The organism is Ureibacillus sp. GCM10028918, from assembly GCF_042666115.1.
Lineage (GTDB): Bacteria > Bacillota > Bacilli > Bacillales_A > Planococcaceae > Ureibacillus.
On record NZ_JBHTFK010000012.1, the window covers coordinates 1 to 57,671 of the forward strand.

A 57,671-nucleotide genomic window follows, 5' to 3' on the forward strand; every position below is an offset into this window, starting at 1 on the left:
CCCAGTAGCGCCCGTAGCTCCAGCCGGTCCGATGTCACCAGTAGCGCCCGTAGCCCCAGTAGCTCCAGCAGATCCAGCCGGTCCGATGTCACCGGTAGCGCCTGTAGCCCCCCTAGGTCCCATTGGTCCCCTAGGTCCCATTAGTCCTCTAGGTCCCATTGGTCCTCTAGGTCCTGGCGGTCCCTTAGGTCCCTTTGGTCCTACTACACAATCATTTTTGTATTTCTCATTTTCCTTGGTATTTTTTTTGCAACTACACTGTTCTTTCTTGCATTTTTTACAGTGTTTATTACTATCCATTTTATCACCAACCTTTTGCCATATACTATTCGACTAAGTAATGATAGAGGGGGATAAATTAACTAATTCTTTAAAGAGATTTGGTAATAGTCTAAGAGATTTACCTCATGGAATGCATTGGATTTCGTCGCTAAAACTATCAAATGAGGAGGTGCTCTTTTTTATTGTTTTAGAACCCTTGATACGGAAGGGTTTAGAATTATCAAATTAACTTATTTAGAATTTTTTCTAAATATTTTTTATTATTTATTATATTAATGTCTGTAGCTTTATATTTTCTAGCTTGTTCATTATGGTAATATGCTTTCTCATATAGTTTTATTCGATCATAAAGGACACATAATTGTAGATGAGGTAACCAAGTGGAGAATTTAGTGTTCTGAAAACTTAAAAGTTGCGGATTTTCATAAAGTAGAGCTTGACTATACCAGTAAATAGCCTCGTGGTTTTTATATTGTTCCATAAAATAATACCCGAGACGACAACTTGCTTCTGGCCGAGGTACGTCATAGGCAAAGCTTTTTAAAGTAGAGCTTAGTTCTTTGTCCTTATTATTTAATCGATGGTAACAATCTGCAAGTTTAAAGCATGCACTTATGTTGTCTTCTATCCATCCCAATTTAGATTCTAAGAATTCTTCATAATAATGGATAGCTTCTTCAAAATTATGGTGATCTACAAGTTCGTTAGCGTAATAGAATGTATCTCTTGGTGAAAGTGTTTTTCCTGATTCTAACAATTTTTTATATATACTGATATTACGATCACTATCATGGCCCAGGGGGAGATGAGTAACAGCTACCTCGCTATCATATAAATTTCCTGAAACAGAAAGATACTCGTGAACTGCACCTATCCACTTAAAACCGTTTTCTTTTCTTACTAATCGATATCTCTTTAAAAGGGAAGTAACATTTCCATGGCTATCGAAGCTCAAATGGTAATTCATTGAAACGGCATCAATGGAATGGTGTAATGATTGTTTAAGCATTTTAAATTTTTCCTGGTCTTCTACTGTAAATATGTCATCAGCATCCATCCATAGGATAAATTCTTTTGTTGCTTGTTGAAATGAATAATTCCTAGCAGCTGCAAAATCATCAATCCATTGAAAGTCAAATACGCGATCTGTATACTTTTTAACGATTTCTTTTGTCTGATCAATAGAACCTGTATCTACAATATTAATCTCATCAACTAACTCATGAATTGACTCTAGGCATCTTTCAATTACTTCCTCTTCGTTTTTGACAATCATACATAAACTTATTGTTATCACTCTTAATACCTCCAATTATTTAATATATATATGTAGCATTACAATTTCTTGACTATGATGAAGAAGTGATGAAATATCTTAGATTAAAACGTTTATAAACCAACAATCGATTGCTAAACCATATAAGTGGCAAGAACCTCAACAATCGTGCGCAATTCTTGTAAAAGGAATTGTGTCTTTTTAGTTAGTATCTTTAAAAGTGGTATTAAATACTTGAACCAAATTATTCAGTAAGTAAGGATGAACGCAATAAAAGAGACTGTCTGAACCAGGACAGCCTCCCTTTGGACACATATATTTGTGGATGCGGTCACCATCATAACCATCAAAATATATGTCTTGAAAGAAAATGAAAGTAGGAAAGTAGAAATCAGCAAGTTAACTTCTGCTTTTATATTAGGATATTCAAACACGCTAAATCGATTTGGGCAAATCACTACTGAATAATTCGAAGGATAGACGCAATAAGAGAGGCTGTCAAAACCAGGACAGCCTCCCTTTGGAACCATATATTTGTGGATGTGGTGGCCACCATAACTATTAAAATATATGTCTTGAAAGAAAATTAAAGGAGGAAAATAGAAAACAGCAAGTTAACTTCTGCTTTCATATTTAGGATATTCAAACACGAATTATAGGACTAGGGATAGTACCTACTGAACAATTCAAAAATATTTTGTAGTACCTTATTCCACAATCGGGCGCGATTCTTCAATAAGAAGATCGCTTTTTTCCGTTATAGGGCCAGATTGTTGAATAACAGGTTAAATTATATAACACAATATTTTTGAATAAATGTACTTATACTCTGGTTCGTTGTATGTAAGAGCCTTTAGAAGAAAGGGTCAAATTTTTATAAAACACTTTTTTGCATAGAGAGTAATTTACAAAGATGTAAGAGTATACTGAATAATTTCATTGGTTACTCGTTTGTACTGAAATAATTAATGGCATGCTCATAGAATTTCTTTGTAATAGGAGAGATTAATGCGTTTTCATTCCAAATCACTCCTATTGTTCTTTTGCATGATGGGGTTGAAATTTTAATTTGTTCTACAATCTGGTTTCCTTGAAGTTTTGGCAAAAAGGAAACTCCTAAATTGGCTGAAACTAACCCGGCAATTGTATCAATTTCTTCTCCTTCAAAACTAACTTTTGGTGTAAACGACGCTTGTTTAAACATTTTATCCGTAATTGTTCTAAGTCCATATCCTTCTTTCAAAACAACAAATTCTTCATCAATAAGCTCGGTTATTTCAATTAATTGTCTTGATGCATACAATATGCATACGTAGTGCCATTTTTTCTCCACACGAACGTATGTTAAATCACTAACAACTACTGCTAATTGTTCTTCTTGTTTAAACTGGCGCTGTAACTCATTTTTAATTGGCGCTTCATTACAACTTTGTTTGTGTGGCTTGTATTGTGCCACCGTGTATTTTGATACGAGACCTAATTGTTTCATAATTCGGCCGATTCGACGACGGGAAACAATTTTTTTCTGTTTCTCCAATTCTACTTTGAGTTTACGAGTACCATAGTTACTTCGGCTTTCCTTAAAGAGTCGTTGAATGTTGTTGGAAAGCTCAACTTCTTCTTTGGCATGTGCTTCTTTTTCACGCAGATTGGCGTGATAGTAATAGGTACTTTTGGCGATGTTGAGGACGTTACACATTGCTGATACTGAATATTTGTGAGCGTTATTTCGAATCACATCTATTTTCGTCCCATAATCAGCGCTGCTTGCTTTAAAATGTCGTTCTCCATCATTAAACGTTGGTTTTCTTTGCGTAATCGTATTAATTCATTTTCTTCTTCAGTACGGTTCTCATGAGCAGTAAATGACCCAGTTTCTTGATGGTTTTTAATCCAGCGATCTAACGCAGAAGGCGTTATTTCATATTCTCGACAGATATCCGCACGGGACTTTCCATTTTCATATAGCTTTACTAATTGTAGTTTGAATTCTGGTGTGAAAGTTCGACGTTGACGTGACATAGTAGCACGCTCCCTTAGGTTAGTATGTTAAGTCTACTAGCCCTTATAGTATCTGTCCAACTTAGTGTAGCCGATTCATATATTGGATTTTATAAAATAAGAGAAGGATGAATGACACCTATATATAATTAAACCCAACAGTACCAATTTATTGCCATACTCCGCACATTGTGAAGCGGTTGATTGGTTGGAATTAGTATAATAGTAAAATAAAAAGCAGACGAATTAGAAGTGTCGTTACCGCAATTCTAATTTGTTTGCCATCTGCTTTTATTAAAGGATAAAGTAAGGGCACTCCGTTATATGGTAATCACCACTTTACCTTGGGCGTGACCTTCCTGAAAATATTTGAACGCCTCAGCTATTTCACTTAACTTAAACCGTTTATCAATTATAGGTTTTACTTTACTGGTCTCAAGTAATCCTTTTACATCATTTAAGTCTTTTTGATTTGCTCTTTGCAACAGGCTACTTATTTTCTTGCTTCCAGTCATAGAAATAAAAGGTCCAATAAATAATGTTTGATAAAGTTGAGACTCGGCCCCCCCTACGTGAACAAAATTCCCGTTTGGTTTTAATACTTGTTTGTAAGCTGAAAGGGAATTAGAGCCATTCACGCCAAGAACTAAATCATAATACTCCTTATGTCGAGTGAAACGCTCTTTTGAATAATCAATAATATGGTCGGCCCCTATCGAACGCAAAATTTCTACATTTCTTGTACTACATACACCCGTTACTTCAGCCCCCAATGCTTTAGCAATTTGTACCGCAAAAGTACCAACGCCACCAGATGCACCATGGATTAGTACTTTATGTCCCGATTTAATTTTACCTTTATCTCGTAATCCCTGTAAGGCTGTCACACCAGCCATAGGAACAGCAGCCGCTTCCTCAAAGGAGATATTGTTTGGCTTTAAGGCTAAAACATATTCGGGGACTGTTACATATTCAGCAAATCCACCCCACCCACAACCAGAGAGGTCTCCGAATACTTCATCTCCTACTTTGAATAGCTTAACGTCTTTCCCCACGGCTTCAACTGTACCAGCTATGTCACCTCCTGGGATCGAATATTTTGGTTTCATTAGTCCGAAGGCAAATCGGGCTAATAAGGGTTTACCTTTCAGAAGAACTAAGTTCCCAAAGTTTAAAGAGGCAGAATGAACCTTTATCAGTACTTGATTCTCTGTAGGGAAAGGTTTTTCCACCTCTTTCAACTCAAGTACATCGGGTGAACCATATTTATTACAAACGATTGCTTCCATAAAAAACCCCCTCCAAACTAGTCTCTTTGGTGATTAAATAATACCAAGGGGGTAAATACCGTTCATTGACTTAAGTTAATTTACTAAGCATTTTATAAGTTTTTTACAAAGAGTAGGGGGATTTGGTTCATAATGTTTGGCGTGTTAGTATTCAGTGCATTGTTGCTGCTAAAGTGGTGAGATATTACGAAAAGTGGATGGTATCTATTTTAAAAATTACTTTTTTTAATTCGCTTTTTTATTCTACTTAATGACTCTGGAGTAATACCAAGATAACTAGCCAATTGATGTTGTGGTACACGGTTAATTAACTGGGGGCGTTGACTTAAAACGGTTTTGTATCGTTCTTCAGGAGAAGAGCTGATAAATTCACCTAATTGTTCTTGCATTTCACCAAGGTTTATTTCCATCATCTTTCGTATCATCATTTCAAGTTGTGGGTATTTGTTAAACATTGTATTTTCAGAATCAACATCACCAACAACTAATATACAATCCTCGACACACAGTAATGAATGTTTTGACAAATCACCTTGAGTCTTTTCATTGATAATTGGTATAGCTTGTTCTTCAGTAAAAAAGTTTGTTGTTACCTCTTTACCCGATTCATCTATAAAAAACTGCCTAACACAGCCCTCTAATACGAAATAACATTTGATGGAAGAAAGTTCTCCTTGTCTAAGAAGGTATTTACCTTTTTTATATTTATCAATAGTTAAACTTTCAAAGATTGCTCGCTGTTCTTCTTCGCTAATTAAAGTAAAGTCAGACATATATTTTAAAAGTATATTAATCATATATTCTCTCCCTTTCATTAAGGCAATTTAAATGTAACTTAATCATTTAAACAATTTTATCATTTCTCCTTTATTAGATAAAAACAATTGAAATAGCACCTAAATTATCAGGCACGATTAGACTAAGCGATTATTTTCCAATTCAATAACGAGGTACTTAAGTAAAGAAAGGATTTATAAAGCATATAAATACTAATCTAATAACATTCCAAAATAAAAATTAAGGAAGAGTGCTAGGTTATACGATTGTAGGACTTAGCCAATTACTTAAATCCACCTGCACCAATGTGTTGCCACATACAGTCGATACAGAGTATTTTATTTTGATCTTCAACAATCGGGCAGCTTTCCTTGAAAAAGGAAAGTGCTTTATTCAATTAAAGGGCCATAATGTGGAATAACTACTTTAAGGAATACCAATTTCGGAACTTTTTTAAAAAATCGATTCCTCCTGTATATTAAGGAATCGACTTTAATTTGAGAAACATACAAGTCTTATTGACTTTAATGATAGGATTTAAACGAGAGTGGATTGTATTTCTTTTTTTCACACATACCGATTATAAAAGTAGCTAATTGTTGAATACCGAGATGGATTTTATTTTCATTTACTTGTGAAATGCTTAGTCGAATTGCTTTCTGTTTGTTTTCGGCTAAGAACATTCTCGAAGCATTGTCTACATATATATGTTTTTCATGTAGCAGGTAAATTAATTTATCGACATCTATATGGGACGGCAAGGAGATCGTGAGATAAAAACCACTTTTTGGTTTTGTAAATTGTACATAGTTTGGTAAATACAATGAACAAGCTTCTAATAATGTATTCATTTTTTTAATGTATAACTTTTTTACGTTTTCTAAATGATATTGAAACATACCATTTTTTAAATAGATTTCTAATGCTCCTTGTGAAAGTGGCGATGTATTGAAATCAACGCTAAATTTATTTTGTATAAATGAGGGAATCATTTTTTCAGGGAGTACAACTGTTGCAATACGTAGTCCGGGCAAAAATACTTTCGAAAAACTCTTAACATAAATGACTCTTCCGTTGGGTTTGTACGCAAACAAAGGGTCTGCTTTTGAATCCGTATCTAATTCTGCTAAGTAATCATCCTCTACAATGTATACATCGTATTTTTCTGCAAGAGCTACGATTTTTTCCTTTTCCTCACTTGTGTAATGATGTCCTAGTGGGTTGTGGCATCTTGTAATGATGTAAAAGAATTTAATATCATTGGATCGAAACAAATTCTCAAGTCTTTCAAAATCAATCCCTTCCATTGTTAATTCAATTCCCAACGTTGTAATCTGATTTAAATGTAAGGAATCTATCATACCAAAGTATGTAGGTTGCTCAATTAATACATTCTTTTTCCCATTTGGAAACGGCATGGCGGACAGAATATGAAGTGCTTGTTGTGATCCAGAAGTAATAACAAGTCGATCAGGTTTCGTAAATACCTGTAGAAGTTGTAAATACTTCGCAAGCTCCTTACGTAAAGAAAAAAGACCCTGTTGATCACTATAAGTAAATAATTGTTCTTTATAATGGTCAATCGCTTGATTGATGCAATGCTGAAAGTCTTCATACGGCATGATTCGTTTATCTGGGCCAGCAGATAAAAAATCTATATCTATTTCATGATGAATAGATGTTTGATAATAATCAACTACGTAATAGCCGCTTTTGGGTTTTACATAGACAATATGCTGTTTTTCCAATTCAACTAATGCCTTAACAACCGTATTTTTACTACATTGAAATTGTTCAGCGAGCAGACGAATTGATGGTAATTTATCTCCTGTCTTCAACTTCCCATCTTCAATTTGTTGTTTCACCCATTCTAAAATGCGACTATATTTTGTTGTCATATATATTCTCCTTAACTATCTGTCCCAGGACAGATGGGGAATTTTCTTGGTGTAAAAAGAGTTGATATTCCTTACAATCATGTTTAATTAGCTTAATCCTTTCAACTATGATTATGGGATATTTTTTTATGTCTGTGAAGGGGGATTTAAATGGAGAACAATATTAAAAGAGGAATGCTATTAGGCTTTATCGGCATAGTTTGTTTCGGTCTTACATTACCAGCTACAAGTATTGCTGTCCCTTATTTTGGTGAGATAATTGTTGGATTAGGTAGGACAGTTATTGCAGCAATAATCGTAAGTATCATTTTTATCATAAAAAAGGAATCATTACCTAATAAAAGACACTTTATTAGCTTAGTTATTGTCGCTGTTGGTGCTGTACTAGCCTTTCCGTTATTAACAACATTTGCAATGAAGTCCTTGCCTGTATCTCATGGTGCAATTGAATTGGCTTTACTACCACTTGCTACAGCTGGTTTTGCTATGTGGCGTGGCGGTGAGCGACCTTCAAAACGCTATTGGATCGTGAGTATAATTGGTGCTATAACAGTGCTTATGTATGCAATATATCTAGGTTTAGGGCAATTACAAAAAGGAGATATTGCACTAATTGCCGCTGTCATATTACTTGGATTAAGTTATGCAGAAGGTGGAAAACTCTCAAAAGAGCTTGGTAGTTGGCAAGTGATTGCTTGGGCTATATTAATTGGCGCCCCATTTTTTATTATTCCTGTTGGCTTCAGCATATCAGTTAATATGTTACAAGCGCCTATTGAAGCTTGGATCAGTTTGTTCTATTTAGGTCTTGTAAGTCAGTTTTTAGCATATGTTGCATGGTATGGGGGGATGTCTTTAGGAGGCATTGCAAGAGTAGGGCAGATTCAATATTTACAACCTTTTTTAATGATTGGATTTTCTGTATTATTCTTAGGAGAATCGATTACATGGCTAACGATTGTTTTAGCTATTATCATTGTGATATGCGTAATAATTGGAAAAAATGCACCTGTGATAAAGAAAGAGTCACATTATAAAAATAACGTTTCTTCAGAAAGAAGTAAATGACTGACTTTTATTATACCAGCTAATACAAAGTGTTAATTATTTAATGTTAAGATCTTCAACAATCGGGCGCTTTCCTTGAATAAGGAGAGGGTCTTTCTTCATGAATAGGGCCATATTCTTGAATATCATCTTGAAAAAGCATAAAAAAACGAATGGAAAAAACCATTCGTTTTTATTTTAACAAGATAAATTGTAAAGCAACAATAAATAATAAACTGCCTATAAAGCTAAAAAGGAAATCTTTCTTCCATAGCATGAGTAAAATACAAACAACCGTTGTTAATAAGTAATCGACCTTCCATGCTAGTTGACCTTCTTCAAGGAAGAGGGTTGGAAAAATAAGTCCGGCAAAGACACCAATAGGTACATAAAGTAATCCTCGTTTCACACGTACAGTTAAATACTTTTCAGGCACAATCAGCATTAATCTTCGTGTTAAAAAGGTAGCGAGTGCCATTAATAAAATAATAATTAGAATCGACATATTCATTTTAAACGTCCTCACTTGAAAAATAGCCAATTACAAATGTAACTAAGCCAGATAAGAGTAATAGGACACCAGTTGGAAAGAATATATAGCACACAAGTACAAAAACAGCACAGAGTATTAATGTGAATACTTGTCGCCATGAGGTAAGGTCACTAATTACAAGTAAGATGAAACAAGCTGTACTCGCAAACTCTAAACCGTTTGTATTGTCACTATTCATAAATTGCGTAAAATATGCACCGATTGCTGTACCAAACTCCCACGCTAAATATACAACAAGTCCTGCTCCAATTAAATAGCTACTTTGGATAGGTTCTTTTTTCAGTTTTGCATTTGATAGCACAAATAAGGAATCCGATAATAGAAAACATGGGGTGATAAACTCAAACCATATAAAAGATGCCTTGCGTTCAATAAAAATGATGTCATAAACAATGTGAAAAAACTTGTTTGTCCTAATAATTGTAAAATCGAAAGCTGTGCTGATCCAGCAAAAGAAACAAAGGACATGAGTGAACTCTCTAAAACAGTGAGTCCTGATTGTATGGATACCACACCAAATATTGCCCCAAATACAAACGTGCTAACACTAATAGGAATGGCATCTAAAGCCCCTTTTTGAAAAGGATGCTGTAATTTTTGTATTGCTTGAATCATTGTAATTAAAAACTCCCTTAACGATAAATCTAGTGTAAGATAAATAATATTAGAAAATTTGGGGTGATAGGATGCTTATTCGACCAGCGAAAGAACTCTTTCTAAATGGGAATGATACAGCCATATTGTTATTACACTCTTACACAAGTCATACACGTGATATGAAAAAATTAGCAGAATATCTAAACGAGCATATTGGTTGTACTTGTTATGTCCCATTATACAAGGGACACGGAGTAAAACCTGAAGCTCTGCTAGAGACTACTATAAATGATTGGTGGAAAGATACACAAGAGGCATATTATTTTCTACAACATAATGGGTTTAAATAAATTTCTCTTATTGGATTAGCAGTAGGTGGTATCTTTTCATTAAAATTAGCACAGGAAGTGCAAATTGAACGTCTTATTGTAATGTCCGCTCCAAAAGACCGTACACCAGAAACATCTGAAGAGATAGCAAAGGAATTGTTGTCTTTTCAGGAAATGTCATTACATTCATTTGAGATGTTCCAGCAATTTATTCATCAGACAATGGAACACGTTTCTCATATTACAGCACCAGTGGCAATCTATTATGGTAAGAGAGACGACTCTTTGTATGAAAAAAGTGCAAGTTTTATATATGAAAAAGTATCTTCATATGATAAGAAAATAAAGGCTTTTCCAAACTCCACACATTTAATGACTTTGGGAAAAGATCAGGAATCACTTTTTGAAGAAGTAATTTCTTTTATTAAATAGCTTGAATACCTTTGAAATAATACATTCCGTGTGTCCAATTGCTGCAATAGAAAATCAATATTCTATGATGTGCCGTGAGCCTGAAAAAGAATTATTTGATATTTGTGAAGAGTTAAGGATTGTTTTTGTAGCTTATAGCCCATTGGGAAATGGTTTCTTAAGCGGTAAATATACAAAGGATACAACCTATGAAGAAGGTGACTTTAGAGGTTTCATGGGAAGATTCAAACCTGAAGCAATGGACAAAAATCAAGCGTTATTGTACTAGCCTGGGAATTGGCTCAAAAACCATTTATTATACCAATTCCAGGTACAACAAAATTACACAGGATGGAAGAAAATATAGGTGGAGCAAACCTGAATAATGAAGTAAATCTCATTTACCTTTATTCATTATACGGATAAAAAAATTGTTTCTCAATTGGAAGTAAGGAGGACATACAGTGAAAGAAGTTGTACTCTGGACCGGTGCTGGACAGATTGGCATGGCGATAGCTAGAAGAATTGGTTTTGGAAAGAAAATTATTGTTGGCGATAAGAACGTAGACAATGCTAAGGCTATTACAAAAGTCTTGGAAGAAGCCGGATTTGATGTATTACCTGTAGAAACGGACATTTCCTCCAGAGAATCTATTTTAAATTTGATTGCAGAAGGTAAGAAGTATGGTGAAATTACTGCTCTTATCAATGCAGCTGGAGTGTCACCAAGCCAGGCACCTATTGAAACAATTTTGAAGGTGGATTTATACGGAACTGCAGTATTACTGGAGGAAGTAGGCAAGGTCATAACTCCTGGAGGCGTTGGTGTGACAATTTCTAGCCAATCAGGACACAGAATGCCTCAATTGGGAACTGAAATTGTTGAGCAGCTAGCAACGACACCAACTGAAGAACTCCTTAGTTTGGAAGTCCTTCAGCCAGAAAATATTAGGGATACATTGCACGCTTATCAAATGGCGAAACGGTGCAATGTGAAACGCGTTATGTTTGAATCGATACTGTGGGGAGAAAAACACGCTCGTATCAATTCCATTTCTCCAGGGATTATTGTAACGCCATTGGCTATAGACGAGTTCAATGGTCCAAAAGGGGATTTCTATAAGAATATGTTTGCCAAGTGCCCTGCCGGACGCCCAGGAACAGCTGATGAAGTTGCAAATGTGGCTGAGCTGCTGATGATGCCGCAGGGAGCCTTCATCACCGGATCGGATTTCCTAATTGACGGTGGAGCGACAGCTTCTTATTTTTATGGACCACTAAAACCAGTAGAATAATGAATTACCTCGCTAAAGTTCAGACAGCATAGGTGTTAGCAAACCGGGTTAATTAGGTGAATCATAACGAACCGTGAACTTTTTTAATCATGAATTGGAATAGCTAAAGAAGGGGAAATGAATTTGGAAAGGCCATATATTATTTGTCACATGCTAACTTCATTGGATGGGAAAATCATTGGAGATTATTTGAAAACCGAAAGAACTGCAAATTTTACAGATGTATACGAGAAAATCCATGGACGCTACGAATCTAATGCTTGGATGTGTGGTAGGATTACGATGGAAGAACATTTTACCTTAGGACATAAACTTGTTTTTGAACAAAAAAACATTCGACCTATCCCTAGGACTGATTATGTTGCAAACGTAAACGCTGAAAGTTATGCAATAGCAGTAGACCCTTCCGGAAAATTAGGATGGACTGAAAATTCAATCGAGGCATGGAATGCGCATAGGGCAGATGACCACATAGTAGAGGTGCTTACAGAGCGAGTATCTGATGCATATTTAGCTCACCTTAGGAAGATAGGCATATCTTATATTTTCGGTGGAAAGGAAACATTAAATTTCAGTTTGGTTGTAGAAAAATTAAAAGATCTATTTTCAATTGATAAGTTAATGATAGAAGGAGGAGGCTATTTAAACGGCTCCTTTTTGAATGAAGGACTAATAGATGAGCTGAGTCTAATTTTAGTTCCAATTGCAGATGGTGCTTCTAAATCTGTGTCATTATTTGAAACGAGTTCATATTTGAATAAAACAAATCCCGTTAACTTCTAGATATTGAAAAACTGGATGATGGGGGACTATGGATGAAGTATGTAACAAAATTGGATTGATATTTTTAATTAAGGATTGTTGATAGAGATAAATAAGTATTTAAAGATATTTCCTTAGAGGTTATAAATGGGTGAAAATCAACAAAAAATTTTAGAGGTTTATCAACAAATAGATGATGCAATGGTAAATAAAGACACTAAAATATTACATCAGATTCTCGATGATAATTATGTTTTAGTACACATGACTGGTTATCATCAACCAAAGCAAGAATGGCTTGAACAAATAGATAGTGAAGAAATGAAATATTTCAAAACTATGCCTCAGAAAACTACTATTACAATAAATGGCAATTCTGCTATTCTCATTTGTGATACTAAAATCGATGCGAGAATTTATGGTTTCAGAAACACTTGGGGAATGAAAATGGAGATGCATTTTGAGAAATGGAGATTATTGGTATCCAATGAATGCAATTGCAACATCTAAATAAAGGTAAATTAATTATTAACTACAAACCTAATTGAACTCAACAAAAAAGTTGGTATAAGTATGAAAAATGAAGAATTAAGTAATAGCACAATCTTTCCATTGGGACAAAAAGTTGATGCAAATTTTATCGGCGATGCATACTTAAAAATGGTTTTTACTGAAGAGACTCCACTCAATACATCAATCGGAAATGTAACTTTTGCGCCTGGTGCAAGAAATAACTGGCACTCTCACAAAGTTGGACAGGTATTATTAGTTACTGGTGGTGAGGGTTGGTATCAAGAAGAAGGAAAAACTGCTCAAACAGGGATGGTCATGATATATCGCGAAAAAGTCTAGCAGACTTTATTGTTAAATTAGCAGTAATACGCGGATTGGAAGTTCGACACAGTTTAGGGGTAAGCAAACCAAATTCATAAATTAAATAAATAAATAAATAAATAAATAACACTGCCGATAGTCGTTTCCTTTTAGGAAAACGGCTATTTTAAATGAAAATGTAACTAAACTAAAATGCTTTCCTCTAACAACGATATTCAACAATCGGGTGCCTTTCTTGAATAAGGAAAGTGCTTTATTCAATTAAAGGGCCATTTAATGGAATAACCACTAAAAACAACTTCATAATTATTTTTATTAAAAGTCAAGAAAACCATTAATAAATCTTTTAATTAAACGATTTGATATAATGTCACATAATTTAATAAGGAAAAATGAAAAGATGGATGAACATGTAGATTACCATGTTAACATTTATCCTTTTTCTACAACAAATGACCTCATTTACAACTACAAAATTAATAATTACCCCGACAGTATTAGAATATCTTTTTGCAACTCGTAAATCCTAAGTACAAACCTAATTTGAAATATGAACTTTACATCAGATTTTTTATTCGTTGTAACTACCAAAATGGTTTATTGACCGAGGCCTAGCAACATTGTTGTTAATGATGGTGAATGTAACAATGATCTTCTTTTTAGTGCAATATATATTGTATCTGTATTTGTATAAACTTATCTTTTAGACAAATACTTCAATCAAATTTGTTCATAATAATGAAAAGGACGTGATGACCATTCTAAACGAGAAGAAGATATTAAAGTTAAAAAATATGTTAATTGAGGAAAAACACTCGCTCCAACGACGAATGGATACAGATGATGAATATTTAGAACGGGGTAGTTTACGTGATTCTGTTGATGAGTTGTCAACAATCGATAATCATCCAGCAGATCTAGGTACCGAATTATACGAACGTGAAAAAGATATGGCGTTAAAAGTGCATGACGATGATGAGTTAGCAAAAATAAATACCGCCTTACAAAAGATTGAGGATGGAAGCTATGGCGTATGTGAAGTTTGTCATCAAGATATCCCATATGATCGATTGGTGGCACTGCCCTATACCTCTTTTTGTATTGAACATACGGATGCAAAAGCCGTTCCAACAGATCGACCGGTTGAAGAGCAAGTGATTCTTCCTCCAGTTGACAATTCTTTTTCTGGCCGAGATGACAAGGATGATATTCATGATTATGAAGATACGTTTCAAGTTGTAGCACAATATGGAACATCCGAAACACCGTCCGATTTTGAAGGGGATTTTGAAAATTATGATGAATTATATGAAGACCCTGAAGAAATTGCCGTTAATGACGAATGGGATTCCTTCCATATCTCCGAAACGGATGAATTAACACGCCAAGTTTCCATTCAAGAAGTAGAACATGCGAGAAAATTTGATTATTTAGAGGATTAAATGTGGGATTCAAAATGAGTCTAACAAAAAGTGGGATTGAAGTAACAGTTGCTTTAGCTGAATAAACGATATTCCACAATCAGGCGCTTTCCTTGAGTAAGGAAGGTGCTTTTTCATTATTACCGGGTCATTTAACGGAGCAATTCCTTAAAAGAAAATTAGTTCTCTATGTTAAATTTTAAATAGAGATTATGAAATTTTGTACTTTAAGTAACGGGGCAGTTTGTTATATATTCTGATTTTTAAGGAGTGATAAATATGGTTCAAAAAGTTACTATTGAGGTAGTTTTGGAAACGTTAGAAAACACTAATAACATTGTGGGCAATATATATTTCGCTATTGATTATCATCGCTTCTTTCCTGTTGATGAATGATCTGATTTCGTGATTATTATTTTATCTTGGTGGATTGACTCACTTAAAGGGCTGGTTAATTCTAAACCGAGTATAAGATTCCTCTTCTGCTTCATGCTATGTAATTTCCTATTGAGCTTGAGTAAATTGACTGCCAGCTTCCGTTGTTTCTGGTTCTTTGTCTGTTACTTCCTCAGCTTTAGTCACCGGTGCATCCACTTTAAGGGGAATTCACCTTCCAATAGGTGGCCATCTTCCTAACGATACTCCAATTTACCTGATAGTCAGCATTTGAAAGCGCTCAGCAACAGTACCTGTTAAATGTACTGTCACCAATAAAAAGATCTTGAATTTCGGCAGCTTGCCCAGAAGATGATGTTAAATTGATGAAACTTCCTTGTTCGATTTGTGCATCAAACTAGAGAGGTAATTTCATTTAATGGCTCAGTTATCACCTCACCATCCTGCGGGTTTGACCTTGCCAAATGTGAATGAGCATAAACGCTATGCGAAATAGTCGTTGCCAGTAAAACTGCTGTTGCAGTTGCAATAAATTCTTTCAAAATAATTCCTCCTAAATTTAATTTTGATTATCTAATCAAGTCATTATTTTTATTGCAGGATTAATTAAAATAAATAACACTGGGGGAATTAAGCTTTTGTTACCACATTTACAGGGGCAATATTTGTGACCCTTTTGATATTATTATTAACGCCTAATAGATATGAAATCGTTTCAGATCTATTAAAACTACAGTAAAAAATGATGTTGTTTAAAACAACCGGGTGATTTAGTTGAAGGACGATTAAGGGGTATCCATCTCAAACGAGATGGTCTTTTTTTATTTAATTATTTTGAATTAGATACAATGTAACTGTGTTCCAATAGCTACTGTGAGAAGGAAACGGTATAGCATTTTATTATATTTTCAAGTGTTGGAAATTGTCATCCAAATTTAATGTAAAGGTCGTATTTTATCGTTTATAATAGAATAAAATGATATCAGAGGGGGATTAATATGGATATTGAAAAGAATAAGCCATCAGTACCTCACTTGGATGAAAAGCTAAAAAATAATCATGAAACTAACGGTAATGAACTGCCTCTAACAATAAAGGAAACAATAGCTAAAAATAAAAAAATAATAGAGAAAAACCGAGAAATTCTACAGAAATAATTCCTATAATTTAGTGATGGATTTAAAAAGCATAGAATAAGCATTTCTTCTCCAACAATCAGGCGCTTTCCTTGAATTAGGAAAGTGCTTTATTGAATTAAGGGCCAGATTGTTGAGTAACAATCTTTTATGAATAGTAACTAAATGACGCTTTTGGAACGATTTTTAATGGTATAATAATTACATAAAATTACAATTAGGAGACCGGCAATGGAAACTTTCGGTAAACGGAATTATGATTTAAATTATTGGAAAAGAACTGGAGCGTATGCTGTCATTCAAAACGACCATCAACAATTTTTATGTGTAGAAGATTGGACGGGAATTTATTTTTAGTTGGTGGTGGGGTTGAAGAAGGTGAATCTCCTGAATGTGCGATATTAATAGAGAGTATTGAGGAAACAGGTCATAAAATTCAAATCATTAAGATTATAGGTAAAGCAGAAAGACACTGGGTTTCACCAAGATATCCTCGTGACTCTCAACACAATATCGGAATATTGTACGCATGTGAACTGTTAGAAAAGATAGCAGAACCAGTTGAAAAAGAAACAATGCGCTGGGTTGATTTCAATTATTTAGAAAAGCATCTTTTCCACGAACATCATTTATACTTAGTAAAACAGTACTTAAATATTTAATAATTAATATAAGGCTTTATACAAAATACGTTCCTAAACAAAAGTTTGGGGACAGAGAAAACCAATCTTCAACAATAGGGCGCAATTCTTGAAAAGGAATTGTGCCTTTTTAGTTAGCATCTTTAAAAGTGGTATTGCTTGAACCAAATTATTCAGTAAGTTAGAAAAACGCAATAAAAGAGACTGTCTGAACCAGGACAGCCTCCCTTTGGACACTATATATTTGCGAATGCGTTCACCATCTTAACCACCAAAATATATGTCTTGAAAGAAAATGAAAGCAGGAAAGTAGAAATCAAGTCGTTAACTTCTGCATTCATATTATATTATTCAAACACGTTTTATCGGTCAGGGCGTAACACCTACTGAGCAATTCCTAGATATTATATTGTACCTCAAAAAAAGGATGTTTATGTTGAAATCGGGTGGGTTAAGAAGGGGATGGGAGTTTAGTTGTAGAAAAACTATCAAAGAAGTGGTTAAAATGGTTTGATATTTTTGAAAGAGGGAATTAGTAAATCAGCTATTATGGAGGCGAATAAATGAGGCTAAGTATCCAATTTTATGAAATTGAAAATTTATTAATAGGGTTTATTAAAGGTGAAATCGATATTCATACAGCTCCAATGTTAAAAGATGAATTCGAATCGATTGTTTTGTCAGAAGGCATGATTATAGAATTAGATTTGTCTAAAGTAATTTATATGGATAGTAGTGGTCTTGCAGTAATTGTTGCACTCTATAAGAGAGTAATTAAAGAGAAAGTTGATTTGAAATTGGTACTATCTGAACGAATAACGAGAATGTTCAAAATTACGGGTCTTAGTGAATTTATGGATATTGAAATGGGAAGAGCAAACAAATGTAAGCTAGGTTTATCAAATATTAATAATTAAGCTACTTAACTAATGTGAGCTCAAATGAGTAACGCTCTTGCACAATCGGGCGCTTTAGTTGAAGACCGATTAATAGTATCCATCTCAAACGAGATGGTCTTTTCTTTTTTGATATAAATATTTTTAATGTGACACAATGTAACTGTGTTTAATTAGTTTCTGTGATAAGGAAAACGTATAGCAAATTTCTACTAACGGAGCAAGTTACTTAAATGAAAAGAGGGATTTTAGTGACAAGAAGCTAATTCTTATAGTTATAAACAATTATATTGGAGTGTTTACATTGTTAAATTTTTTTGAATATAACTGGCAGGTAAGAGACGAATGGTTTGAATGGTGTAACCAACTATCAAATGAGGAATTGATAAAAGATCGTACTGGTGGAGTAGGGAGTATTTTATATACTCTTTTTCACATTATTGATGTTGAATATAGTTGGCTTCGTGGTATTCAAGGCAAAGAAGACATAGTAGTTGAATTTGCTGATTATGATACGGCTGAAAAGGTTAAATCTCTTTCTGATAGATTGCGAAATGAAATAGCAGAATTTCTAAAAAAAAATTTAGATGAATTAAAAGAGAAAGTTGTATGTGTCCCATGGGATGAAGATAAATATACCGTTGTGGAAATATTACATCATATAATTGCCCATGAAATTCATCACATTGGGCAACTCTCTATTTGGTCAAGAGAATTAGAACTCAACCCCGTACCTGCTAACTTTATCGGAAGAAAGTTTAAATCTATTCATTCTTATTAACTAAAGGAAGCTATAGTTGATTAACGATATTCAACAATCGGGCGCAGGAATTGAGCAAAAATGGGCTGTAGCAGTCCATTTTTGCTTTTTACGTAATTAAAGGGCAGTTTAGTTAAAGAGGTGGAATAAATTAACTATTAATATCAGCAACAAACAGTAAGGTTATGTTTATTTAGCTAGACAAGTGGTTTGAAAAATATTGAAAATGAAATCTTAAGTATGGCAGCTCTGTTAAGAGGTGCCTTTTTGCTTTATTACAAAACAATGGCATTCATCAGGGTTGTAAATTGAGGAAACATAATAAATACAATTTGAGACGCTGTAAGGTGGTGAATATAAATGAAAAAGTTAATAATTTTTATCATAGTGATTACTGAGATTTTTCTCCCGCTTCAAATGGCAAATGCAAATGGCCTATTGAAATCGGAGGATGTTGCTTCTATGCAAATAAACCGCACCTCCGGGGGTACACGTACTTTCAACGAAAACAATGGGATTGAAGAAGTTGCCATCCGGAAGGTCATTGAATTGATAAACACAGCAAGTTCAATAAAAGAAGCAACAGAATTAGAAATTAAAAAAACACCAATTGCCATATTAAAAATTAAAATGAAAAACGGTGATGTTGCTAGAGTAGAACCTGCTTATGATTGTCATGTTCAAGATCAAACAAACTTTTGTACTCTAGCAGATGGTGATGTCATCCTTACCCGAAATAACGATAAGATTCGATTGAAATCGGTTGAGCTTTTTGATTGGCTTCTAACAGGATGGAAACATGAAAGTACAACGCCACCTCAAGATACGAAAGAAATGTTGATCAATGATATATTAATGCTTTTATTAGGTCCACAAATAGATAAGGCGGTGAGCGATTATTATTCTAAATATTTAAATGAAACTCCATTGGTCTACCCATATCAAGTTGAAATCGTAAATATAGATAGAATTGGTGGTTTCCGTACGTTTGATTTTCTAATCACATTAGAAATTACACCAGTCGTTGGACCACATATTTCTGTCGGAAAAGACAGATTGACTTTTGAAATTTCGCCAACCATCATTCCTGGTCAAATCAAACTAATGAAATTTGAACATCTTGAAACACATGAGCTTCCTCCGAATTGGCAAGACATAATAAAATGGAGAGTCCCGTAAACCAATTAAGTTTGGTAAAGTAATTCTAAAAAGAAATTGGATAATTAGTTTAAATTTAATACAATTGAAATACTATTCATTATTCAACAATCGGGCGCTTTCCTTGAGTAAGGAGAGGGTCTTTCTTAATGAATAGGGCCATATTGTGGAGGAACAGATTTAAAGAGCAGTGTACATCGGAGAGATAATTAAACCTAATTCTGATATGGTTTTTTATGGTAAAATTTTGTCGAGGTGGTGTTTATTTGAAAAAATTTCTATTAAGTGTAAGTGTCATACTCTGTTTGATAATTGTAGTTGGCTGTAGTGACCGGGAAAAGGTTGAACAAGGAGAGTTTCTTTTAGGAGAATTTGGTGCTGATTTTAAGGAACAAACTTACCATTTAGTGGTACCAATAGAGTGGACGGGTGAATCCCCTATAGAAATAAAATCCGTACAAATAATCAAAGATGATGATAAACCAGTTACAAAAGAGGAAGATGGTATAGAATATGAAGTTTTTGGTGCAGATCCATTAAAGCAGACAGGGATTTATAGCGAACCAAATATAGGGAAATTAAAGGATATAAAAGATATAGAAATTGATGGTGAGGCTAAATTAGTATTTAGTATTTAAACTTTCTTAAAGGATGTTAAAAAAGATAGTAACCGAAGATTAAAAATTCAATTTAACATTAATCAAAAGGAAAGTGAACAAATAGTTGTCTGGAAAACTCTTGAGCAATTAACTACGGATAACAATTAAATGTGTTTACATATTCTATATTTCAACAATCGGGCGCGATTCTTCAATAAGAAGATCGCGTTTTTCCATTAAAGGGCCATTTTCTGGAATAAGAGAAGGAATTACTAGAAAGTGAATCGAACATTTAAGTTAAAGGTCAAGTTTGCTAAAGGGAAATATTTAAAAAGTGGTTTGGAGTGAAAAAAGATGTTTTTTCTATTTTGGGGATTTTTAGTTTGGTTAGGTGCTTCTGCTATATTTAGGTTGACTGGTCAATTTTTCTTTACCCCCGATAATCCAGTTTTATTAATTGTTTCCTATATTCTTGTTGTTCCTTTAATATTAGTCCTTACTCTCCCTATTTATCGGTGGAAAAATGTAAATGCTTATCAACAATTAAAAGCAGCTATTTTCATAGCTTTACCTGGAATGTTACTTGATACAATTGCTTTGATTTTCTTTTCAAATATTTTTGTAAATCTGGAACCAGAAACTGACCGAATATTTGGTTCTTGGTTATTATGGGCATATTCTTTGATTCTTCTTTCTGGGTTCTTATCTATAAAGAAATCTTAATAAATCATATTTTTAGATTATATATCCTGGTAATAGGTATTTGCATAGACTCTTCCGCAATCAGGGCGCAAATTCGGAATGGAATATTAGAAATAGTATAGTGCCAATCCGAATGTGGATTGGCATTATTTTTATAACTATAATCCCTAGAATAAGACATTTAAAACAAACGTTTGGATTTCGATTTGCACTCTTTATATAATTCAATTTATTATTTTATTGGTTGAATATACCGAACAATAGGTGCAGTTTTGCGGATGCGGTCACCATCATAACCACCAAAATATATGTCTTGAAAGAAAATGAAAGTAGGAAAGTAGAAATCAACAGTTAACTTCTACTTTCAAAGTAGGTTATTCAAACACGCTAAATCGGTTTGGGCATAACACTACTGAACAATTCGAAGATATTATGTAGTTGCGCGATTCTTTAATAAGAAGATCGCTTTTTTCCGTTATATAGCCATTAAATTGAATAAAAAACAAAAATGAAAAATTGGATAATTATGTTAAAATTGAGTAGGGGTTGTGAGAAATATAATTAAACTACGAGGCAGGTTTGTTCAATAAGGAATCACAATATGGAATGAGCATTTACTGTAAAACAAGATTAGGCGTATTAATGTCTAATAAAAAGTGTTGCAAAAAATGATGCACATTAGAACCATTTCGTTCAGTAAAGGAGGCAAGATAAATGAGTATAGTTTGTCCTCACTGTAATGCAAAGAGTGGTTTTTACATTAAGGAGACCGTTACAGGTACAGCTTATACTTATTACACAGAGAAAGGAGATTATGCCATAGATCAAACAAAAATGTACACCTATTTGAACCACATAGGCGGTAAAATCGCCTATTGTGTTGAGTGTAAAAAACGAATTGGGAAAAGTAAAGATTTAATTTCAGGTAAAACAGAAGAAAATATTGAATTCAGATAATGCTGAACAATACGTGGACATTATGCAGTTGTTTATTCAACAATAGGGCACAATTCTTAAGTAGAATTGTGCCTTTTTGCAGCAATAGGACCAGATTGTTAAATAACGTCTAAAGGAATTTGAATATTGATGTTAAAATTTTATGTGAGATTTATAGCACTTATAGAATAATAATTTTCGTTTCCTACTTTATAACAACTCTAATCGATACACTATTTATAGAACTTTTTAAAGGGAGGTGTTTATACTGATGCCGACGATACCAGAATCATTACAGCCATCAATCATTTATGCTACCACCGCTTATTTTTATTGTTTATTCCTATTTATTTTTTTTAGAATTATCGTTTTTAATTTTGCTCTAAAAAACATTAAACGCCCACTAAGTATCGCTTACGATATTACTCTTTTTATCATTACAACTATTTGGTTGCTTTTTCTACACTTACAAGACTTTATTTATTATAGTTTCGATTCCGCTATATTATTTTTTGCTGGTTCAGCCTATATCGTTTCAATATTTGATTTCATATACAATTATTTTTTATATAAAAAAAATAAATCCGCGAATTTATAAACTCGTGGATTTTTATTCCTATTGATTGTAAGGTACGTACCCAATAGCAGTCCACAGTCTACGACAACCAGTGAATATTTATACTTCAACTAACGAGGGCTTCGTATAGTTGAATAACGATCTTCAACAATCGGGCGCTATACTTAAACAGAATAGTGCTCATTTTTCATTAAAGGACATCTTACGGAATATCACCATCGATAATTCGGACATTTACAGTGAAACATCAAAAATAAACAGTGTGTTTAAGTTGGAAGGTTATTAACGATGATTTATAGAAACTGTAAATTATTCTATAAGGGGGGATTAAAGTGTCAGAAATAACAATTCAAAATAAGACTATTAAAGAGCTTGATGAATTAAGATTAGTAGGTTTTCGCGTTTTATGCCCCGGTGATCAATATTTAGTTGAAATACCCAAGATGGCATTAAAATTAGGTAGGCGTATCAGCGAAATCAAACAAGTTGTTAATCCAAACGAACACCTTGGTGCATTTATTGTTGAAAGTGAAACTTCTGATGAGGATGGTTACTGGGTTTGTGTTGTAGTAAAAGCATATGAGGATATTCCAGCTGATATGGTAACTCTAACAATACCACCTCAAAGATATGCTAGTCTAAGGCATAAAGGTCCCAATAGTAAAATAATTGAGTCATATAATATTTTACATAAGTGGATAGAAGGTAACAATTATGTGAGGCTAAAAAATAAGTGGCATTTAGAAAGATATTTTGATTGGAAAGAAACCGAAAATTTGGATGTAGAGTTGTTAGACACTATAGAATAAAGTCTTATTCAACAATCGGGCGCGTTTCTTGAGTAGAATTGTGGCTTTTTTATTATTTGAGCTATTTAGTTGAGAAGAAAATATATATTATCAACAAAGTGAACAATATAGAACAAAGAATAATTTATAAAGGACTGATCTTAATAAGTATAATTTCACTAATCAAACCATTAAGAAAGTATGAGGATTATGTTTATAGAGCAAATGCCTATGATCATTTATTCATGAGAAGAAAGGCAATCCGGATATTAAATTTGTCTACCAAACAACCAAATTTCAGCAAAGAAGAGAAATCAAGTGGTTTTATTTATTTGGGGATATTATATTCAAAAACAAAAGAATTTAATTTAGCTTCGGATTGCTATCATCAAGGGCTTGAACTAATGATGCATGAGAATTTTAATTACCATGACAACTTTAAGAAAGTCATTGAAACATTTATAAAAAGTGAGGATTTCGAAAGGGCAAAATTTGGTTAAACAATCTAATTCAACGACAAAGTTATGATAAAAAATTCAAGAAACTTGCTGAATTAGAAAAGAAAGTAAAGTAATCTTTATCCAACAATCGGGCGCAATTCTTGTAAAAGGAATTGTGCTTTTTTTAGTTAGTATTTTTAAAAGTCGTATCTTCATACATGAACCATAATGTTCAGAAAATGATGGATGCAGGCAATAAAAAGAGACTGTCTGACGAAGACAGCCATCTTTTGGAGGCCTAAATATTTAAGGCTGCGGTCACCAACATAACCACCAAAATATATGTCTTAAAAGAATATGAAGGAGGAAAGTAGAAATCTCTCGTAAACTTCTGCTTTCATATTATATTATTCAAACACGTTTTATCGGTCAGAGCATAACACCTACTGAACAATTCGAAGACATCATGCGCTAGCTTATTCAACAATCGGGCGCGTTTCTCTAAGGAATGCAGCTTGTTTCATTTCATGTCCAGATTGTGAAGCAACAGCTAATATCTAATTTCTACTAAGAAATTAGGCTTTTTATATTTTGGAAGGGATATCAAATAAAAATAACCAATTGATGTATGAAATATTGAAAGAGAGTTAAATATTAACACGATAGGAGGTGAAAAATTTGGAACAAAAACCTAATCATTATGACGGAAGTGTTCAGTTTGAAGATATCTCAAACAACGAGCCTAATTCAAATGAAACCTTTCAGATAACAGATGAAATGCGAGCAAATATTGGTGGTAATCCTTATTTTTATACCGGGAATGATAAAGAATAATTTTTTGCATACGTATTATAGCTTGAAAAATAGTAGGTTAAAACAAAACTGAAAATAATAAAACAGAGGGTGAAATAAGATGGCAAAAGTATTATATATTACTGCTCATCCTAATGATGAAACACAATCTTTCAGTATGGCTGCAGGAAAAGCATTTATTGAGACATATAAAGAAGTAAATCCGAATGATGAAGTTATTCATATTGACTTATATAAAGAGAATATCCCTCATATTGACACAGATGTTTTCAGTGGATGGGGAAAACTTCGAGCGGGTAAAGGATTCGAGGAGCTTTCAGCACAAGAAAAAGAAAAAGTGGAACGTCTTAATGAATTAAGCGAACAGTTTATCTCAGGAGATAAATATGTTTTTGTAACACCTTTATGGAATTTTTCATTCCCACCAGTAATGAAAGCTTATATTGACTCAATTGCAGTTGCAGGGAAAACTTTTAAATATACTGAACAAGGTCCAGTTGGTCTATTAACAGATAAAAAAGCCCTTCATATTCAAGCTCGTGGAGGGGTTTATTCAGAAGGTCCAGCCGCTGATGTAGAAATGGGTCATCGCTTTTTAAGCGTAATTATGAGTTTCTTTGGTATTCCTTCTTTTGAGGGTCTATTTATCGAAGGACATAACGCTATGCCTGATAAAGCACAAGAAATCAAAGAAAATGGAATTGCTCGTGCAAAAGACTTAGCGCATACATTTTAATTAATTGCATCTAAAATTAAAATTAATAACTTGGGGCTAATTCAAAGTCATCTCTATTTGCAAAAAATTGAGAATGAATTTGAATTAGCCTTTTTTATCCAAGATCATTCATAAAACTTTATTAATCCTCACTATAGTTACTCAACAAATATAGGTATTGCACAAGTTTATTATTACTATTATTTTTCATTAAGGGCCATTTAATTGAATAACGTTTTAAAGAAGTTAAGGAAAACTATGTAAAAACTAAGGGGATTGTGTAGTAATGGTTCTCTTAAAATAAAGAGGCAGGTTTGTTGAAGTGGTTTGTTGAATTTATAAGGTATTGAAAAAAATATTAATTCTAAATGGAGGGGTAAAATAAACTTGGTTAATGGAGCAGGTTTTGAAGTAAAAATTGCAGCAAATCACGACAGTAGAGTAATTATAAAAATGTTAAAGCAGATAGCTCAGTGGATGAAAGATAATGATATAAACCAATGGCGGTTTCTATTAGATGGTGGTGATGATAAAGAGATTGAACAAGCCATAATAAATCAAGAAACATACATTGTTTTAAAAGATAAGGATATTGTTGCTACGTTCACATTATTATCTAAACCAAGTGAATGGGATAGGCATATTTGGGGAAGTGATATTTCTTCAAATTCGCTTTATTTGCATAGACTTGCAATAATTCCTGCTTATATGAAGAAAGGTATAGGTAAAAGTATTTTGACCTGGATACAAGGCAATGTAATTGATAAAGAATTTCTTAAGTTAGATTGTGTTGCAGATAATGTCAAATTAAATAACTTTTATAAGTGCAATGAATTTGAACTTGTTGGTATAACGGATGGACATAGTAAATATCAAAAAAGTATAAAATAGAATTAGAATTTCTTCAACTAACGGGGGCTTTAGTTGAATAACGATATTCAACAATCGGGCGAGATTGTGGAGCAATACAGGTAGAAAAATAATCAAACTTTTTAATCTGAGGATTTATTACTTACAGGGGTAGTTTAAGAAAATTTACGAAGCGAACAAAACCAATAATAGCAACAAATATGGAATACATTCTCTGTAAGTTCCTAGGAATAAGGTGTTGACAATAATTTGGTAGTGCGTTAGATTAGTTACTAATTTCAATTTTAAAAAGCAATGAAAAGGATATGAATCGTTTTAGTGAAGGTCAAAAGAGAGGGAAATCACCGGCTGAAAGTTTCCCGATTGGACAAATCGATTTACTCCCTTGGAGCTATGCTAGGAAACTAGTGACGTTTACAGGCGTTATCTGTATCAATGAGCTACTGGTGTTACATGCAGTAGGAATTTGGGTGGAACCACGGGTATTCAAGCATATATTCGTCCCTTTGCGGATGAGTATATGCTTTTTTATTTACCAAAAAAGAAAAGGAGAGGTACTTATGTCAAATCAAGAAGTAACAATTCAATTTCCAAATGGCGAGCAAAAGCGTTTTGCCAAAGGTGTAACCCTAACCGAAATTGCCAAATCGATTAGTCTGAGCTTAGCTAAAAAAACAATTGCGGGAAGTGTAAATACGACGACAACCGATTTGACACGACCGATTCTAGTGGATGCTGAAATTTCACTGTATGACGCTTCATCGAAAGAAGGCTTATCGGTACTTCGCCATTCAACAGCACACTTACTAGCACAGGCAGTAAAGCGACTATATCCAGATGCAAAATTTGGCGTTGGTCCTGTCATTGAAAATGGTTTTTATTATGATATCGAATTGAATCATACACTCGTGCCAGAGGATTTACCTGTCATTGAGCGTGAAATGAAAAGAATCGTGAATGAAAATTTTGCTGTTGTCCGTAAGGAAGTATCACGAGAAGAAGCTGCTAACATTTTTGCACATGATTCCTTGAAGTTAGAGCTACTTGAAGCGATACCAATAGAAGAACTTGTAACAGTTTATGAGCAAGGTGAGTTTGTTGATTTATGTAGAGGGCCACATGTGTCATTTACTAATAAATTGCAACACTTTAAGCTCATGAATATTTCAGGTGCGTATTGGCGTGGCGATAGTAATAATCAGATGCTACAACGCATTTATGGGGTAGCCTTTGCAACGAAAGAAGATATGCAAGATTATTTCATATTCCTTGAAGAAGCAGAAAAACGTAATCATCGAAAGCTAGGGAAAGAATTGGAGCTATTTATGTTCTCTCAAGAGGCTCCCGGGATGCCTTTTTATTTAGCAAATGGGCAAATCATTCGTAATGAACTTGAAAACTTTTTACGCAATTTGCAAACAACTTACGATTACAAAGAAGTACGTACTCCACTGATGATGAATCAACGTCTTTGGGAGCAATCAGGACACTGGCAGCACTACAAAGAAAATATGTACTTCACACAAGTTGATGAGCAAAAATTTGCCTTAAAACCGATGAACTGTCCAGGACATATGCTGATTTATAAAAGTAATTTGCATTCGTATCGAGATTTACCGATTCGTTTGGCAGAGTTTGGGCAAGTACATCGCCATGAATTTAGCGGTGCATTAAATGGGCTACTTCGCGTACGTACATTCTGTCAGGACGATGCACATATTTTCGTAACACCTGCACAAATTGAAGACGAAATTGCACTAGCTTTACAGATTATTGATCATGTATATAAAGTATTTGGTTTTGAATATGAAGTAGAGTTATCGACACGTCCAAAAGATTATATGGGGGAGCTTGACTTATGGAATCAAGCTGAAGAAGCACTTGAAAATGTATTAAAAAGACTCGGCTTCACTTATAAAATTAATGAGGGAGACGGGGCATTTTACGGACCGAAGATTGATATTCATATTCGAGATGCGATTAAACGTAGTCACCAATGTGCAACGGTACAGCTAGATTTCCAACTACCAGAGAAGTTTGATTTAACATATGTTAATGAAGACAATGAGAAAGTACGCCCAGTTGTAATCCATCGAGCTGTATTTGGTTCAATTGATCGCTTCTTAGGTATTTTAATCGAACATTTTGGCGGCGCATTCCCACTATGGTTAGCACCACAACAAATAAAGGTTATTGGCGTTTCTGACGCACATACAGCTTATATAGAAAAGGTTACAACCCAGTTACGCCAAGCAAATATTAGAGTAGATATAGATAAACGTAACGAAAAGCTTGGTCGTAAAATTCGGGATGCGCAAATGCAAAAAATTCCGTATATACTTGTATTAGGTGATCAAGAACAGCAAAATGAGACTGTAACTGTACGAGCGTATAAACAGGATGGATTAAATACATTATTGATTGAGGCATTTGTTAAACAGATTCAACTAGAAATTCGTGATAAGAAATTACCTTTGTAAATTTTCATGTTATAAATACTTTGGGAACTAAAAAGGACTCACCAAAACCGATTCGTTTAGTTTAGTACCTTTATTGCTATTCTTTGGTTTGGAGTTGATTTTGTAATAAATGCTGCTTTTCAAAGTCAACGTTATAAACATTGCTACAATAAGAATTTTCAAGATTTTGTAGAAAACGTTATAGGGGTATTATCTAAATAAATACCTGTATTTGGAAACAATTTATTAACGCTGTAAATTTGCATTTTTTATTGCTATAACTTCAATTACATGGGTTTTAGTTAAATATGATATTCAACAATCGGGCGCTTTTCTTGAAAAAGGAAAGTGCTTTATGTGAAGTAATGTACTTAAACTATCGGGTTAGTTTAGTTAAAGAAAGATTGCGTGTATATCGAAAATTTACAAATCGTTTTCTTTCGGATAACAAGTATTTTCACCCTTCTCGTTTAAATATAATACGAAATCATCGGAAAGAGATTGTGCGTATGTATTATTGTAAGCGTCAAATAATCCCCACCTTACTAAAGATGGGGGCTTGTTGTATCATCCTGATAACTTATTAAAGACGATACACGTAATAGGTAATGTAATTCTTGACCTTTCAAGATCTAAGCGTCATTTTAACTCATTGGCGCTTTTTAGTTTTCTTATTATTATGTCTCTCTGCCGGTGTCAAGGGTTCGTTTGCAAGTTCATGATCAAACTCACTTGATAAATTCTTCCTTACTGCTTGCTCATCACTAACGTTTCCACTTAAATTTTTCTTCGGGCTGTTACTCACTATATACACCTCCATGATTTTAGTTTGCCACGTGGTGTCCTTAGTATGCATTTTTGTTAAATCGTATGATAATTGTTTTGCAATTGTTTATCACTATAAAAATTTTTATTGAACAATACGAAGAAACATTGTGGAGTAGCTTATTCAACAATCGGGCCAGATTGTAGAATAACATTCTTTTAACTCTATATCAAATTGATAAAATTTCATGATATGCTCAATACGTTCATTGACTGCTAACTGCAACTGTTCAGGCGCAATTCTGTAGCTAGAATTGTGCTTTTTCTTCATGAAAAGGAGCAGAATGTTAAGTAATTGCTGTTTTACTGTTGATAATGTTCCCGGTGGTTATTTAAAAGGTAAAAAAGCATCGGTAAAAATATGCATTCAAAAAGATAACATCCATCTCCACTGATATTATAGTTTTTTTTATGATTAACCTTACCGCTGAGTCCCATAACTTTTTGTGGGAAAGGGGGAATATAGAAGTCCGTCTTCAAAAGAGGCGGTTAGCAAACATAAATTTAGAACGCTGGATTTGTTATAAGCCTTTACAAAGTAAATAATCCAGCATATCCATGAATGCCCTTGATAGTGCCTTTGAAGGCTATCATGGGTGGAATGTATGTACTTCATAGACTGCTCGAAAATAACCCATCTTTCTTGGTAGGTTTTATTTAGGGCTAGTGCCATATAAGTTAAATTCTGAGTGGACCAATAAGCAGGTGACTGCCCATTTCCTTGGAATTTGTACAGCCACCTGTTGCTTTATCCCGCCTATATTAAATCTCTATAGATATCTTTAAATATATTCTCGAATATTTCAATTCCTTTTGCTTTTAGTGTTGTTGGATTTCGATGGGTTAGTTTATATAAAATATAATCTGGAGCTGGTGTCTCTAAAGGGAAGATTTCAATTGGCACAATTTTTTTTGCTTCATTCGCTATCGCTAATGGTACGATTGCCCATTTGTCAGGACCCGAAATTAGCTCCAGTAATACTCGAATACTATCTAGTCGAATTGGATGTGTATTATTTGGATCCCACCAGTACTTATGCCATGTTTGATAGTCGATACTAAAGGGCATAAATAATTCGTTATTTGAATCCAGTTCTTTTGGATGCACAAACTTCTTCGGATTATTACAATTTAGTTCGTGTTGAATAAATACCATCGGTGAAGAAAAATATTTTTCAACGACTACTTTTTGGTGAGATCGATTGAGCAGTGAAAATGCAATATCAATATTTTTTCTTTCAATTTCATCATATAGATTCCAGGAATGTAGTGTATCGATATTTAGTGTAATATTTTTGTTACGACCCGCGATCTTTTTAAAAATTGGCGGGAGTATGAATTGAATAGCACTGTCGATTCCTCCGACTTTTAGTAAGATATGTGAATGATGATTATGTAACTGTAGTGCCTCAAGGTGTAGCCTATGCCATTCCTCTGCAATTTTTGAAAATTCCTCACCTAACGGTGTTAGTAACACTCTTTTTTGACCCCTACTTCGTTCAAATAACTGAATTTGTAAATCCCTTTCCAATAATTGAATTCTTTGGCTTACTGTAGTTTGAACTACATTTAACTCTTTTGCTGCTTCACTGATTGTCCCCAATCGAATAACCTGAATAAACGTGTTTATCAGTTCAATATTGATAATATCACCCCTTAAATAGCAATTTTCATGATATTTTATATCAATAATAATCATTTTACAGAATTGTGTCTATTAAATTATGATTTAAATATCGAATATTCTGAAATCAAAAGATGGGGTGAAATTTTGAGAGATTTAATTATTTATTTTGAAAAGCCTTTACCTTTTACAATCGATACGTTTTCTAGTCATAATTTGGATAATTTTGATGTTGTTTTTTGGGAAAAATTAACATATGAAGCTAAAGAAGATGCATTGCTCCATGCAAAATATTTTATTACAGCCTCTTATCCAATTACAGCGGAGATGATCAATCGTTCTCCTAATTTGAAACTAATTCAGAAAACTGGAAGCGGATACGATAATATTGATATAAAGGTAGCGAATGAAAAAGGAATCATCGTTGCAAATACACCAGGGATTAATACAAATAGTGTGGTTGAATTGACGATTGCCCTAATTTTAAATCTATTAAGGAAAGTTAATTTCTATGATTCTCTCACAAAAAAAGGAGAGTGGAGAATGTGGGAGTATCGGGCAAGTAATTTTGAATTACGTGGAAAAACGCATGGAATCATAGGAATGGGTAACATAGGTAAAAAAGTGTCAGAATTATCTAAGTCATTCGGTACGGAAATTATTTATTACGATGTTTATCGGTTACCTACAGAATTAGAGAAAAAAATGAATATAAGATATGTGTCATTAGATGAATTGATGGCAAAATCAGACATTATTTCCCTACATGTTCCGTTAATGCCTACTACTTATCATTTAATTGGCAAAGAACAATTAGAAAAAGTCAAACCAACTGCAATTATCGTAAATGTTGCGAGAGGGAACATTATTGATGAGGGAGCCCTATACGATGCTTTACTTTGTAAGCGTTTACTAGGAGCAGCGATTGATTCTTGGTCAAAAGAGCCAGTCGAACCGGAAAATCCACTCTTAAAGTTAGACAATGTAATTGCTACCCCACATATTGCGGGTGGCTCTAGGGAGGCATTAGAGTCAGTATTAAAAATTTCACTTGATAATATTGCTAGAGTAAAAATGTCACAGGAACCGTTGGGTGTTGTTCATATCTAAAGGGGGAACTACTATGGGAAATATCGGAATGAGAATTTATACAAAGTTTGAACGTCCGGAACAAGAGATAATGGAGTCTTTTAAAGGGATCCCTACTTCTGTTATTGCGGATAATATGAACCGTATGTACTGCATGAATTCAAAAATAAAACCTATTAATCATGTACCGTTAATCGGTTCAGCATTTACCATTAAAACGAGACCTGGTGATAATTTATTGGTCCATAAAGCCATTGATTTGGCAAAAGAAGGGGATATTTTACTCGTTGATGCACAAGGTGATTTAACGAATGCGATAATTGGAGAGTTAATGGTGCTATGGGCGAAGAAGAAAGGGTTAGGTGGTTTCATTATCGATGGTGCCATTCGTGATTCGGACTCTATCGCAAAGATTAATTTCCCGGTATATGCTGCGGGGATTTCTCCGAATGGCCCATATAAAGACGGACCAGGCGAAATTAATGTGCCAGTTGTTTGTGGAGGTCTTGTGGTAAGACCGGGGGATATTATTGTTGGCGACCAAGATGGTGTTGTTGTAATTCAACCTCAAGATGCACCTGTCTTACTAACGCAAGCAAAAAATAAACTAGCACAAGAACAGCAAACTATGAAAGATATTGAAAATCTAAATTGGGACCGGGATTGGGTCGATTCAGAGCTTGTTAAAAAGAACGTAACAATCTATTAAAGTATACGATAAAAGGGGATGGGATAGATGTTGAGGTTCAAAAAGTTCGGACTGGGGATTTTATTTGTATTGTTGTTTTTGGTTGGATGTAGTAATACACAAGAAGGTGAACAAGTAGCTGTTAGTGGTGGAGAATCTAGTGGGAAATATCCAAACGGACCTATAAAAGTAATCGTTTCTTATTCTGCAGGTGGAAGTTCAGATATTGGTGCGAGAACGTTAATGACATATGTAGAAAAAGAACTTGGTGTACCTGTCGTAGTCGAAAATAAGCCGGGTGCTGGTGGTTGGGTAGGTTGGGAGCAACTACTTAATGAAGAGCCAGATGGTAATACAATTGCTTTAATTAACACTCCTAATCTAATGACTGGCTATATGGATCCAGCAACAAATCGTCAGCAAAGTCTAGAAAGTTTTGACTTGATTGCCAATCATATTACGGACCCTGGTGTAATAGCGGTTAATAAGGATGATGATCGTTTTAACTCAATTGAAGATGTCTTTGAGTATGCAAAGAATAATCCAACAACTACAACTTCCACTGGTGTTTTAGGTGATGATCATATTGCATCACTAAAGTTAAACAAGAATTTTAATACACAGTTTAATGCAGTGCATAATGGCGGTGCCGGAGAAAGTATTACGGCCATTTTAGGTGGACATGTTGATGTATTGTTTGCAAATGTTGGCGATGTTACTACACTTTACAATGATAAAGAGATTAAAGTTCTTGCAGTGATGGACAATCAGCGTTCTGAATTATTACCAGATGTGCCAACACTTGCTGAAGCAGGGTATGAGGATGTTGTGTCATGGTCATCTCGAGGTTATGCTGCACCTAAAGGTGTAGATCCAGAAAAATTAGAAACTTTAAGAAATGCTTTTGAAAAGGCCATTAACAATGTTGAACAGGCAGAGATTATGAAAGAATCCGGCTTAACGGTTAACTATTTAAATCATGATGATTACTTGGAAGAACTACAATTAGAAGAAGCAGGAATCGATGATATTAAGGATTTATTAAACTGGTAGGCTTAAGATTTGTCATAAAGGATGAGCAGAACTCATCCTTTATTATTCTCTTGCTAGGGGGGGATTTTATTGAAAAACTTAAATATTTATGTAGCACTGTTACTTCTAATCATTAGTGGAATCATTTATTGGCAGTCTTTATCGCTTCCTTATTACAGTGCTTATGGACCAGGTCCTGGCTTTTTACCTAGATGGACTAGCGGCATAATTATTATTCTATTAATAATTTGTTTCATTCAATCGATTCACAAAGATTTCATTTCGATAGTTGATGCCATGCCTAAAGGAGAAGGTTTAATCAACGTATTGGTTAGCTTCGTTGCTGTTATCGTGTTCATTATCATAATACCTTATGTTGGATTTAATGTGAGTAGCGTTATTATGTTAACTCTATTATTTTCTAGAGGTTTTAAGTTGTATAAGGCAGTAGGATTATCCTTTGTAGTGACATTCATTGTATTTTTTATTTTCGGTACATTATTGGGTGTGCCATTACCGGTAAACGAGTATGGTTGGTAAGGAGGGATTGACATGGATTCATTCCAATTTCTGATGGGTGGTTTTGCGGAAGCACTAACTTGGACTAACTTATTTTATTGTTTCATTGGCGTTACGTTTGGGATGTTTATTGGTGTATTACCTGGTTTAGGACCTACTGCGGGAACGGCCATCTTACTACCATTAACGTTTAGTTTAGAACCGATATCGGCCATCATTATGCTAGCAGGTATTTACTATGGTTCAATGTATGGTGGGACCATAACTTCTGTTTTAATTAACACACCAGGTGAAGCGGCATCACTTGTAACATGCTTTGACGGTCATCCATTAGCAAAGCAGGGACGAGCTGGTGTAGCGCTTGGGATTTCTGCGATTGGCTCTTTTATTGGTGGGTGTGTGGCCATTATTGGATTAATATTATTAGGACCTACCCTTTCAAAGTTTGCACTAAATTTTGGACCTCCCGAGTTTTTTGCGTTAGTTTTTATGGGGATGTCGTTATTGATTGGCTTAATGGGTAAGTCTTTAATTAAAGGTTTAATTGCGGCTTTATTTGGCTTAATGATTGCATTTATTGGGATCGATCAAAGTACGGGCATTATGCGTTTTACGTTTGGCCAAACCAATTTAGCTAGTGGAATCGATTTTATTTGCGTTGCGATGGGGCTATACGGATTATCTGAACTATTTATTAGCGCAGAGGAACGTATGGGTAAGAAGGCTGAACAACCGGCAAAAATAGAGCGTTTATTACCGAGAAAAGATGAGTGGAAGCCAACATTAAACTCAATTGGTCGTGGGAGTATATTAGGATTTTTAATAGGTCTGATTCCTGGTACGAATTCGGTTATTCCAACGGTCTTAAGTTATTCAATGGAGAAGAAAGTTGCAAAAGATCCTTCCCGTTTTGGTAAAGGTGCTTTAGAAGGAGTTGCAGGTCCAGAAACAGCTAATAATGCTTATAGTGGTGGGGCATTAATTCCACTATTTACGCTGGGTATTCCAAGTTCACCAACAATAGCCGTTCTTTTAGGGGCGCTGATCATGCACGGGTTAACACCAGGTCCGACTTTGTTCCAAAAAGAACCAGAATTTGTTTGGGCCATCATTGCAAGTTTATTTATCGGGAATGCTATTTTACTTTTATTAAATTTACCATTAGCAAACGTTTGGGCGAAAATTACAATGGTACCATTTAAAATTCTCTTTCCAGTCATCATGATGATTATTATCGTTGGAACGTATAGCTTGAATAACAGTTTATATGATGTAGGTATAATGTTTGTATTTGGAATTATTGGCTATTTACTAAAAAAAGTGGATATACCTTTAGCGCCTATTATTCTAGCTTTTGTACTAGGTAAAATATTAGAAAGTACATTAATTCAGTCTTTGACAATCTTTAATGGAAATATTTTAGGATTCTTCACACGCCCAATTTCAGGAACGATTCTAACTATCTCGATTATCGCCATCATTATTACCGCTTTACCTGTATTTAAGCGTAAAAATATCGTGAAAGAAGATGTCGAAATGTAACGGCTAAATGGAAGGGGATCATACACATGGATTACTCACAATCAATCGGAATCATTGGTTATGGAGAAGTTGGGAAAGTGTTTACGGAAGGGTTGAGACAAAATCAAGATTTGAAAATTCATGTTTACGATGTGTTAACTCAACAAGGACGTGAAGATATTCTAATGGATATTAAAAGACAAGGTGCAATACCAGAAATGTCAATACGTGATTTAGTACACGCAGCGGATACCATATTCGTATTAGTAAACAGTAGTGCAATATCAGATGTTATTGCATCAATTATTGAAGCAATGGAAAAACCTATCATAGTTATCGATTTTACGACTAGTTCACCACACACCAAACAGAATTGCAGTAATAGGTTGCAAAATGAACATTGCGAAGCCGTTTATATTGATGCTGCAATTATGGGTACTGTTGCAACAGAAGGGTTTCAAGTACCTATCCTATTTGCATCACACAATGAAGATGCTATGTCCACAATTAAAAATAATCTGCAAATGAATGTTAGTATATTAGTAGAGCAAGTAGGTACTGCTGCAAGTATTAAACTAATTCGAAGTGTCTTTATGAAAGGGTTAGAAGCATTAGTTTTAGAATCGATGACAGCAGCGAAAAAATATAATGTTGAAAATAATGTGCTGGAAAGTATTTCAACGACTTTGAATAATAATGATTTTAAACATTTTGCTGAAGCTTTAATTAAGACACATGTCATTCATAAAATGCGTCGTTATAAAGAAGTAATCGATAGTATGAAATTACTAGAAGATGCAAATATTGAACCCTATGTTTCAGAAGGGGTAAGAAGTTTTTTTGAATATTCGGTAAAAAAGGAAATCAGAAATACTGACTCTGTAGATGAGATATTAATGGCATATGGGGGAAAGTGATTTTTAGAAACAAGAGTCAGCTAGTTCTGCACCCAAAAAGATAGAGTGAAAATTTAACTTTTTGGGTGAACTTTTAGAAAAAGTACAAGAACTCCTTGTACACGAACATCATTGGTGGGTTATATGTGAGGTTAGAAACAAGGCTGATTAAACGCTTTTTGTCATTTGTCGAGGGATTTGGATTAACAATTTAAAGGCATTAATGATATTCAACAGTCGGGGGCGTTTATGTAGGAACGCGTCTTTTACTTTTAAAGAGCCACATTGTAGAGTACGTTATCATATACTCATGTAAAAAGTGATTGAAAATAAGTAGATTTAGCAATATTAATTAAAGCAATGATAAACGGGACATATAATTATTGGGGATATTTATATGAAAAAATTTTGGGGAGTGCTAGGTTTTTTTATTATAGCTTTATTCGGAATTTTGCTTAGCCTAATATCCAGTACTGATCTTGTTAATGGTGGACGTACAGGCCTAAAAACAGAGAAAATCGAAAAGAATATAGAAAAATTAAAACAGTTCTCATGGTTTGAAGAATTGTATGAAAATGAACAACATCATCGCTCTTTTTTTTGTAAGCTTAAAAGTTAGAAAATATTTAGAAAGTTCTATTCGTGTAAATCGACTTAAAAGTAGTAAGAGGGAACAAGAAAAATTTATTCAGTTATTAGAAGAAGTAGCTAAACTTCGTATAAAGAATAAGTAGAATAGTTATTCGACAATCGGGCGCAATTCTTGAATAGGAATTGTGCCTTTTTCAACAATAGAGCCAGATTGTGGAATAACAATTTTAAAGTAAAGTGGATAATGTGAAGGTTTACACTTAAATTATTGTCACAGATTAATAAATCATTACTTTTTCCAATTACATACAACAGAAAGTATGTTCGTGTTATAATACTATTAAAGCTGAGGCTGCTAGATAGAGGTGAGAGTGTGGAAAACATCAACATTCAAGAACGTATGAAGCATTATAATGTGCAAGGTTTAAGTATTACGTTAATTAATCATGGTCAAATAAGTGGTACAGAAAATTACGGCTTATTAGAGGTGGAAAGCGATAAGAACGTAAATGAGGATTCGATTTTTAGTGCTTGTTCAATTAGTAAGTTCCTAACGGGAATGCTTGTTATGAAACTAACGAATCAAGGACTACTTGATTTAGATGAGGATATAAACAATAGACTCGTTTCGTGGAAAGTACCTGAAAATGATTTTACGAAAAATAAAAGAGTAACATTACGAAATTTACTTAGTCATCAATCTGGAATAAAAGACCCTGAAAACAGTTTTGGCGAGCTTAAATCAATTTCAAGCTTGCCTTCGTTGGTTGAATTATTGGAGGGAAAAACCCCTTATTGTAAAGTTCCTGTTGAAGTGAATTACGAACCAGAGAGTGGGTTCAACTATTCTGATGCAGGTTATTGTATAATTCAGCAACTAATAGAAGATGTGACTGGAAAACCGTTTCATCGAGCGATGAAAGAACTTATATTTGAACCATTAAAAATGAGAAATAGTACATTGGATATGTCAATACCAGTTATAAATAGTGAAAAATTTTCTTGTGGTCATAACAAATATGGCAAATTAGTGGATGGAAAATACCCTTTATATCCTTACCCAGCATCTTCTGGACTTTGGACAACCTCGTTGGATCTAGCAAAATTGGTCATTGAATTAATGGATTCCGTAAAAGGAGAAAGTAAAATTGGTATTTCTTCAAACGCAATAAAGGACATGATAAGCCCACAAGGAGGAAAAGGTTGGGTTGGACTAGGTGTTTTTCTAGCAGGTTCTGAAAAAGAAATAGAGATTCAATCACTCGGTTGGGGAGTAGGTTTTCAATGTATGATGGTCGCGTTTCCGTATATAGAAAAAGGGGCAGTCATCATGACAAATGCTGAATTAGGTGTTCATCAGATGGAAGGGATTATAGGAGAATTATATAGGACTCTTATATCCTAAAAAGCGTTATTGAAGTAATAGTTGCTTTAGCTTAATAAACGATATTCAACAATCGTGCGCAATTCTGCAGTAAGAATTGTGCTTTTTCTATGAGTAAGGACCATTTAATGTAAGAAGAGGAAAGTCTTTTTCTTAATTTGAATAGACATTTGGATTTACATAGTGTTAGAATAATCAGAAATAAATTAGAGGTGGAATGGAATTGAGAAAAAGATTAGGATGCTTACACGCCCATTATTCGAATATTGAATACATAGAAAATGCATTTTCTACATTTAACATCGAATTAATACATTTTGTTGATCCAGCATTAATGTATCGAGTTACATTCGATGAAAATTACCAAGAATCAGATGCTCAAAATAAAGTTAAAGAGCAAATCGAATGGATTGCCCAATGTAATGTTGATGCTATTCTTATCACTTGCACTAACTATATTGCAATCTTACAGGAAGACCAACTCTCAATATCAGTGCCAATTATTAAAATTGATGAACCATTCTTTGAATTTATCTGTAGTATTCAGCAACCCCAGACAATTCTTTTTACAAATCCTGCAACAGTAGAAGGTACAATGGAACGCCTCAAACATTATGCTAATAACCAAAAAAAATCTTTAAACGTAGAGGTTATTGTTATAAACAATACTTTTGAATTGATAATGCAAGGACTAAAGGAAGAATACAATCAGGAAATTTCCAAGTTTTTAGAGCAAATCATTAATGATAAAAATAAAGTTATTTCCGTTGCCCAATTATCTATGGTTGATGCATCTCAGCAAGTTGAAGATAAGACATCTAAGACGATAATTAACCCCTTGAAAACATTAGTATCATCCATTGTTAATCAATTAGAGTTAGGGGAGAAAAATCAATGATCAATTGATTTTTCTTTTTCAACAAAACCAGCTAATAGTTGTCAATAATTTCCAATAAAAACAATAAAAAAATCATGTTATACTAAATTTGTGCATACCAAATAACCGTCCAAATTAGATTTGGAAAGTTCCGGGCCAATTGGTTAAACTGTTAAATCAAGCAAAGTCTTGGAAAGAAGTTTTGTTTTTTAATAGTGCATAAATCCAATGTAAGAGTTTGTTTGCACAAGCTATTACAGCTACTCTAAATGGTTTTCCTTCTTCTCGATTTCCCCAATTTCAGAAATAATCGTGGCAGCGATTTTTTCGCCGATACGGGAATTAATCGGATAATCTTCGATTCTTCAATACTTTTTACTAAAGCATCTATCTCATTTTCAAGCATGAATAGATGTTTTTTATATTCAAAAAGCATATTAATATACATTTCTAAGCTTAGGGCAAGACTAGAAAATAAAGCCTTCTGAAAAGGGTTTTGAGCTGCAGCAGTCATTAGCTTTTCAGCCTGTTTGTTTGCCCATTGTAGAGAACGAGAATTACAGAACTCTTTTATTTTAGTTGCTAATACTTCAATATTGGTTTTCAATATATCCTCTGAAGTAGGAAATGCATGTAGTATTTTCAAAGAAACATCCGAATATAAGTCTCCAAAAACATTACTATATCCAGGAAAACTTGATCTAAAACTGCCTGAAATTGTAGTTTGGTTTGTACAAACATGCCTGTAATATTATCGTGCTTTCTCGTAAGATGACGTAAGTTCGTAAGTTGGATGCCACGCTTTTTATAAGGCTCTAAATCCTCCTTATAATACAGCTCGCAGAGGTGATTGGCATCAATGATATCTGTTTTTACCTTTTCGCAAACTAGAACTTTTTGCTTTATAAGAGATCAGTGGGTTTACGATAATTATTAAAAAGCCTTTGTCCTCAAAATATTGAACAACTGGTGTGTGATAATGACCCGTTGATTCCATAACAAGAGGGGGGCGTTCTCCTGAAATATCTTCTACTTCCTTAATAAAATCTAATAAACTAGCTAACCCATCAAGATCATGTTTTACTTTGAAACTTTTCTTTTAGGGCTTGCCGGTAACCCCTAAATCCTCTTTGTAGTGTCATAGCTTCGCTTCTTATACGAGATCATTGTCCCAACCAGCCTCAAACATGTTTCTACAAGTAGGGGGCGAACTGTTTTGCGGACGGGGTCTTAGCCCCACGGGCGCGAACGTTCTACCCCGGCTACCGTTATCATATATCGATATAAAAAATGGTCAACCAGAAATATTTTCTGGCTGACCTTACAATACGATCGGGCGCGATTCTTCAATAAGAAGATCGCGTTTTACCGTTATAGGGCCAGATTGTTGAACATCACTAATAAAACATTTGGATATTTATGTTAAAATTCAAGTGAGATCGTGAAAAAATTTACTAAAACCAAACTGGAGGAAGTTCAAACAATTCTAAGTAAGTGAGGGATATTTTATGACTTCGTATAAAATTAAGAAATTAAATCCGGAAGAATATAATAAGTGTATTAATATTTGGGATATGGACAAGCACAAAAATATGGCGAAGATGTTTTATGAGGAATTAGTAAGCGGAAACAGAATTACCTTTATTTATTTAGAAAATAACGAGTTTATAGGAGAAGGTTCGTTAGTTTTTAAAAACAATGACCCAGATTATACTATTCCAAATAAACGGATTTACCTATCGCGTATGATAGTTAAAGAAGAATATCGCAATCGTGGAATAGGTGGCATTATTCTTGATTATTTAATTGATTATGCTGAACAACTTGGATATGAAGAAATAACACTTGGGGTCGATACAGATAACTTTAACGCAAGACATCTATATGAAAAGAAGGGATTTACTAACGTATTATTCATTGGTGAAGACGAACATGGTGAATATGTAAAACTCCTAAAAAATTTAAATAAAAGCAAAATGCAGTAACTCTTGATATTCAACAATCGGGCGCTTTTCTTGTAAAGTGCTTTATGAGGGCAGACTGGTTGAATAACGTAGTTGAGAATTATACTTAAACCTAACAACACATAAGCACCTAATTTAAGAGGATAGGTTAGATATAAATGATAAATACAGTAAAATTTATTACTTATTAAGGAAATTAACTTATATAATATAGATAGTAAATTCCATATAGAGGTAGATTTGTATGCCTAAAATAGACAATATATTAGCAATTCTTTGGATGCTTAGTTCAGGTGAAAAAATTACTGCTAAACAGATTTCAGAAAAACTAGAGATGAATATAAGGACTGTGTATCGTTATATTGATACACTTTCAACGAGTGGTGTACCTATAATTTCAGACACAGGACATAACGGTGGATACACTTTATTGAATAATTTTATTGAAGCACCTCTCTTTTTTGATTTTGAGGAGCAAACTTCATTATTTCATGCAGCAGTTTTTGCCGAAGATGCGGGATATTATGGAGGTGAAGCACTAAATAGGGCTATTTCAAAACTGAGCAAATATTCAAATCAAGAGCAGGAAGCAAAGATTAATCAACATTTTAATAGTCTTGAAGTAATAAGTCGATCTAGTTCTCTCTCTATAGCAGGTTTTTTGAACGAGTTAGAACTGTCCGTAGCTGACGGATACTCAGTAAAAATTCATTACGATAAGAGTGGCGAAAAACAATTAAAGTTTAGATTGGTCGATCCGTACAGAATTATCTATTGGAATAATAAGTGGTATGTGATTGGATTTTGTCATCTTAGGAATGAAATCCGTAGTTTTAGAGTAGATCGAATTGAAAGTCTAATGCCAACCGAAAATAAGTTTGAACAACCAGAAAATTTTTCAGCAAGTGACTTTTTTATGAAAAACCTCCTTCCTGCTATAGAAGATAAAGAAATTACCCCTTTTATTATTAATGGAGACTATAGGGCGTTGGAAGATATTTGCCAACATTGGTTTTTAGGTCACTATCTCCAAGAACGGAGTTCGGATCAAGCTGTTTTTCTTCTTGAAAAAGATATGCTTCATACATATATACCTTATTTGCTTTTACCGTATGGTAAATCTATTCAAGTTATTGAGCCCATAAGTCTAAAGAAAAGACTTGTCGAAGTGCTGTCTGAATTAATAAATTTTCATCAAAAATGAAAACTTCCCTGACGGTAGCTGTCAGGGAAGTTTTATTATGATAGTTTATATCAATTGTGATGGGAGTGTTATTGGATGCAAACAAAAAATATTTATTTATATGTATTTAATACAATGTCAGACTGGGAATATGGATATTTAATTGCAGAACTAAACACAGGAAGATATTTCAAAAGAGATATAACACCTTTAAGAGTAGTTACAGTAGGGGCTAATAAAGAAATGGTTAATACGATGGGGGGGCTGAGCATAAAACCAGATATTTCTGTTAATGAGTGTAAACTTGAGAGTAATGATCTTTTAATTTTACCAGGAGGGACTACTTGGAGAGAAGATATTCATCAACCGATATTGGAAAAAATTGGCGAAGCTTTACAGCTTGGCATTATTGTCGCTGCAATTTGTGGTGCAACTGAAGGCCTGGCAAATAGTGGATACCTAGATTTTAGAAAGCATACAAGCAATGATTTAGAGTATATTAAAATGGTTTGTCCTAATTATAAAGGAGAGAAATTTCATGAGATGGGACCTGCAGTATCAGATGCAAACTTGATTACTGCATCAGGAGTAGCGCCTCTGGAATTTGCGATGGAAGTACTAAAAAAATTAAATGTATTTTCACCAGCTACATTACATTCATGGTATAACCTATACAAGACTCATAAACCTGAATACTTCTTCCAGTTAATGAAATCAATATATAGATGAGCAGAAAAGTAACTTGGCGTTGATTTAATAGAACTGGTAACAATATCCCTTTTTAATCTTATTGTGCAACTGTGATTTTTTTTACTTATTATATGTTTATCTTATTCAACAATCGGGCGCAATTCTTGAGTAGAATTGCGCCTTTTACAACAATATGGACAGATTGTGGAGTAAAGCCGTATTGATAGAAGTAGGGTAAAGGAGATAAAATTTGATTGTTAGCACCTCAAATTATAGTGAAGAGGCTGGGACATAACCCGAAAACACCATTTTCCTAAAATAGAAAAAGGGTGTTTTCTTGATATAGCTAAAATTGATTTCCGTTGCGCCGGACGCGCATCCATGGCACGGCTCGAGCCTGTAGTCTCTCACACGTGCTATTCCCCCAGGAGTCGCCCCTCCACTCCAATCAATTTATATGTATCAAATTCTTAATATAGATTTTTCCGTCATTCAAAGAATTTTGTAATTCTGTCCCAGCCTCTTTAATAAAATCTTATATAGACCACGCTTTTTTCAAAAGCTCCACACCCAACTTTATTTCCTCACAAGTCAAATTACTAAATCCCAGTTTAATAATTGGTTCATCAGAAGTATTGTTTATGAAATATACGGAGGTAGGATAAGCTTTAACTCCATGTTTGGAAGCACAATCGATTAACCATTGTTCTGAACGGTTTAGTTTTACTTTAACTAGTATGTACAAACCAGATTGCTCCCCGATAATGCATATAGTTTGTTTAAATTGTTTTCTTAATTCAGAAACGATGCACTGCATTTTTCGCTTATAAACAAGACGCATCCGTTTAATATGGCGATTCCATTCTCCTTCTTCCATAAATTTAGCCATTGTAAGTTGACTAAGAAGAGAAGCGGTACTCTCAAAGCGAAGAAATTGATTTTTATAATGATTTAAAAGTAGCTGGGGTAGCACCATATAACTTAGACGGATTCCTGGAAGAAAGGACTTTGAAAAATTCCCTAGATATATGACTCTAGTTGAATCAATGGAAGCCAGAGCCGGAAAGGGTTGTTGTGTATAACGGAACTCACTATCATAATCGTCTTCGATAATATAGCCTTTTATCTTGTTAGCCCAATGAATAAGCATTTGTCTTTCTTGAATTGAAATACTTACACCTATTGGACTTTGATGGGAGGGGGTTACATAGATTAAGCGTGATTTTAATTGTTCTAATTTTGTAAAGTCAGTACCTGTCTCATAAACTGGTAAAACTTCAAGCATTAAACGATGGAATTGAAAAGCTTCCTTAGCTCCGTCATAACCTGGATCTTCTACGATAATGCTAGGAAAATCATTCTTCAAAATTTGTCCAAGATAAATCAACATTTGTTGAGTGCTACTACCGATGATAATTGCAGCTGGATCTGTTTTGACACCACGGGATTGAAGTAAATACATGGCGATTTGTTCACGTAAAGATTCTTCTCCAAAACGATGTCCGTATCTAAAACTTTCCGGTAGCGCTAAAACTTTATTTGCCATTCTTCTCCAAACTTTTAGTGGGAAATAGGGCTGATCTACTGCTCCTGCTCGGAAATCAACTAGAATTTTTTTATCCTGATCTGTGTCCGGTTTATTCTGAGAATATATAGTGTTTTGAATTAAAAGAGGTTCTAATTCATTTACATAATATCCTTTTCGTCCTTCACTACGGATATAGCCTTCTGCAACAAGTTGCTCATATGCACTAAGTGTCGTATTGCGACTTACTTGGAGAGAGTCTGCGAGTTGACGAATAGAAGGCAATAGATCATTAGCTGGAATATCACCTTTCTCAATTAATTTTTTAAATTGTTCGTAAATTTGTTTATATTTCGGAAGACCCTCTCTAAAAGCAAAAATTGTATTCTGCATTTCTAACCACCACACTGACATCTATATTTGTTTCTAATTGTACCTTTTTCGATGACAGATTGCATTGTAGACTATCTCATAAAGGTGCTTTAATTGTACCTGGTTGTTTAAACAAAGTTTTTTAAAAGAAGGAGGAGTTTAAGTATGTATATACCTAAACATTTCAGGGTAAATGAGGAAGAAAGTATCTATGATTCTATTGAAAAATACAGCTTTGCAACTTTATTTTCTCAGCACAATGGTGAACCATACGCTACCCATCTTCCACTCACACTTAATAGATTTGAAAATGTTTTATATGGTCATTTCGGTCGACAGAACGAACAGTGGAGGGATATTGAAAAACAACAAGTTCTTGTGGTTTTTCAAGGTCCACATTGTTATATTTCGCCGACTTGGTACGAGACATCTAAAGCAGTTCCAACTTGGAACTATGTGTCTATACATTTATATGGGGAAGTGGAGATTGTGGATAATCCAAACGTAATTTTCAATTCTTTAAATGACATGGTTAACAAGTATGAAAAAGCAGATAGCTCGTACAATTTGAAAGATGTAGATTCTAAATTTATCGAAGGAATGAGTAAAGGAATTGTAGCATTCAAAATAGACATAACAAAGATTGAAGCGAAAGCTAAATTAAGTCAAAATCACCCTATAGAACGTCAAGAATTAGTTATCAAACATCTAGAAAACACTTCTAATCAAGATAATCTACAAATTGCATCTCTTATGAAGAAAAATCTACAAAAATACAAATAAATACCTAATAATAATCTTCAACAATCGGGCGCAATTCTTTAATTGAATTGTGCCTGCCTTTTAAAGTAAACGGGCCATATTGTGGAATAATACTTTCATAATAAGTGAAACTTCGAACTAACATACTTAAACAAACTGTAGAACGGGTTACTTTATGTAGGTATATGAAAAGCAAAAAGAGAAGATAATAGAGAACTATTTCTTCCTTTTTGCTCCAATATTAGTTATTAAATTGAATGTTATTGCCCATTTTTTCTACGAACAGTTATTGATTCTCCACCAATTCCCCAATTATCAGTATTAACTTCTTCAATGACTACTACAGTTGTATTGGGATTTTTATCTAATACATCAACAAGTAATTGTGTTGCCCCTTTAATTAGTGCTGCTTTTTTTTCTGGTGTCACGTTTTCATTTGTAATTTTAATATTTACGTATGGCATAATAATTTCCTCTTTTCTATTTTATTTTATTAATGAAGTTTCTATGTTTGATTTCCGATCAAATCGAATACCACCTATAAGAAACATTGCTCCTATTAACACTACGCTAGCTGCTCCAATCAAAGCAGCATTATAACTTTGAGTGAAAGAGATTAATACTCCAGCAATTGTTGGCCCAATCATTTGGCCAGTTGCATAAATAGCGGTAAGATAGCCAATTACTCGACTGCTATCAGTTGGACTCATTTGGCGAGCCAACGTTGTAGCAAGTGTGGTAATTCCCATAAATGTCGCACCAAATAATAATGCACTTAAAATTAGACTAGTTTGAGAGCTCCAAATGACAGGTAGAGCAATACCAATGGCTTGAAGAGTCATTGAGAAGACTAATGTTTTTACAAAACCCTGTCTTTTAGCTAGTGATGACCAAATAATGCAAGATGGGATTGCACCTAATCCAACAGTAATCCAAACTATTGATGAATCAATCCTAAAGAAAGATGTATTTTCTGCAATCGCCACAATGAATGTACCGGTTACAATATATCCCAATCCTTCCAGACCATAAGCTATCATCAACCAAGGAAGCCATTTCAGGGGGGGTACTTGTAGATCAACTACTTTTCTGTTCTTATCCATAACAGGGTCTGTTGATTCTTTGAGCCAGAACCATGCAAAGATAGTAAGGACAATACTAACTAAGGCTAATCCTACCCATACACCTTCCCACCCAAATAACTTGTTTAAACTTGGTATAAAGAGTGTTGAAAAAAAGATTCCGAACCCCACCCCTGAGTAAAAAAAGCCTGACAAATTTGTTTTTCCAGTAGTAGATAGTTTATCTAAAACAATACTAGAAGATAAAACAAAAATGAACGCACTTACTACGCCTGAAATGAACCGAAGTGCAAGCATTAGAATGTAAGAGTGAGTAAGGCCCATACTTAACGTAGTAATAATACTTACAATGAGACTGACTCTGAGATAATGCATTTTATGCTTTTTCAACGGAAGCACTCCTGCCAATATTGCTCCGGCTAAATATCCAGCATAATTGCTTGAGGCAAGGTATCCTGCTAATGTGTCAGTAAATGACAGATCATTTTGCATTAGCGGTAGAATAGGTGTATAAGCAAATCTACCAACTCCCATTGCAACCATTAGAGCAAAAATTCCACCAATCAAAAATAAAATAGGATGTTTATTCAATGTTTCACCCCCCAACAATTTAATTATTATTTCTATAATTATCTTATCTGTTTTTTGCTATATGGTATAATTCATAAAATCGATATGAGGGTATCAATTTATTATATATCAAAAAGGGTGATGACGATGGATTTACAATCATTAAGATTTTTTCGAGCAGTTGCAGAGTTGGGTAGTATTTCAAAGGCAGCAAAAGAGCTTAATTACGCACAATCAAATCTCACATCAAAGATTCAACAATTGGAAGAAAATCTTGAAACAACGTTATTCTATCGACACAATCGAGGGACTACTCTCACGGAAAAAGGAAAGGTACTGCTATCCTACACAGATGAAATATTTCATCTTTTAGATGAAGTAAGAGAAGCAATGAGTGATAATCAAATACCAAAGGGACCTTTAGTGATAGGCTCGATGGAAACTACTGCTGCGATACGTTTACCGGCATTACTATCAAAATTCCACCGTGAATATCCTGCTGTTGACCTTACATTGAAAACAGGGCCAACTGAGCAAAATGTCAAAGATGTTCTACAATATGAATTGGATGGAGCTTTTGTTGCAGGTCCTGTTGAACATCCTGACCTTACTTATCAAACTGTAATTGAAGAAGAGTTGGTGCTTGTAACGGATACACTTCATCAACCTTTAACTTCTTTAAAAGATATACAAAATCGAACAATATTAGTTTTCCGTAATGGCTGTTCCTATCGGGCGAGATTTGAAGGATGGTTACATCATGAAGGAGTAATTCCAGAAAAAATAATGGAGTTTGGAACACTTGATGGGATTATTGGCTGTGTATCAGCCGGATTAGGTATAAGCTTACTACCTCTTAGTGTAGTAGATAAATACGTGAAAGAAGAATTACTGATCCAACATTCCATTCCAAAACGATTTGGAAATGTTAAAACAATATTTATTTATCGTAAAGATAAATACATGTCTAATACGCTAAAGAGGTTTACTGAAATGTTAAACCTCGAAAATGTGATGTTAGTTTAATATTCACTGATTTTAGCAAGATTATAACAAATTACGGGGTTAGCTTTAGAGGAATTACTACTTTGATAGATTTCATATAATATTGATTGGTCTTTAATTGAATTTTACTTATCACAAGGACAAAATGTAGTGCTTGATACAAGCTTTTAGTCAAGCAGTGAAATGGAAAAAAGTCATGTTTAATCCAGTAGCAGATTCAGATCCACCTTCTGTTGAATATCAAAAAATGACGATCTGGCCTTACGATGAGATAAACGACTTCCTATACGTATGTAAAGAAGAAAGACATTACCTTATTTTTTTATTAGCCATTTATACAGGAATGCGTAGGGGAGAGATTTTAGGATTAAAATGGGATGATATTGATTTTAGTAAAGGAACTATTCAAGTAAATCGGACACTCTCGACGATTCCTTCAGTTGGATATATATTTACAACGCCTAAAACAATTAACTCAATTAGAAGTATTCCAATCCCAGCAGTAGTTCTAAATGAATTAATGATTCATAAACAGCGGCAAGAAGAATGGAAAGAACTAGTACGAGATTTTTATCAGAATCAGGATCTCGTTATTTGTACCAATTCTGGCACTGCACAGATTCGCGAAATGTAGTCCGTGTGATGAAGCGATTAGTAAAATGTGCAGGTGTTTCGAATATTCGTTTTCATGATATTCGACATACCCATGCATCCATTCTTATTTCTGCAGGAATAGATATTGTAAAGATTTCTAAACGATTGGGTCACGCTAATCCAAAAATTACTTTGGAGTTCTATGCTCATTTATTACCTAACTCCGATAATGAGTAGCTGAAATTTTTCATAATGCTTTAAAAAGCAATTGGGAAAAATCATGCGTACAATTTGCGGACAAAGAGGATAAGTAAGGGTTTTGTAAAGAGGCAAATAATATTATAAAAAGCCTACAAACATTGATATATCAATGTTTGTAGGCTGCAATAAAGATGGTCCCGACAGGGTTCGAACCTGCGATCCCCACCTTGTCGAGTTTATCGGTATAAATAAATTAGGTTAAAATAAGTTAAATAAGTTTGATTTATCAAGCTTTTTAAGGCGATTAAAATCGACTCAGTTAAATAAGTTCAATACAAAAAAATAATTCTGCGGACAAATTGCGGACAAAAGAGTAAACAGGTGGTCTATATTATTTTTTTATTTTTTTGTTATATCTGTAATAATAAATAGTTTTACTTAACATTAGTAGAGGTTTCTGAAATCAGTTATATTCTTGCGACTCCCAATTTCATTAAGTTGTCCTATTAGTACATAACCATTGGCAATATGTTAGATTTTTACAGTCATCAAAGTACTATGGGGAATATGCCTAATTCTCCAAGATTGAAAGGAGAATATCATTTGAATCAAATGTTATTAATCATTGATGCTCAACAAGAATTAATGGAGGGCAATCAAAAAACAGGTCCTATTTTTAATAAAGAATCACTTATCAAGAACATCAATACGGTAATAGAAAAAGCTTTAGCCGCTGATACTTCAGTTGTATTTATAAGAGATCTGGATGTGGCAGAAGGATCTGGTGAAGGATTTCAAATTCATTGTGAAATTAATGTGCCATCAAATTCTAAAATATTCGATAAATCGGCAACTAATTCCTTTTATGGGACAGGTCTTCTCGACTATTTAAAATCAAAACATATTAAACATATAGTAATTATGGGTTGTGAAACACAACACTGTGTAGATAGTGCTGTTAGGACAGCAACTATAAATGGTTTTGATGTAACGTTAGTAGGTGATGGACATTCAACTTTGGGGAATGATGAATTAAATGAAGAACAAATAATCAGGCACCATAATACAACTCTTCATGGACATTACAACGTGGAACACTTTTCAATAGTCAGAAATTCAGGGGAGAACTTGTTTCAACCAATTCATGATTCATTTAGGTGAAAAATACAGTAAAATATTCACTAAACTTAAAAATAGATACTCAATTTCATAATTCAACAAACGGGCGCAATTCTGCATTAAGAATTGTGCTTTTTTCATGAAAAGAGACATTTGATGGAATAAAACAAGGTAAAATAACCAAATGGGTATTTATTCTGAACGTCTAATTAACATAGAAAATGAATGGCATGGATAATGTCCACGCCATTTCTATTGTTATAACAGGATACCTATTAGTGGTGGTGGTATCCTGTTAAGTAGCTTTCACTTTACACAGAATCGAATTGTCATGCAGGTGGGTTGACGATTCTAATTGAATCATCATATGGTGAATATTTTTGTGTTCAAGGACATGTTCGGCTAAACGACGCAATCGTTCACTTTCGGAAATGGGCAATTGATAAGAGCAAGGGTAACCAACAAAACAATTCACATTTATCATCTTCAGGGGGAATTGGACTTTTCACTTTTACGTCCCCATAAAAAATCATTATGGTCTTAACATGTTCAATAACAGCGACACATCGTTTGTAGAACCAACGGAGATGATTGTTTTTTTAGCGGCGTCCGCAAACTTTTTCACCTTCTCCGCCAGATCCGCTCTCGTCACAATCACATCTGCATTGTGAATTGACTCAATAAGGATATTTTCTGGTGTCGATGACACATCGATAGTATGAATGTCTGCAGATGTCATCCGTTTAATTTCATCCAAATAAAAAATGCACGAACTTACTTTGCATTCAATAAAGAGATAACTCAACTTCCGTTTCAGAGGCTGTCCGAACAGCTGCATGTAGGCAAATCCGGACAACAACACGTTTTCGATAGTGAAACCTAATTCGTAGGCATCCTTAATTGTTTGTTCCACAAAAGAAAAATAGGTATTTTGTATTTTAAACCTCGTAATTTCTTCCTCGCCGGCAACTTGTGTTCCCCGCCCCTTTTGTATAGACAATAGACCTTCTTCTTTTAGTTGAGAATAAACTCCTTGTATCGTATTTCGGTTAATGGATAGTTGATCCGCTAATTGATTTGTCGAAGGGAGGGTATCTCCAGGTTTGAGTAAATCTTTTCCAATTAACCATTTTATCTGTTCCTTGATCTGTACGTTGATGGGTATGGGAGATTTGGAATCGATTTTAAAAAGTAAGCTTGAATGTTCCATATTTAAACAACCAACTTTCTTAGTTAACTAATAGTCTAAATATATTTAGCTTAATGAAGAAATCTTAAAAAATCAAGTTCTGCTAAAGTGCTTGTAACCAGCTGATAAAAAAGAGTTGACAAACATTATTACTGTTAATTATAGTTAAATGTATAGTTAACTAATGAACTGGTTAACTATTTTATATTTTAGTTAAGGAGTGAAATTACTTGGAGGCAAAAATCAATTTAAAGACTGTGTGGAATGGAAACACAAAAGGTACCGGGATAATTAAAGCAAATTATCTTGAAACAAAAATAGCGATACCTGAATTATTTGGTGGCAGTGGGAAAGGTACAGAGCCTAAAGAATTACTGGTAACTTCTGCCGTAGCCTGTTATACGATGACTCTTGCCACTATGCTTGAAACAAGAAAATTGCCTGTAGCTGGTTTGACAATGGATTCGGAAGCAACCAATTCAAAGGAAGAAGGATTCAAAATTATACATTTTCCTCACATTATTTTATCTGCTGATGCAACAGAAGAGCAGATTCAATCAGCTAATAGAGCACTTGTTGCGGCAGATAAAGGGTGTGCTGTCGGAAACATGTTAAAAAAAGCAGATGTCCAAATAGGTGTTGAAGGAAAAGTTTCATTATTATCCGAGGATGTTTCCGTATAATTTTGTAAGCAATAAGATCTTTGAATAGAATTAGCCTTGTTAATTTTAGCTACAGCTCTAAAGTTTTAAATGATTTACTTTAAGCTTATATACCATAAAAAATAGGAATTATAAAAACTATATAATAAGTATCCTTTTGAAGGAAATATATGGTTGTAATAACGCAGGCTGCAATTTCAGAAATTACCAAAGAAGTTAAAGACCTTATTAATGAAGGTAATGATCAAATTTTTTATAAAAGCTACATCTTCTATATTAAAATCTTCAGCAAATCGGGTACGGTTTTCTAAGTCCGATAGTTAATACCAGTAACCGATAACTGGTATTATATTATATTTCTTGACATACCCATTGGGGGTATGTTAAATTTTTAGTGATAACAAACCGATATTTCAGACAGTAACTCTGCCTTTACAATGTTTGACTAAGGGATTGGGAGATTGGTCAATATTTTTGATGAAATTCCTATCCTATCTTCTTTTATGTTGTAGTTATAGGTCAATTTGCATGTGTGCGTAAAATGTAAAATAATTTTTAACTAATATAGTTGTCTGAATATACGGGGCGATAATTTATTTGTAAACATAAGGTGATGGTCATGAGTAAGGGTTAATAAATAGGTATAGAAGATAGGTATCCTAATACGATTGAAAAAAGAAGTATAGAAAATTGGGAGGGAAAACTTTGAGTAGAGAAGAATTGTATAAAAAATCATATTTTAACCGTATTGGTGAATTAAGTGATCTTGTACCAGATGTCTTTAAAGCTTTCATGAATTTTGACAGACTGGCATTAGCAGAGGGGAAACTAACAAAAAAGCTAAAAGAATTAATCGCTATTGCGGTTGCTCATACAACAGGCTGTCCTTATTGTATTGAACTTCATGTTAAACAAGGAAAATCGAAGGATGTTTCTAAAGAAGAAATGTCTGAAGCCATAATGGTTGCAACAGCCTTAAAGGCAGGCTCTGCGCTTGCTCATGGAGTGAATGCCCTAAATGCATACGATCAAAATGAAGACGAAGAATTGTATAGAGTATCATATTTTAATAGATTAAAAGAATTCTCAAAACTCAATGGAGAAGTTTTTAAGTCATTTGTTGATTTTGATGGAAAAGCAATGAAAGAAAGTATTTTAAGTGTAAAAGAGAAGGAATTGATTGCGGTTGCAGTTGCTCATACAACGGGATGCCCATACTGTATTGACGATCATACGAAAAGGGCAAAACGGGCAAATGCAACAAAGGAAGAACTAGCAGAATCTATTATGGTTGCAACGGCCTTAAAAGCAGGTTCAGCTTTAGCTCACAGTGTAAATTCCTTAAATGCATTTGATTCATAATATAGAGATTTAAGATTCATATATCTTCATACTTTATGGGTCTTCGTTCACCTATTAGGCGGGCAAACTTACCGGTATAAATATTTATTTTTTTGATAAAATTATTTTAGAATGCTATTTAGGTCGCGAAAGGCGGCCTTTTTTGCTTCTTTATAAGAAGATTATGCAGGTGTATGTATGAAAAGACAATCTCTAGTAGGAGTAGAGTCAGGAAAATGGGGTTATCTGTACTCTTAAAATCATAATATTTAAAGGATTCTATGAAGAAAAATTGAGTGTCAATTTTCTTTGAACACTTGATATCTTTATTATTAAATAAAGTATTGATGCTAGTATAGTTGAAGTATTCAACCTAGCGATGTATTGACAGACGGCTCGTACTGAAAGAAGGCTTATCCAGATATTATTGTATTAAATGGATGCACAGTTTGTAGAGGGTGGCTCAATTATTATGGGTAAAGAAGATGTATATAAAATAATATGTTCAATATGAAGTTAGGTAAGTATATTAAATTCAATAAAAGTAGAAAAACATGCTTAGAAATCTAAGCATGTTTTTTCTATTTTTTAAGAAACTTTGAATTATTTTAACTTGTAAAATAAATAATGAACAATAACAAAATTACACTTTACATAGGGTGTGGGGGTATGATATAGTCTTTTTATAGGGTATGGGGGTATATGATATAGTGAAGGAGTGAAGTAAATGAAGCTCGATTTGAATAAAGGAAACCTAATAGAACAAGATAACTGTTGTTCAAGTACTAATGAACGGAAAAGTCATCATTCCGATGAAACAAAGAAAAATTTAATTACAAGGCTTAACCGTGTTGAAGGTCAAATTCGTGGCATCAAAGGTTTAATTGAAAAAGACACCTATTGTGATGATGTCATTACTCAAATATCGGCTGCACAATCTGCTTTAAATGGGGTAGCCAAAATGCTTTTAGAAACACATATGAAAGAATGTGTTGCGGAGCGTATACAAGGTGGGGATCTGGAAGTTCTGGATGAAGTGCTTGTAACGATTCAAAAATTAATGAAAAAATAAGGAGAGATTTTAATATGGAAAACGTAACTTTAAATGTAAGCGGAATGTCTTGTGGCCATTGTGTAAAGGCAATTGAAGGCAGTGTAGGCGAGTTAGCAGGTGTAGACCAAGTAAAAGTTAGTCTGGAAGATGCTCAAGTAACGGTATCATTTGATAACGAGAAGGTTTCATTAGATAAAATTAAAGAGACAATTGATGATCAAGGCTACGAAGTTAAATAGTTTAAGTAACTTTAATAAATATTAACGAAGAGTGCTTTAAAGGCACTCTAATTCTTTCAACAAAATATACCCCATATAGGTATGTGAGAGGTGGAAAATATGACAACAGCATCAAATGAAAATATAAATAAAACGAAAGAAGCCAGCCTTCAGATTACTGGAATGACTTGTGCAGCATGTGCGACACGAATTGAAAAAGGTTTAAACAAAATGGAAGGTGTCGAAAGAGCTAATGTAAATTTAGCGCTTGAAAAGTCCTTGATACAATACGATCCTTCTAAACTGAGTGAAGAAGATTTCGAAAAGAAAATTGAGGCGCTTGGCTATGGTGTTGTGAAGCAAAAAGCTGAGCTTGATATTACGGGAATGACTTGTGCAGCATGTGCCACACGCATAGAAAAAGGATTAAACAAAATGGATGGCATAGCGAATGCAAACGTCAATTTAGCTCTGGAAAAAGCTACGATCGAATTTAATCCATCCGAGGTTTCGATTGGAGATATTATTGCAAAGGTAGAAAAACTAGGCTATGGTGCACATCAAAAGCAGGACGATCAGGAACAAGTAGATTATCGTGAGCAAGCAATTAAAGACCAAAAACGAAAATTTATTATATCTGCGATTCTTTCATTGCCATTATTATGGACGATGGTTGGGCATTTTTCATTTACATCCTTTCTATATGTACCCGAATTTTTAATGAATCCATGGGTACAGCTGATTTTAGCAACGCCTGTGCAATTTATTATCGGGAAACAGTTTTATGTAGGTGCTTATAAATCACTTCGAAATGGTAGCGCGAATATGGATGTGCTTGTGGTGATGGGTACTTCCGCGGCTTATTTTTATAGTGTCTATCAAGCGATTGTTACAGCGGGAACTCATCATGGCCCACATTTATACTTTGAAACAAGCGCTGTATTAATCACGCTCATCCTTTTAGGGAAATTATTCGAAGCAAAAGCAAAAGGACGTTCATCCGAAGCGATTAAAAAATTAATGGGGCTTCAAGCGAAAACTGCGGTTGTAATTCGTGATGGTGTGGAAAAAGAAATACTGCTAGAAGAAGTAATGATTGGTGACACAATCCTGGTAAAACCTGGTGAGAAGATTCCGGTTGATGGCGAGGTGATTGAAGGAACAACGGCTGTTGATGAATCGATGCTAACAGGGGAAAGTTTACCGGTAGATAAAAAAGTAAGTGATGCATTATACGGATCAACCATCAATAAAAATGGTTTCATCAAAATGACGGCTATAAAAGTAGGTCGTGATACGGCTCTGGCCCAAATTATCAAGGTTGTAGAAGATGCACAGGGTACAAAAGCGCCAATTCAACGGTTGGCAGATAAAATTTCGGGTGTGTTTGTACCGATTGTCATTGGTATTGCGATTCTGACATTCTTAGTATGGTTTACCTTAGTTGAACCAGGGAATTTCACGCAAGCACTTGAAGTGTTAATTGCCGTCCTTGTTATTGCATGTCCATGTGCCCTGGGTTTAGCAACGCCAACTTCTATTATGGCGGGTTCAGGTCGCGCAGCAGAGTTTGGGATATTATTTAAAGGCGGCGAGCATTTAGAGCAAACACAAGGTATTGATACAGTAGTCGTTGATAAAACAGGTACTGTTACGCATGGTAAACCTGTATTAACGGATGTTTACGCAGCAAATGGTCAAGAGGAAGAGAGATTTTTATCACTTATTGGCGCAGCAGAAAAACAATCCGAGCATCCATTAGCACAAGCAATCGTGCAAGGTATTCAAGATAAAGGCATCGAACTTGGAAATGTTCAATTCTTTGAAGCAATTCCTGGCTATGGGGTACAGGCAACAGTTTCAGGGCAAGGTGTTGTGATTGGTACACGCAGATTGATGCAACAATACGGAATCGATCTTCAATCGGTGTTGACAACGATGGAGAAGCTGGAAAGCGACGGAAAAACAGCGATGTTAGCTGCCATTAATGGTCAATATGCAGGACTGGTAGCCGTAGCAGATACAATTAAAGAAACATCCAAAGAAGCTGTATCTCGCCTGCAAGGTATGGGCATCAAAGTCATTATGATGACAGGCGATAATCAACGTACAGCACAGGCCATTGGTAAAGAAGTAGGCGTTGATGCAGTTATTGCAGAGGTACTTCCTGAAGGCAAAGCAGAAGAAGTGAAAAAGCTGCAGCAACAGGGAAAAAAGGTAGCAATGGTCGGCGATGGCGTTAATGACGCACCAGCACTAGCTACAGCCAATATTGGTATGGCAATTGGAACAGGTACAGATGTGGCCATGGAAGCCGCAGATATTACGTTAATTCGCGGGGACTTAAACAGTATTGCCGATGCCATCTTAATGAGTCGCAAAACAATGCGCAATATTAAACAGAACCTATTCTGGGCATTTGCTTATAACATCATC

The 57,671-nt window shown here is 34.3% G+C and carries 61 protein-coding genes and 4 pseudogenes (1 of these 65 running past the window's edge); 47 read left to right on the forward strand and 18 right to left on the reverse strand.

All coding sequences use genetic code 11. From position 1 onward, the window contains the following. The 7 genes and pseudogenes from ACFQU5_RS11745 to ACFQU5_RS11775 all read right to left on the reverse strand — a co-directional run. A pseudogene (locus ACFQU5_RS11745) lies at positions 1-300 on the reverse strand (exosporium glycoprotein BclB-related protein); the annotation flags it as partial. Between the two features lie 202 nt (positions 301-502). Next, on the reverse strand, positions 503-1,579 hold the full coding sequence (locus ACFQU5_RS11750) for a glycosyltransferase family 2 protein (protein ID WP_390287965.1): 1,077 nt from the start codon (positions 1,577-1,579) through the stop codon (positions 503-505). A 922-nt stretch (positions 1,580-2,501) separates the two neighbouring features. Further along, positions 2,502-2,861: a LysR substrate-binding domain-containing protein gene (locus ACFQU5_RS11755; RefSeq protein ID WP_390288150.1), complete on the reverse strand. Its 360-nt coding sequence runs from the start codon at positions 2,859-2,861 to the stop codon at positions 2,502-2,504. Beyond that, positions 2,859-3,580, reverse strand: a pseudogene (locus ACFQU5_RS11760) (IS3 family transposase); the annotation flags it as partial. The gene ACFQU5_RS11755 and the pseudogene ACFQU5_RS11760, both read right to left, overlap by 3 nt. Positions 3,581-3,879: 299 nt before the next feature. Beyond that, a complete protein-coding gene (locus tag ACFQU5_RS11765; RefSeq protein WP_390287966.1) occupies positions 3,880-4,848 on the reverse strand; it encodes an NAD(P)-dependent alcohol dehydrogenase in 969 nt (322 codons plus the stop codon). Positions 4,849-5,057: 209 nt separating this feature from the next. Further along, the gene (locus ACFQU5_RS11770) at positions 5,058-5,645 is read right to left on the reverse strand and encodes a Crp/Fnr family transcriptional regulator (protein ID WP_390287968.1); all 588 of its coding nucleotides are present in this window, start codon (positions 5,643-5,645) and stop codon (positions 5,058-5,060) included. Between the two features lie 504 nt (positions 5,646-6,149). Further along, the gene (locus ACFQU5_RS11775; protein WP_390287970.1) at positions 6,150-7,523 is read right to left on the reverse strand and encodes an aminotransferase-like domain-containing protein; all 1,374 of its coding nucleotides are present in this window, start codon (positions 7,521-7,523) and stop codon (positions 6,150-6,152) included. A gap of 150 nt (positions 7,524-7,673) precedes the next feature. On the opposite strand from ACFQU5_RS11775, the gene ACFQU5_RS11780 reads away from it, so the two are divergent. Next, entirely contained in the window at positions 7,674-8,591 is a 918-nt protein-coding gene (locus tag ACFQU5_RS11780; protein ID WP_390287972.1) for a DMT family transporter, read from the forward strand. Positions 8,592-8,763: 172 nt separating this feature from the next. Here the strand turns inward: ACFQU5_RS11780 and ACFQU5_RS11785 are convergent, their stop codons facing one another. Genes ACFQU5_RS11785 through ACFQU5_RS11795 form a run of 3 tightly spaced genes read right to left on the reverse strand, consistent with a single transcriptional unit; the run spans position 8,764 to position 9,738 of the window. Beyond that, positions 8,764-9,081, reverse strand: a complete 318-nt coding sequence (locus ACFQU5_RS11785; RefSeq protein WP_390287974.1) for an AzlD domain-containing protein — start codon at positions 9,079-9,081, stop codon at positions 8,764-8,766. 1 nt (position 9,082) lies between these two features. After that, the gene (locus tag ACFQU5_RS11790; RefSeq protein WP_390287976.1) at positions 9,083-9,424 is read right to left on the reverse strand and encodes a hypothetical protein; all 342 of its coding nucleotides are present in this window, start codon (positions 9,422-9,424) and stop codon (positions 9,083-9,085) included. Further along, positions 9,403-9,738 (reverse strand): AzlC family ABC transporter permease, encoded by a 336-nt coding sequence (locus ACFQU5_RS11795; protein ID WP_390287978.1) that lies wholly within the window; start codon positions 9,736-9,738, stop codon positions 9,403-9,405. Before ACFQU5_RS11795 ends, ACFQU5_RS11790 begins: the two co-directional genes overlap by 22 nt. Before the next feature lie 71 nt (positions 9,739-9,809). Between ACFQU5_RS11795 and ACFQU5_RS11800 the strand changes: the two genes are divergently transcribed. The 8 genes and pseudogenes from ACFQU5_RS11800 (at position 9,810) to ACFQU5_RS11835 (ending at position 14,793) form a co-directional block, all read left to right on the forward strand. Beyond that, positions 9,810-10,070 (forward strand): alpha/beta hydrolase, encoded by a 261-nt coding sequence (locus ACFQU5_RS11800; protein ID WP_390287980.1) that lies wholly within the window; start codon positions 9,810-9,812, stop codon positions 10,068-10,070. Positions 10,071-10,151: 81 nt separating this feature from the next. Further along, complete coding sequence (locus tag ACFQU5_RS11805; RefSeq protein ID WP_390287982.1) at positions 10,152-10,481, forward strand: alpha/beta hydrolase; 330 nt, start codon at positions 10,152-10,154, stop codon at positions 10,479-10,481. 1 nt (position 10,482) lies between these two features. Beyond that, entirely contained in the window at positions 10,483-10,749 is a 267-nt protein-coding gene (locus ACFQU5_RS11810) for an aldo/keto reductase (RefSeq protein WP_390287984.1), read from the forward strand. A gap of 175 nt (positions 10,750-10,924) precedes the next feature. Then, positions 10,925-11,755: an SDR family oxidoreductase gene (locus ACFQU5_RS11815; RefSeq protein WP_390287986.1), complete on the forward strand. Its 831-nt coding sequence runs from the start codon at positions 10,925-10,927 to the stop codon at positions 11,753-11,755. Between the two features lie 123 nt (positions 11,756-11,878). After that, entirely contained in the window at positions 11,879-12,538 is a 660-nt protein-coding gene (locus ACFQU5_RS11820) for a dihydrofolate reductase family protein (protein ID WP_390287988.1), read from the forward strand. A 126-nt stretch (positions 12,539-12,664) separates the two neighbouring features. Continuing rightward, entirely contained in the window at positions 12,665-13,027 is a 363-nt protein-coding gene (locus tag ACFQU5_RS11825) for a nuclear transport factor 2 family protein (protein ID WP_390287990.1), read from the forward strand. Positions 13,028-13,090: 63 nt separating this feature from the next. Beyond that, a pseudogene (locus ACFQU5_RS11830) lies at positions 13,091-13,333 on the forward strand (cupin domain-containing protein); the annotation flags it as partial. Positions 13,334-14,109: 776 nt separating this feature from the next. Further along, entirely contained in the window at positions 14,110-14,793 is a 684-nt protein-coding gene (locus ACFQU5_RS11835) for a TraR/DksA C4-type zinc finger protein (RefSeq protein ID WP_390288152.1), read from the forward strand. A gap of 767 nt (positions 14,794-15,560) precedes the next feature. Here ACFQU5_RS11835 and ACFQU5_RS11840 read toward each other — a convergent pair. After that, positions 15,561-15,710: a hypothetical protein gene (locus ACFQU5_RS11840; protein ID WP_390287992.1), complete on the reverse strand. Its 150-nt coding sequence runs from the start codon at positions 15,708-15,710 to the stop codon at positions 15,561-15,563. 456 nt (positions 15,711-16,166) lie between these two features. Between ACFQU5_RS11840 and ACFQU5_RS11845 the strand changes: the two genes are divergently transcribed. The 15 genes from ACFQU5_RS11845 (at position 16,167) to thrS (ending at position 28,679) form a co-directional block, all read left to right on the forward strand. After that, on the forward strand, positions 16,167-16,325 hold the full coding sequence (locus tag ACFQU5_RS11845; protein WP_390287994.1) for a multidrug transporter: 159 nt from the start codon (positions 16,167-16,169) through the stop codon (positions 16,323-16,325). Between the two features lie 210 nt (positions 16,326-16,535). Beyond that, entirely contained in the window at positions 16,536-16,661 is a 126-nt protein-coding gene (locus tag ACFQU5_RS11850) for an NUDIX hydrolase (RefSeq protein WP_390287996.1), read from the forward strand. Next, positions 16,640-16,966 carry an NUDIX domain-containing protein gene (locus ACFQU5_RS11855; protein ID WP_390287998.1) on the forward strand — a complete coding sequence of 109 codons (327 nt, stop codon included), beginning with the start codon at positions 16,640-16,642 and terminating at the stop codon, positions 16,964-16,966. Before ACFQU5_RS11850 ends, ACFQU5_RS11855 begins: the two co-directional genes overlap by 22 nt. Positions 16,967-17,508: 542 nt before the next feature. Next, positions 17,509-17,862 (forward strand): STAS domain-containing protein, encoded by a 354-nt coding sequence (locus ACFQU5_RS11860; RefSeq protein ID WP_390288000.1) that lies wholly within the window; start codon positions 17,509-17,511, stop codon positions 17,860-17,862. A 283-nt stretch (positions 17,863-18,145) separates the two neighbouring features. Continuing rightward, on the forward strand, positions 18,146-18,622 hold the full coding sequence (locus ACFQU5_RS11865) for a DinB family protein (RefSeq protein ID WP_390288002.1): 477 nt from the start codon (positions 18,146-18,148) through the stop codon (positions 18,620-18,622). Between the two features lie 339 nt (positions 18,623-18,961). After that, on the forward strand, positions 18,962-19,780 hold the full coding sequence (locus ACFQU5_RS11870) for a DUF3888 domain-containing protein (protein ID WP_390288004.1): 819 nt from the start codon (positions 18,962-18,964) through the stop codon (positions 19,778-19,780). 245 nt (positions 19,781-20,025) lie between these two features. Then, positions 20,026-20,397, forward strand: coding sequence for a hypothetical protein (locus ACFQU5_RS11875; protein ID WP_390288006.1), 372 nt, complete (start codon positions 20,026-20,028; stop codon positions 20,395-20,397). A gap of 315 nt (positions 20,398-20,712) precedes the next feature. Next, entirely contained in the window at positions 20,713-21,081 is a 369-nt protein-coding gene (locus ACFQU5_RS11880) for a DUF5367 domain-containing protein (protein ID WP_390288008.1), read from the forward strand. A gap of 693 nt (positions 21,082-21,774) precedes the next feature. Continuing rightward, a complete protein-coding gene (locus tag ACFQU5_RS11885) occupies positions 21,775-22,017 on the forward strand; it encodes a hypothetical protein (protein ID WP_390288010.1) in 243 nt (80 codons plus the stop codon). Between the two features lie 888 nt (positions 22,018-22,905). Beyond that, positions 22,906-23,382 (forward strand): GyrI-like domain-containing protein, encoded by a 477-nt coding sequence (locus ACFQU5_RS11890; protein ID WP_390288012.1) that lies wholly within the window; start codon positions 22,906-22,908, stop codon positions 23,380-23,382. Positions 23,383-23,636: 254 nt separating this feature from the next. After that, positions 23,637-23,861 (forward strand): hypothetical protein, encoded by a 225-nt coding sequence (locus ACFQU5_RS11895; protein WP_390288014.1) that lies wholly within the window; start codon positions 23,637-23,639, stop codon positions 23,859-23,861. Between the two features lie 618 nt (positions 23,862-24,479). Continuing rightward, a complete protein-coding gene (locus tag ACFQU5_RS11900) occupies positions 24,480-24,635 on the forward strand; it encodes a hypothetical protein (protein ID WP_390288016.1) in 156 nt (51 codons plus the stop codon). Between the two features lie 79 nt (positions 24,636-24,714). Beyond that, positions 24,715-25,350: an FMN-dependent NADH-azoreductase gene (locus ACFQU5_RS11905; protein WP_390288017.1), complete on the forward strand. Its 636-nt coding sequence runs from the start codon at positions 24,715-24,717 to the stop codon at positions 25,348-25,350. A gap of 366 nt (positions 25,351-25,716) precedes the next feature. Next, positions 25,717-26,220, forward strand: coding sequence for a GNAT family N-acetyltransferase (locus ACFQU5_RS11910; RefSeq protein WP_390288020.1), 504 nt, complete (start codon positions 25,717-25,719; stop codon positions 26,218-26,220). A 539-nt stretch (positions 26,221-26,759) separates the two neighbouring features. Next, positions 26,760-28,679 (forward strand): threonine--tRNA ligase, encoded by a 1,920-nt coding sequence (thrS, locus tag ACFQU5_RS11915; RefSeq protein WP_390288022.1) that lies wholly within the window; start codon positions 26,760-26,762, stop codon positions 28,677-28,679. 628 nt (positions 28,680-29,307) lie between these two features. Here thrS and sspO read toward each other — a convergent pair. Next, complete coding sequence (gene sspO / locus ACFQU5_RS11920; protein WP_390288024.1) at positions 29,308-29,463, reverse strand: small acid-soluble spore protein SspO; 156 nt, start codon at positions 29,461-29,463, stop codon at positions 29,308-29,310. 777 nt (positions 29,464-30,240) lie between these two features. Then, on the reverse strand, positions 30,241-31,182 hold the full coding sequence (locus ACFQU5_RS11925; protein ID WP_390288026.1) for a LysR family transcriptional regulator: 942 nt from the start codon (positions 31,180-31,182) through the stop codon (positions 30,241-30,243). A 72-nt stretch (positions 31,183-31,254) separates the two neighbouring features. On the opposite strand from ACFQU5_RS11925, the gene ACFQU5_RS11930 reads away from it, so the two are divergent. The 9 genes from ACFQU5_RS11930 to ACFQU5_RS11970 all read left to right on the forward strand — a co-directional run bounded on the left by ACFQU5_RS11930 (position 31,255) and on the right by ACFQU5_RS11970 (position 39,725). Continuing rightward, positions 31,255-32,217 (forward strand): 2-hydroxyacid dehydrogenase, encoded by a 963-nt coding sequence (locus tag ACFQU5_RS11930; RefSeq protein ID WP_390288028.1) that lies wholly within the window; start codon positions 31,255-31,257, stop codon positions 32,215-32,217. Positions 32,218-32,230: 13 nt separating this feature from the next. Next, a complete protein-coding gene (locus ACFQU5_RS11935; RefSeq protein ID WP_390288030.1) occupies positions 32,231-32,905 on the forward strand; it encodes an RraA family protein in 675 nt (224 codons plus the stop codon). Positions 32,906-32,932: 27 nt separating this feature from the next. After that, positions 32,933-33,937 carry a tripartite tricarboxylate transporter substrate binding protein gene (locus ACFQU5_RS11940; RefSeq protein WP_390288032.1) on the forward strand — a complete coding sequence of 335 codons (1,005 nt, stop codon included), beginning with the start codon at positions 32,933-32,935 and terminating at the stop codon, positions 33,935-33,937. Between the two features lie 69 nt (positions 33,938-34,006). Continuing rightward, entirely contained in the window at positions 34,007-34,456 is a 450-nt protein-coding gene (locus ACFQU5_RS11945) for a tripartite tricarboxylate transporter TctB family protein (RefSeq protein ID WP_390288034.1), read from the forward strand. A 12-nt stretch (positions 34,457-34,468) separates the two neighbouring features. Then, entirely contained in the window at positions 34,469-35,977 is a 1,509-nt protein-coding gene (locus ACFQU5_RS11950) for a tripartite tricarboxylate transporter permease (protein WP_390288036.1), read from the forward strand. 26 nt (positions 35,978-36,003) lie between these two features. Further along, on the forward strand, positions 36,004-36,873 hold the full coding sequence (locus tag ACFQU5_RS11955) for an NAD(P)-binding domain-containing protein (protein ID WP_390288038.1): 870 nt from the start codon (positions 36,004-36,006) through the stop codon (positions 36,871-36,873). 376 nt (positions 36,874-37,249) lie between these two features. Continuing rightward, entirely contained in the window at positions 37,250-37,471 is a 222-nt protein-coding gene (locus ACFQU5_RS11960) for a hypothetical protein (protein WP_390288040.1), read from the forward strand. A 345-nt stretch (positions 37,472-37,816) separates the two neighbouring features. Then, positions 37,817-38,848: a serine hydrolase domain-containing protein gene (locus ACFQU5_RS11965; protein ID WP_390288042.1), complete on the forward strand. Its 1,032-nt coding sequence runs from the start codon at positions 37,817-37,819 to the stop codon at positions 38,846-38,848. Positions 38,849-39,044: 196 nt separating this feature from the next. Next, positions 39,045-39,725, forward strand: coding sequence for an aspartate/glutamate racemase family protein (locus ACFQU5_RS11970; RefSeq protein ID WP_390288044.1), 681 nt, complete (start codon positions 39,045-39,047; stop codon positions 39,723-39,725). Between the two features lie 156 nt (positions 39,726-39,881). Here the strand turns inward: ACFQU5_RS11970 and ACFQU5_RS11975 are convergent. After that, positions 39,882-40,800: pseudogene (locus ACFQU5_RS11975) on the reverse strand (IS110 family transposase); the annotation flags it as partial. A gap of 412 nt (positions 40,801-41,212) precedes the next feature. Here ACFQU5_RS11975 and ACFQU5_RS11980 point away from each other — a divergent pair. From ACFQU5_RS11980 to ACFQU5_RS11990, 3 genes are all read left to right on the forward strand, one after another. After that, positions 41,213-41,689, forward strand: a complete 477-nt coding sequence (locus ACFQU5_RS11980; RefSeq protein WP_390288046.1) for a GNAT family N-acetyltransferase — start codon at positions 41,213-41,215, stop codon at positions 41,687-41,689. A gap of 223 nt (positions 41,690-41,912) precedes the next feature. Further along, a complete protein-coding gene (locus ACFQU5_RS11985; protein WP_390288048.1) occupies positions 41,913-42,872 on the forward strand; it encodes a helix-turn-helix transcriptional regulator in 960 nt (319 codons plus the stop codon). A 75-nt stretch (positions 42,873-42,947) separates the two neighbouring features. Next, positions 42,948-43,580 (forward strand): type 1 glutamine amidotransferase family protein, encoded by a 633-nt coding sequence (locus ACFQU5_RS11990; protein WP_390288050.1) that lies wholly within the window; start codon positions 42,948-42,950, stop codon positions 43,578-43,580. A gap of 496 nt (positions 43,581-44,076) precedes the next feature. Here the strand turns inward: ACFQU5_RS11990 and pdxR are convergent, their stop codons facing one another. Further along, the gene (pdxR, locus tag ACFQU5_RS11995; protein ID WP_390288052.1) at positions 44,077-45,459 is read right to left on the reverse strand and encodes a MocR-like pyridoxine biosynthesis transcription factor PdxR; all 1,383 of its coding nucleotides are present in this window, start codon (positions 45,457-45,459) and stop codon (positions 44,077-44,079) included. A gap of 144 nt (positions 45,460-45,603) precedes the next feature. Here pdxR and ACFQU5_RS12000 point away from each other — a divergent pair, with 144 nt between their 5' ends. Then, entirely contained in the window at positions 45,604-46,221 is a 618-nt protein-coding gene (locus tag ACFQU5_RS12000) for an FMN-binding negative transcriptional regulator (RefSeq protein WP_390288054.1), read from the forward strand. A 239-nt stretch (positions 46,222-46,460) separates the two neighbouring features. Here ACFQU5_RS12000 and ACFQU5_RS12005 read toward each other — a convergent pair whose 3' ends face one another. Together ACFQU5_RS12005 and ACFQU5_RS12010 are read right to left on the reverse strand one after the other, a co-directional pair. Continuing rightward, a complete protein-coding gene (locus tag ACFQU5_RS12005) occupies positions 46,461-46,664 on the reverse strand; it encodes a tautomerase family protein (protein WP_390288056.1) in 204 nt (67 codons plus the stop codon). A 21-nt stretch (positions 46,665-46,685) separates the two neighbouring features. Continuing rightward, positions 46,686-47,873 carry a YbfB/YjiJ family MFS transporter gene (locus ACFQU5_RS12010; protein ID WP_390288058.1) on the reverse strand — a complete coding sequence of 396 codons (1,188 nt, stop codon included), beginning with the start codon at positions 47,871-47,873 and terminating at the stop codon, positions 46,686-46,688. A 126-nt stretch (positions 47,874-47,999) separates the two neighbouring features. Between ACFQU5_RS12010 and ACFQU5_RS12015 the strand changes: the two genes are divergently transcribed. From ACFQU5_RS12015 to ACFQU5_RS12030, 4 genes are all read left to right on the forward strand, one after another. Then, the gene (locus ACFQU5_RS12015; RefSeq protein WP_390288060.1) at positions 48,000-48,878 is read left to right on the forward strand and encodes a LysR family transcriptional regulator; all 879 of its coding nucleotides are present in this window, start codon (positions 48,000-48,002) and stop codon (positions 48,876-48,878) included. 175 nt (positions 48,879-49,053) lie between these two features. Then, complete coding sequence (locus ACFQU5_RS12020) at positions 49,054-49,491, forward strand: site-specific integrase (RefSeq protein ID WP_390288062.1); 438 nt, start codon at positions 49,054-49,056, stop codon at positions 49,489-49,491. Between the two features lie 8 nt (positions 49,492-49,499). Further along, complete coding sequence (locus ACFQU5_RS12025; RefSeq protein WP_390288064.1) at positions 49,500-49,688, forward strand: tyrosine-type recombinase/integrase; 189 nt, start codon at positions 49,500-49,502, stop codon at positions 49,686-49,688. Between the two features lie 567 nt (positions 49,689-50,255). After that, positions 50,256-50,813, forward strand: a complete 558-nt coding sequence (locus ACFQU5_RS12030; RefSeq protein WP_390288066.1) for a cysteine hydrolase family protein — start codon at positions 50,256-50,258, stop codon at positions 50,811-50,813. Between the two features lie 490 nt (positions 50,814-51,303). Here the strand turns inward: ACFQU5_RS12030 and ACFQU5_RS12035 are convergent, their stop codons facing one another. Continuing rightward, positions 51,304-51,981, reverse strand: coding sequence for a GntR family transcriptional regulator (locus ACFQU5_RS12035; RefSeq protein WP_390288068.1), 678 nt, complete (start codon positions 51,979-51,981; stop codon positions 51,304-51,306). Positions 51,982-52,190: 209 nt separating this feature from the next. Here ACFQU5_RS12035 and ACFQU5_RS12040 point away from each other — a divergent pair, with 209 nt between their 5' ends. The 6 genes from ACFQU5_RS12040 to ACFQU5_RS12065 all read left to right on the forward strand — a co-directional run. Continuing rightward, positions 52,191-52,643, forward strand: a complete 453-nt coding sequence (locus ACFQU5_RS12040; RefSeq protein ID WP_390288070.1) for an OsmC family protein — start codon at positions 52,191-52,193, stop codon at positions 52,641-52,643. Positions 52,644-52,792: 149 nt separating this feature from the next. After that, positions 52,793-52,933, forward strand: a complete 141-nt coding sequence (locus ACFQU5_RS12045; protein WP_390288072.1) for a hypothetical protein — start codon at positions 52,793-52,795, stop codon at positions 52,931-52,933. Positions 52,934-53,327: 394 nt separating this feature from the next. Continuing rightward, on the forward strand, positions 53,328-53,984 hold the full coding sequence (locus tag ACFQU5_RS12050) for a carboxymuconolactone decarboxylase family protein (protein WP_390288074.1): 657 nt from the start codon (positions 53,328-53,330) through the stop codon (positions 53,982-53,984). 706 nt (positions 53,985-54,690) lie between these two features. Continuing rightward, entirely contained in the window at positions 54,691-55,035 is a 345-nt protein-coding gene (locus ACFQU5_RS12055) for a metal-sensitive transcriptional regulator (protein ID WP_390288076.1), read from the forward strand. Between the two features lie 14 nt (positions 55,036-55,049). Continuing rightward, a complete protein-coding gene (gene copZ / locus ACFQU5_RS12060; protein ID WP_390288078.1) occupies positions 55,050-55,256 on the forward strand; it encodes a copper chaperone CopZ in 207 nt (68 codons plus the stop codon). Between the two features lie 99 nt (positions 55,257-55,355). Then, positions 55,356-57,671 carry the 5' portion of a heavy metal translocating P-type ATPase gene (locus ACFQU5_RS12065; protein ID WP_390288080.1) on the forward strand. Its footprint extends 129 nt past the window's final position, so the window shows 2,316 of its 2,445 coding nt (coding positions 1-2,316); the start codon lies at positions 55,356-55,358; its stop codon lies off the right edge, out of view.

Coding starts and splice junctions, on each gene's coding strand:
- ACFQU5_RS11765 (WP_390287966.1), bottom strand. CDS start 4,848: ATGGAAGCAATCGTTTGTAATAAATATGGTTCACCCGATGTACTTGAG.
- ACFQU5_RS11770 (WP_390287968.1), bottom strand. CDS start 5,645: ATGATTAATATACTTTTAAAATATATGTCTGACTTTACTTTAATTAGC.
- ACFQU5_RS11775 (WP_390287970.1), bottom strand. CDS start 7,523: ATGACAACAAAATATAGTCGCATTTTAGAATGGGTGAAACAACAAATT.
- ACFQU5_RS11780 (WP_390287972.1), top strand. CDS start 7,674: ATGGAGAACAATATTAAAAGAGGAATGCTATTAGGCTTTATCGGCATA.
- ACFQU5_RS11785 (WP_390287974.1), bottom strand. CDS start 9,081: ATGAATATGTCGATTCTAATTATTATTTTATTAATGGCACTCGCTACC.
- ACFQU5_RS11795 (WP_390287978.1), bottom strand. CDS start 9,738: ATGATTCAAGCAATACAAAAATTACAGCATCCTTTTCAAAAAGGGGCT.
- ACFQU5_RS11800 (WP_390287980.1), top strand. CDS start 9,810: ATGCTTATTCGACCAGCGAAAGAACTCTTTCTAAATGGGAATGATACA.
- ACFQU5_RS11805 (WP_390287982.1), top strand. CDS start 10,152: ATGTCCGCTCCAAAAGACCGTACACCAGAAACATCTGAAGAGATAGCA.
- ACFQU5_RS11825 (WP_390287990.1), top strand. CDS start 12,665: ATGGGTGAAAATCAACAAAAAATTTTAGAGGTTTATCAACAAATAGAT.
- ACFQU5_RS11845 (WP_390287994.1), top strand. CDS start 16,167: ATGGATATTGAAAAGAATAAGCCATCAGTACCTCACTTGGATGAAAAG.
- ACFQU5_RS11850 (WP_390287996.1), top strand. CDS start 16,536: ATGGAAACTTTCGGTAAACGGAATTATGATTTAAATTATTGGAAAAGA.
- ACFQU5_RS11860 (WP_390288000.1), top strand. CDS start 17,509: ATGAGGCTAAGTATCCAATTTTATGAAATTGAAAATTTATTAATAGGG.
- ACFQU5_RS11870 (WP_390288004.1), top strand. CDS start 18,962: ATGAAAAAGTTAATAATTTTTATCATAGTGATTACTGAGATTTTTCTC.
- ACFQU5_RS11880 (WP_390288008.1), top strand. CDS start 20,713: ATGTTTTTTCTATTTTGGGGATTTTTAGTTTGGTTAGGTGCTTCTGCT.
- ACFQU5_RS11885 (WP_390288010.1), top strand. CDS start 21,775: ATGAGTATAGTTTGTCCTCACTGTAATGCAAAGAGTGGTTTTTACATT.
- ACFQU5_RS11905 (WP_390288017.1), top strand. CDS start 24,715: ATGGCAAAAGTATTATATATTACTGCTCATCCTAATGATGAAACACAA.
- thrS (WP_390288022.1), top strand. CDS start 26,760: ATGTCAAATCAAGAAGTAACAATTCAATTTCCAAATGGCGAGCAAAAG.
- ACFQU5_RS11925 (WP_390288026.1), bottom strand. CDS start 31,182: ATGATTATTATTGATATAAAATATCATGAAAATTGCTATTTAAGGGGT.
- ACFQU5_RS11935 (WP_390288030.1), top strand. CDS start 32,231: ATGGGAAATATCGGAATGAGAATTTATACAAAGTTTGAACGTCCGGAA.
- ACFQU5_RS11940 (WP_390288032.1), top strand. CDS start 32,933: ATGTTGAGGTTCAAAAAGTTCGGACTGGGGATTTTATTTGTATTGTTG.
- ACFQU5_RS11950 (WP_390288036.1), top strand. CDS start 34,469: ATGGATTCATTCCAATTTCTGATGGGTGGTTTTGCGGAAGCACTAACT.
- ACFQU5_RS11955 (WP_390288038.1), top strand. CDS start 36,004: ATGGATTACTCACAATCAATCGGAATCATTGGTTATGGAGAAGTTGGG.
- ACFQU5_RS11960 (WP_390288040.1), top strand. CDS start 37,250: ATGAAAAAATTTTGGGGAGTGCTAGGTTTTTTTATTATAGCTTTATTC.
- ACFQU5_RS11970 (WP_390288044.1), top strand. CDS start 39,045: ATGGAATTGAGAAAAAGATTAGGATGCTTACACGCCCATTATTCGAAT.
- ACFQU5_RS11980 (WP_390288046.1), top strand. CDS start 41,213: ATGACTTCGTATAAAATTAAGAAATTAAATCCGGAAGAATATAATAAG.
- ACFQU5_RS11985 (WP_390288048.1), top strand. CDS start 41,913: ATGCCTAAAATAGACAATATATTAGCAATTCTTTGGATGCTTAGTTCA.
- ACFQU5_RS11990 (WP_390288050.1), top strand. CDS start 42,948: ATGCAAACAAAAAATATTTATTTATATGTATTTAATACAATGTCAGAC.
- pdxR (WP_390288052.1), bottom strand. CDS start 45,459: ATGCAGAATACAATTTTTGCTTTTAGAGAGGGTCTTCCGAAATATAAA.
- ACFQU5_RS12000 (WP_390288054.1), top strand. CDS start 45,604: ATGTATATACCTAAACATTTCAGGGTAAATGAGGAAGAAAGTATCTAT.
- ACFQU5_RS12005 (WP_390288056.1), bottom strand. CDS start 46,664: ATGCCATACGTAAATATTAAAATTACAAATGAAAACGTGACACCAGAA.
- ACFQU5_RS12015 (WP_390288060.1), top strand. CDS start 48,000: ATGGATTTACAATCATTAAGATTTTTTCGAGCAGTTGCAGAGTTGGGT.
- ACFQU5_RS12020 (WP_390288062.1), top strand. CDS start 49,054: ATGTTTAATCCAGTAGCAGATTCAGATCCACCTTCTGTTGAATATCAA.
- ACFQU5_RS12025 (WP_390288064.1), top strand. CDS start 49,500: ATGAAGCGATTAGTAAAATGTGCAGGTGTTTCGAATATTCGTTTTCAT.
- ACFQU5_RS12035 (WP_390288068.1), bottom strand. CDS start 51,981: ATGGAACATTCAAGCTTACTTTTTAAAATCGATTCCAAATCTCCCATA.
- ACFQU5_RS12045 (WP_390288072.1), top strand. CDS start 52,793: ATGGTTGTAATAACGCAGGCTGCAATTTCAGAAATTACCAAAGAAGTT.
- ACFQU5_RS12055 (WP_390288076.1), top strand. CDS start 54,691: ATGAAGCTCGATTTGAATAAAGGAAACCTAATAGAACAAGATAACTGT.
- copZ (WP_390288078.1), top strand. CDS start 55,050: ATGGAAAACGTAACTTTAAATGTAAGCGGAATGTCTTGTGGCCATTGT.